This is a genomic window from Aureivirga marina, assembly GCF_015767265.1.
GTDB lineage: Bacteria > Bacteroidota > Bacteroidia > Flavobacteriales > Flavobacteriaceae > Aureivirga > Aureivirga marina.
The window spans coordinates 807,400-865,070 of the sequence record NZ_JADPIB010000001.1 but is presented as its reverse complement, the minus strand read 5'-3'; the positions used below and the strand labels follow the sequence as shown (position 1 = coordinate 865,070).

The following is a 57,671-nucleotide window of genomic DNA, read 5'->3' as shown; positions in this document are numbered from 1 at the left end:
TGGACAGTATATAACTCTAAAAACAGAAATTAAAGGAGAAGAAGTAAGAAGAGCTTATTCTATTTGTTCTTCTTCTTCAAGTACAGAATTAAGAGTTGCAGTTAAGGCTGTAGAAAAAGGATTATTCTCAAACCATGCAGTTTCTATTTTAAAAGAAGGAGATTCTTTAGATGTTGCGCCACCAGAAGGAAAGTTTGTATTAGAAACAAATGCTGCAAATACTAAAAATTATATTGCATTTGCCGCAGGAAGTGGAATTACACCAATTATGTCGATGATTAAATCTGTATTAACACAAGAAATGAGTAGTAAATTCGTTCTTGTTTACGGAAATAAATCTGAAGAAGATGCTATTTTTAAGGCAGAACTTGACGCTTTAGTTGCTACATATCCGAAGCAATTAGAAATCCAATATGTGTTTAGTAAGAAATTACACGATGGTGCATTGTTTGGAAGAATTGATAAGTCTGTTACAAATTTATTAGTGAAAAATAAACATAAAAATATTTCATTCGATGGCTATTTCTTATGTGGACCAGAAGCAATGATTAATACAGTAACAGAAACATTAAAAGAAAATAATGTAGAAGCTGGAAAAATTCATTTTGAATTATTTTCTGTTGCCGAAGCTACAGGAAGTGATGCTACAAAAAACTTAGATGGAAATTCTTTAGTAACCGTTGTTTTAGATGATGAAGAAACAACTATTGAAGTTTCTAAAAAGGAAATTTTATTAAATGCAATGTTAGACAAAGATTTAGATGCTCCTTATTCTTGTCAAGGTGGAATTTGTAGTTCTTGTATCGGAAAAGTTACAGAAGGAAAAGCTGTGATGGATAATAATGCAATTCTAACGGATTCTGAAATTGCAGATGGATACATCTTAACTTGCCAAGCGCATGCAACAACAGATAAGTTAAAAATCGATTTTGATGATGTATAAAATACAGTAAATCAAAATAAAATATTATTTTATAAATTCCATGTTTAACCCCAAAAAAGCTAAGGTTTCACATGGAATTTGTATTTTACCAATAATTATATTTCAACTATTTTATGCTAAATGACATTTTAAAAGCAATACCAATTGGATTTGGTCTTTCGTTTATGATTGGACCAGTATTTTTTATGTTACTTCAAACAAGTATTATCAAAGGTGCAAGAGCTGCAATTGCCTTTGATTTAGGAGTGATTTTCGGAGATATTTTTTTCATTTTGGTTGCTTATTTTGGAAGTCAACAACTTTTAGAAGAAATTAAAGATGATCCACGATTGTATTTTTTTGGTGGAGCAGTTTTATTCTCTTATGGTTTGATTTCTTACATTCAAAAAAAGAAAGAAAAAGAAAATAATATAGAAAGTGTTGATAAAAAAGCAATTTCTAAAAAAAGTACTTACGGAAAATTATTTATTAAAGGCTTTTTTCTAAACTTTATCAATATTGGTGTTTTAGGTTTTTGGCTTTTAATTTTAATCGGAATTGGTCCGCAATTAGATTTTGATTCTAAAAGAATTTTCAACTTTTTTGCAGTGATAATCTTAAGTTATTTTATTACAGATTTAGGAAAAATATTTTTAGCAAAACAACTTCAGAAAAAATTAACACCTAAAGTTATCTTAAAAATAAAACATGCTGTTGCTATAATCATAATGATTTGCGGAATTCTTTTATTGATTAAAGGATTTATACCAAATAAAGACCTTGGAATTGAATAAAAATGAATTCTTTCCAAAGTTTTAAAAACTAACAATCGATTCTAGTAAAACACTGAAAAATATTGAATTTTTACATTTAAATTATTTGTAATTTAGCGTCAATTATTAATAACACAATTCATAATGAAGACTACAGACAATATTAAAGAAACATTACATAAACTAGGTCTTAAAGAATTAAATCACGGTGTGTCTACAGGTTCTGAGAACTTTGGAGGTGGTGAAGAAATCACTTCTTATTCGCCAGTAGATGGACAATTAATCGGAAAAGTAACTTCTGCGACAAAAGAAGATTACGAAAGAGTGATGGAATCAGCGACTTCTGCTTTCAAAACTTTCCGTACAATGCCAGCACCACAAAGAGGTGAAATCGTTCGCCAATTTGGAGAGAAATTACGTGAATTAAAACAACCACTTGGAGAGCTAGTTTCTTACGAAATGGGAAAATCTTTACAAGAAGGTTTAGGAGAAGTTCAAGAAATGATCGATATCTGTGATTTCGCAGTTGGTCTTTCTCGTCAATTACACGGATTAACAATGCATTCTGAGCGTCCAGGACACAGAATGTATGAGCAATATCATCCACTAGGAGTTGTAGGAATTATTTCTGCATTTAACTTCCCAGTTGCTGTTTGGGCTTGGAATACTGCTTTAGCATGGATTTGTGGAGATGTTTGTGTATGGAAACCATCTGAAAAAGCACCATTATGTGGAGTTGCTTGCCAAAATATTATCGCTGAAGTATTAAAAGAAAATAATTTACCTGAAGGAATTTCTTGTTTAGTAAACGGAGATTATAAAGTTGGTGAATACATGACAGCTGATAAAAGAGTTCCTTTAGTTTCTGCTACTGGTTCTACAAGAATGGGTAAAATCGTTGCACAAGCTGTTGCAGGAAGATTAGGTAAATCTTTATTAGAATTAGGAGGAAACAACGCTATTATCGTTACTCCAGATGCTGATGTGAAGATGACTGTAATCGGAGCTGTATTTGGAGCTGTTGGAACAGCAGGACAACGTTGTACTTCTACTCGTAGATTAATCATTCACGATTCAATGTATGATAAAGTAAAAGATGCAATTGTTGATGCTTACAAACAATTACGTATCGGAAACCCATTAGATGAAAATAACCATGTTGGTCCACTTATCGATAAAGATGCTGTTAAAATGTATCAAGATGCTTTAACTAAAGTTGTGGAAGAAGGTGGAAATATCTTAGTTGAAGGTGGAGTTTTAGAAGGTGAAGGTTACGAAAGTGGATGTTATGTGAAGCCAGCAATCGCTGAAGCTGAAAACCATTTCGAAATCGTTCAACACGAAACTTTTGCTCCAATCTTATATTTAATGAAATATTCTGGAGATGTTGAAAATGCAATCGAATTACAAAATGGAGTTGCTCAAGGTCTTTCTTCTGCAATCATGACTAACAATTTAAGAGAAGCGGAAAGATTCTTATCTGCTGCTGGATCTGATTGTGGTATTGCAAACGTAAACATTGGAACTTCTGGAGCTGAAATCGGTGGAGCTTTTGGAGGTGAAAAAGAAACAGGTGGTGGACGTGAGTCTGGATCTGATGCTTGGAAAATCTACATGAGAAGACAAACAAATACAATCAATTATACAACGGAATTACCTTTAGCACAAGGAATCAAATTCGATTTATAATAGATTTTACATAAAAAAATAAAAGCTGGATTTTTTAAATTCAGCTTTTTTTATTCTAACATATCTAGTTTGTGAATTACGTCTGTAATTCCTCGATTGTAATAAATTAAATTTCCTTTGAAATAAAAAATATCATACGTCAGAAATTCTATATTTTTTCCTTTTGGTTCCATTCCAAGAAAACATTCTTTATCGTGTTTTCCTGTAAATTTTAAAACCAACAAAACTTTATTTTTTTCTGCAAAAAGATCTTCGATTTCCACTTTTAAATCAGAAAAACACTGATTTAAAATTGCATTTAATGTTTTTATACCTTCAACATCATGAATATCTAATTCGTCTATAATAAAATGACTTTCCATGTCCTCTGTACAGATTTCATTCATATAATCAGGATTATCTTTTATAAAGACTTCATCGACTAAAGATTTTACGATTTCTAATTTTTTAGATGACATATTTATTGTTTTAGTATAAATTATTCAATCATTTTAAGTTGGTGAATAACATTGGTGATTCCTCTGTGAAAAGAAATTTGATTCTTTTTAAAATAAAAAATATTATAAGATTCAAATTCAATTTTCTTTCCTTTTGGTTCCATTCCCATAAATTTATCTTTATCATGAATTCCAGAAAACTTAAAAAGTGCAAAAGCTTTATCTCTTTCTGAAATGATTTCTTCTGATTTTACCATTAAATTTGAAAAACAATTTTGCAGAACATCCATCATTGATTTCATGTTTTCTACATTATTTATATCCAATTCATCCAAAACCATATGACTTTCCATGTCTTTTGTAAATAAAATATCATAATAATCTAAATTGTTATTATTGAAAATTTCCTTTACCATTATTTCGATTATTTCTTTCTTAGAAGACATGACTATTTTAGCATTTCTAATTGTTGGACAATATTTGTAATACTTTTATGAAAAGTGATTAAACCTCTTTCAAAATAAAAAATATCATAAGAATCAAATGTAAATTTCTTTCCTTTTGGTTCCATTCCCATAAATTTTTCTCCATCATGAATTGCGGATATTTTTAATAATGCAAATACATTATTTCCACTTTCAATTAATTCTTCTATTTCAAATTCTACATGTGAAAAACACTCATGAAACAACATGTTTAATTGCCTTAAACCATCAACATCATTTATATCTAATTCTTCCAAGGTTTGATGACTTTTCATGTCTTTTCTGAATAAAGTATCATAATATTCTACTCTATTTTTCATGAAAACTTCATAAACAAGTGTCTCAACAATTTGCTTTTTTTTAGAAGTCATAATTAAATTGAATTTAGAAAAACATTTTACTTCAGTAAATCTAAATGACGAATCATATTTGAAATTCCCCAATGTCCTGAAATCAAATTTCCTTCAAAATAAAAAACATTAAAAGATTCAAATCGAAAGCTATTTCCTTTCGGTTCCATTCCCATAAAAATATCTTTATCATGGATTCCTGTCACTTCTAAAACAACACAAACTTTATTTTTTTCAGAGAAAATTTCTTTGATTTCTGCATGAAAATTGGAAAAACAACTTTGAAACAAATTGTTAATAGATTTTAATTCATCTATCCCATTTTCTTCAAAATGTCCAGCAATTGTTCCCATACTTTTCATATTTTTAGTGAAAAGTGTATCGAAAACTTCAAAATTGTAACCATTAAATAATTCTCTCACTAAAGTTTTGATAACTTCTTGTTTTTTGCAAACCATAGAAAAGATGATTTATAGAAATTATTAACTTCCTTTTAAAATTCTTTATGAAAAAGAAAATTACTACAAGTTATTGATACTTTGTGAAATAAGGTAATTTGTGAATTTTATTTAACAGAAATTTATCGCAAAACTTAAATATTTGTTATGGTTTTATAGCAATTTTTATGTGTTATTATTTTTATAGTCATTTTTCAAATAGATTAAGATTGCAATCCAAAGAATCATATTTGCATAAAACATTAAATCTTTCGGAAGTTGAAAAAGAAAAACACTTCCAATAGTGAGATAGGAAATAATTACCCAAAGAAGTTTTACAAAATCCAATAATTTTTTTTGTTTTTTCTTAGTAAAATGTAAAAAATAAGAAGAGATGATTCCTAAAACTCCAATAGGAATTATGTAGGAATTTTGAAATTTAATTTTAAAAAAAACACCAATTCCAAGAAGTAAAAAAGAGAAAATGATAAATAAAAAATAGCGCGTTTTTCGTAAAGTTCCTTTCCAAAGTAAAAGTAAAATACCATAAATTTCAAAAAGCCATAAACCGCCATGCATAACTTTTAAAAACATTGAATTGTTTAAAAATAAAGACAAAATCCCTCCAAAAACAGCGATTATTATTCCTACATATAAAGGAAAGTTAAGTAAGTTCTTATTCATTTTTTAATGCTAAAACTAAAGTATTTGTGTTTTCTACTTTTTCAAAAATAGAAATTTGAAATCCATTTTCTTCCAAAAGTTTTTGAATATTTTCTAATTCATTTTGAATAGTATTTTCTAAAGAAGCATTGAAAATAATAAATCCATTTTTTGAAATATTTTTCATCACATTTTTCCAAAAATCTTTTTTGTAAAATTTTTCTGGAACATTTGAATCAATAAATAAATCGATGATAATTCCGTCAAAAATTAGCTTTTTTTCTACAAAATGAAAAGCATCTTCACAAAGAATTTCAAGATTTTCATTTTCATGAATTCCAAATTCGGATTTTGCAATTTCAATAATTTTCGGATCAATATCTAAAGTTGTAATCTTTTTTTTAAAATGAAAATCATTTCTTAAAGTTTGAATTACACTTCCTCCACCCATTCCCAGAATTAATATAGAATTATAATTTTTTAAAGAAATTTTTTCCAATCCAAAATGTAAAATTTTCTGAAGAGAACCATAAGAATAATTTGCATTTTTCGTATTTAAATACTTCTTACCGTTATACCAAGTAATTTCAAGATTTCCACTAAATTCAGAAGGAATTTTTTTAGTTAAAGGAAACACATAACTAAAATATTTTTTCAAATTTTCATTCATTTTATCCTCTACGATTTCTGAAAAAACGTTTTAATAAATCTGCGCATTCTTCTTCTAAAATTCCATTAACAACTTCCGTTTTCGGATGTAAAGTTGTATTTAAAGCTTTAAAACCACGCTTTGGTTCACTTGCTCCATAGACAATTTTTCCAATTTGTGTCCAATAACTTGCTCCAGCACACATCTGACAAGGCTCTAAAGTCACATAAAGCGTGCATTCTTTTAAAAATTTTCCACCCAAATAATTTGCAGCAGCCGTAAAAACTTGCATTTCTGCATGTGCAGTTACATCTCCTAAAGTTTCCGTTAAATTATGAGCTTTTGCAATAATTTGATTTTGCATAACTATCACAGCTCCAACTGGAACTTCCCCTTTATCAAAAGCAATTTCGGCTTCATTTAAAGCCTTTTTCATAAAATAGATATCGTCAAATGGTTGTATCATGAAGTTGATTTTTATGTTTTACAAAATTACGCAGGATAATTTTTATTTGAACAAAACTAAAATACGTAATTTTGCAAAGTGGAAAGAAGGATATTAGAACATATAAAGGAACCAAAAGATATTCGAAATTTTTCTGTTGAAGAATTAACTCAATTAGCAACAGAATTACGTGAATTTATCATCGAAATAGTAGCTTCAAAAGAAGGACATCTTGGAGCAAGTTTGGGAGTTGTAGAATTGACAATTGCTTTGCATTATTGTTTTAAAACTCCAGAAGATTTACTTGTTTGGGATGTTGGTCATCAAGCTTATGGTCATAAAATTTTAACTGGAAGAAAAGAACAATTTCATACAAATCGACAATTTGGAGGAATTGCTGGTTTTCCAAAAATTGCAGAAAGTATTTATGATGCTTTTGGTGTTGGACATTCTTCAACTTCCATTTCTGCAATTCTCGGAATGGCTTTAGCTTCAAAATTAAAAGGAGAAACTGAAAAACATCATATTGCTGTTATTGGAGATGCATCAATTGTTTCTGGAATGTCTTTGGAAGCTTTAAATCATTTAGGAGAAACAAATGCGAATGTTCTTGTAGTTTTAAATGATAATTCCATTGGAATTGATCCAAGTGTTGGAGCTTTAAAACATCATTTTGAAAATATTTCTTCCATCGAAAATTCCGCAAATTCCGTTTTTGAAAGTTTTAATATTCCATATTTCGGAGTTGTGGATGGACATGATATTTCTACTTTACTAGAAGAGTTAGAAGAAATTAAAAAGATTAAAGGACCAAAAATTTTACATGTAAAAACAGTAAAAGGAAAAGGTTTAAGACAAGCAGAAGCGAATCAAGTAAAATATCATGCGCCAGGAAAATTTGATAGTAAAACAGGTGATTTGTTTCCTAAAAAAATAGAAGCTTCACCAATAAAATATCAAGAAGTTTTTGGAAAGACAATTTTAGAATTAGCAAAGAAAAATGCAAAAATTGTTGCAATAACCCCAGCAATGCCAACAGGTTCTTCATTGACGTATATGATGGAAGAGTTTCCTGAAAGAGCAATTGATGTAGGAATTTCAGAAGAACATGCAGTTACTTTAGCTGCTGGTTTTGCAACACAAGGAATGATTCCTTATTGTGTAATTTATTCCACTTTTTTACAAAGAAGTTATGATCAAATTATTCATGATGTTGCTTTACAAAATTTACCAGTTATTTTTTGTATAGATAGAGCTGGTTTGGTGGGTGAAGATGGCCCAACCCATCATGGAGTTTTCGATATAGCTTATTTACGTTTAATTCCAAACATGACAATTTTCGCTCCTATGGATGAAATTGCTTTGCGAAATATGTTATTTACTTCGCAATTAGGAATTGAAAGCCCTTTAGCCATTCGTTACCCTAGAGGATTAGGAGAACATATTCATTGGGAAAAACCATTTGAGAAAATTGAAATTGGAAAGGGAAGGTGTTTACAAGAAGGTTCTGAAATAGCTGTTTTAACTATCGGAAATATGGGAAATTCTATCAAACGAATTTCAAAGAAGCTTCCAAAAGGAAAAGTAGCGCATTATGACATGCAATTTGTTAAACCATTAGATAAAAAATTACTTCATGAAATTTTTCAAAAGTTTGGTACAATTATTACTATAGAAGATGGAACAATTGTAGGAGGTTTTGGAAGTGCAATCCTAGAATTCATGAATGAAAATTCATATCAAAATAAAAAATGTTTGCGATTAGGAATTCCAGATGAATTTGTAACGCATGGAAAAATAAATGATTTGCAAAAGGTTTGTGGAATTGATGATGATTCTATTCTACAAAGAATTTTGGAAGTTTTATAGGTCGAAAATCGTTATTTGAAGTAAAATTTAAATAACGATTTTTTTATTTATTAAAAGCAAGATAGGACAAGTTTCAGAGAGAAGTCTGACATAATTTTGTATTGTAATTATTTTAATCCAAAAAAGAATACAAATGAACAAATTTGATTATGTCAAAAAAGTCAATGTAGTTGTAAATTATATTGAAGATCATTTGGGTGAACATTTGAGTCTTGAAACACTTGCGGAAAAATCAAATCTTTCTAAATATCATTTTCATCGAATTTTAAAAGCTGTGTTAGATGAAAACTTGGGTGAATTTATCACAAGATTACGTGTTGAAAAAGCAGCAAATTTACTTCGTTATTCTTCAAAACCGATTTCGGAAATTGCTTATGAAGTTGGATTTGAAACTCCTTCAAGTTTGACAAAAAGATTTAAAAAATTCTATGGTTTTAATCCAAAAGAATTTCGTGAAAATAAAAATTTGACTATTCAGAAAAAGTCTATTAAAACGAAAAAAACATATGAAGCTTCTGTAAATATTATTGAAATTAAACCAAAAAAAGTAGCTTTTATTCGTTTACAAAGTTCTTTAAATGAAATGGATTTTAGTGGAACAAGAGCGAAATTGAGAGCTATTTTGGAAAAAAATAATGTTGATTTATCAACAGAAGAAAGAATAGGAATTTACTATGATGATCCGAATGTTACAGAAGCAAAAAATTGTAGATACGATGTTGCTTTTACATTACAAAATGAGATTAAAAAGTCTGATGATTTTGAAATTGAAACAATAAAAGGAGGAAAATATGCTGTTTTTTTACATTATGGTCCTTTGCAAGAATTAGAAAATTTTCATGATTATCTTTATGAACATTGGCTTTTAGAAACGGATTATGAACTTCGAAATACGCCAACTTTTGAAGTTTATTTAAAAGATCCAAGATTTGTTAGAGAAGAAGAATTAGTAACCGAAATTTATATTCCAATCGCATAAAAATGAAATTAAAAATTAAAGCTTTTGAAGGTCAACATTGTGAAACAACAGCAACAGGAACTTTATTAAATCAATTAGGAATTGAACTTTCCGAACCAATGTTATTTGGACTTGGAGAAGGATTTGCTTATGGTTTTATGAGTTTTAAAGGAATGAATTTTCCATTTATTGGAGGGAGAATTCGAAGTGATTTTATCACAAAAAATTTATGTAAAAACTTAGATTTACATTTAGAAATTAAAGAAACAACTTCAATAAAAAAAGCGTGGAAAAATGTAGAAACAGCTTTAAATGAAGGAAAAGTAGTTGGTTTAAAATTGGATTGTTATCATTTAGATTATTTTACGAGAAAGATTCATTTTGCAGCGCATTATGCAGCGATTTATGGATTTGACGAAAAAGATGCTTTTTTAGTAGATACGAAAAGGCAAGGAGGAAGTTCTGTGAAAACTTCTTTAAAAAACTTGGAATTGGCAAGAAATGAAAGAGGACCTTTATCATCGAGAAATTTAAGTTATACAATTGAAAAAAAAGGAAAAATTCCAGAGGTAAAAACTATCATTAATGAGGCAGTTTTAAGAAATATAAAAGAATATTTAAATCCGCCAATTCGCAATTTTGGATATAAAGGAATTTTTAAAACTAGTGAAGAAGTAAAAAAATGGTTTGAAAGAACAAAAACAATAGAATCTGATTTTGAAACTTCTGCATCTATCATGGAAAATGGAGGAACAGGAGGTTCATTATTTCGAAATATTTATCGTGATTTTTTAAAAGAAGCTTATGAAATTACAGGAAATAAAGCATATTTAGAAGCTTCTAAATCTTTTGTGGAAATTGCAATTTTATGGAAAGAAATTTCAGAATTATTTTTAAAAATAGCTAAAACAAAAGAGAAAAAATATGTAGAAAAAGCTTCAGAATTATTTCTAGAAATTGGAGAGAAAGAGCAACAAACAATGGAAAAATTATTCCTAGATTTGTCGAAGAAATAATTGACAAATGCAGGAAACATTTACATTTTCAGAAGATAAAAAGGAGATTATCGATTTGATTGAAAATACAGATAAAAACTTATTTATTACAGGAAAAGCAGGAACTGGAAAATCAACTTTATTAAAACATATTTGTGAAAGAAATAAAGATATTGTTGTGCTTGCTCCGACAGGAATTGCTGCGATCAATGTAAATGGAGATACGATTCATTCGTTTTTTCGATTAAAACCAGGATATGAATTAGATGAAGCAAAAAATGTTCGAATAAATCGATTTTTGATTGAAAAATTAAGAGCTGTTGAAACAATTTTGATTGATGAAATTTCAATGGTTCGTGCAGATATTTTAGATGCAATTGATATTTTATTGCGAAAAGCTAAAAAGACACAAGTGGATTTTGGAGGTGTTCGAATGTTGTTTTTTGGTGATTTATTTCAGCTTCCACCTGTTGTGAATGAAGATACGGAAAGTGATTATTTTCAAAAATATAAAACGCCTTATTTCTTTTCTGCACATGTTTTTCAACAAAAGGATTTGTTTACACCTGCATTTGATTTAAAAATTAAAGAACTAAATAAAGTTTTTCGTCAATCAGATATTGATTTTATTGAAGTTTTAAATAAAATTCGATTGGGTGAAATTTCTGATTCTGATTTAAATTTTATGAATCAAAGAGTTGAAAAAGATTTTCAGCCAAACCAAAATCAACCGTATATTCATTTAGTTTCTACCAATCAGATTGCAACGACAATTAACAATAAAAAATTAAATGCGCTTCCAGAAAAATTAATTCAATTTAAAGCGATAAAACATGGAGAAATAGGAAGTTTACAACCGAACAATCCAATAATTCATGTGAAAATTGGCGCGCAAGTGATGTTTATTCAAAATGATGTAAAAAAACGTTGGGTAAATGGAACGATTGGAATTATAACAAAACATGAGATTGTTTTTGATAAAGAATCCGAAGAATATTTAGATGTAATTTTTGTGAAATTAGAGAATGGGAAAGAAGTTGAAGTTCGACCTTTTACTTGGGAAATTTCAAAATATGCTTTTGAAAATGGAAGATTTCAGCGAATTAATTTAGGATATTATACACAAATTCCTTTGAAATTGGCTTGGGCAGTTACGATTCATAAAAGTCAAGGAAAAAGTTTTCAAAATGCTATAATTGATTTGGGAAATGGAAGTTTTGCACACGGACAAACTTATGTTGCTTTGAGTCGATGTAGAAGTTTTGGAGGTTTGGTTTTAAAACAAGAAATACAAAGATCTGATATTATTGTTGATGAAAAAGTACAAGCTTTTTTACAACGAAAATAATATCAGATTTAAAGTGTTTTTATGTTAATTCACCACGAAGTGATAATTCAAAATATTTTCTAAATTCTTCAAAAGAAAGATTTTCTCCAAGAAGATACATCAGTTTTACAATTGCAGATTCTGTTGTGATATCTTTTCCGTTAATAACGCCAATTTTTTGTAATTCTTGACTTGTTTCATAATGTCCAAGAATGACACTCCCACCAGCACATTGTGTAACATCTACAATGCGAATATTTTTATCAATTGCTTCTTTTAAAAGATTTACGAACCAAGATTTTGTTGGAGCATTTCCAGAACCATAAGTTTCTAAAACGACACCTTTCAGGTTTGGAATATTTAAAATTGCTTTCACAGTTGTTTCCGTAATTCCTGGGAAAATTTTTAGAATTACAACATCATTAATCATGTTTTTTCTAACAACTAAATTCTCTTCTAAATTTCCTTTTCCAAGAAGTAAATGTTCATTGAATTTTAATTTAACACCACTTTCGGCAAGCGGAGGAAAATTCATAGAAGTAAATGCTTCAAATTGATCCGCATTTATTTTTGTTGTTCTATTTGCACGATAAAGTTTGTATTCAAAATAAAGACAAACTTCTTGAATTATTGGATTTCCATCTTCATTTTGAGAAGCAGCAATATGAATAGAAGTAATTAAATTTTCTTTTGCATCCGTTCTTAAATCTCCAATTGGAAGTTGCGAACCTGTAAAAATTACTGGTTTTTGAAGATTTTCAAACATAAAACTAATTGCAGAAGAAGTATATGCCATTGTATCAGAACCAGTAAGCACAACAAAACCATCATATTTTTGATAATTCTGTTCGATAATTTCCGTGATTTGATTCCAATATGGAATATTCATATTAGAAGAATCAATTGGTTTTTCGAAAGAAATGGTTTCTATATCACAACCTAATTGATGAAGTTCGGGGATTCTTTCCAGAATTTTTTCAAAGTTGAAAGGTCTCAAAGCTCCAGTTTGATAATCTTTAATCATACCAATTGTACCTCCTGTGTACAGTAATAAAATTTTTGGATTATTTGCCATTTTAAATTGAAATATAGATTGTAATTATTTGTCTCAAATATACTTAGAAAAAGAAGAATTATGGAAAGGATTTTTAGAATTAAAATTGGAAAGTTTGTAAAAAATTATGATTCAATATTTTAATATAAAAAGATGAATGGTTAATTTAATGTTTTAATTTTAAGGTCAAGTGATTATGAAAGAGTTTATGCATTATAATACCGTTTCAGAAGCAATTGCTGAATTACAAAAAGAAGGATTTACAATTGATTTTAATTTAAAAGAAAATTGCTTGATTTGTGAGCATTCTAAATATGATTTGGAAGATTATGAAATTGCTGGAATATATCGTTATGAAGGAAATACAGATCCGTCAGATGAAGTTGCTGTTTTTGCGATTCAAGAACGAAATGGAACAAAAAAAGGAATTTTAGTAAACGGATATGGTTTTTCAAATGTTTCGGAAATTTCGGAAATTTTACGAAGATTAAAGTATATGGAATAAAAAATAAAAACTTCTTATTTTAAATATATATGATAAAGTCTGTGTTTATTAACATAGACTTTTTTATTAATTAAAAAAAATAACATTTTTTTTGTTATAAATATAAAAAATGTAATTTTGTATTTGTTATGAATAGAAAAAATATAGTTGCTCTATGTTTCTTTATGACATGGTGTTTTTTGTCATATAGTCAAACTAATAAAAATGAATATTCTTACTCAAATTTTGGAAAAAGAGAACAGGTTATTCAACAAATAGAAAAAGTAATTAAACAAAAAAAAGATGAAGTTTATTCTGATAAATATAAGAAAGATAAAGTAGAAATTTATGACAATATGCTCGTGTCATTAAAAGGAAATTTTAATGATAGTGTTTATGTTTTCAATAAAATTTTAAATGATAAATTGACATCTATTTTTGAGAAAATTGTTGCTTCCAATCCACAAATTATTCAGCAAAGTCATTATACTTTAATAGATAAAAATATTATACCAAATGCATCGTCTTATGGAAACGGACTATTTACAGTAAATTTGGGGTTGTTTTTCCTTTTAGAAAGTGATGCAGAATTAGCTTTTGTGTTATCACATGAATATGCACATCAAGAATTGAAACATAGTAAAGCTAAAATAGATTCTATGATGTCTGCTTTTAATTCAGAAGATTTAAAGAATAATACGAAACGAATTAAAAAAATGAAATATGGAAAAGGAACTGCTGCGAGAGCTTTCTTAAAAAAAATGAATTTCGCGTTTAAGAAAAATTCAAGGAAAAATGAATTAGAAGCAGATTCTTTAGGATTTCAATTTTATAAAAAGACAGGGTTTGATGTAAATGCATCGGTTTCAGCTCTTGAAAAATTAGGAAAATTAGAAGAATTAGTTTTTAAAGAAGAAGTAAATTGGAAATCGTTGTTTAATGTAAATGGATATAAATTTGATTTTACATTATTAGAGGAAGAGGAAATGATGTTTGATTTGGATGCGAAAACTAATGATTATGAAATAAATAAAGATTCGATTCGGTCACATCCTCATATAAAGGAAAGAGTTGAAAAAATAAAAGAAAAAGAGATAACAATTGCAAGTGAAGAAACAAATAATGAATATAAAGAATTAAGTAGAATTGCTAAAAAACTTTGTGTAAAAACGTCAATAGATCATGCAAAACTTGATATCGCATTTTATTTGATTTCATCTGAAATTGCAAAAGGAAATGAAGAATATTACGAAGATTTAGGTAGCTTACTAAAGAAGCTTTATTTTATTAAAAAAAATCGATTGATAGGAAAAGAAATTCCACATCCGAATGATAGATGGAATGAAGAAAACTTGAATTCAATTAGAAAGTTTATGCACAACATTAGTCTTTATCAATTAAAGAAACTTTCTAAAGCCTTTTTAACTTACCATATTGAAGAAAAAAATAGAAAAGAATTAGAATCTTATTACACTTTTTATAAACAATTATAATTTACAAAATGAAAAAATTATTGCTTTTAATTGTATTGATGTTTTCAGTACTAACTAGTTTTGGACAAACTAAAACAATCGAAGGTGTTTCCGAATATAAACTTATAAAATCTGGAACTTTAGATGATAAAAATAATGAAGTTGATGGATTTTACTTCTTTTATAAAGTTGACAATTTAAAAAAAGGAAAAGCAGAATATGTTATTGTTCTTTTAGATAAAAATTTAAATGAAGTTGCAAGGAAAAAATATATAGATGATAAGAAAATTTCTTTAGTTGATGCAGCTTATAATGGAGATCAAATTTCCTTAATCTTTATAAATTATAAACAAAAAGTTATTAAAACTGTAGGATATAATAGAAAAGGAGAATTATTAGAACCTTATGAATTTGAAGTTTCTGAGAAAGATTTGAAATTTATAAGTGGAATGGGAAAGAGATTTGGATTAAATCAAATTATTCAAATTTATCCTATTGATAATAAAGGATATATTATAAGTTATATGACACTTATTAAAAAAATGAAATATAGAATGCATTATATTTCAACAAGTGGAGGAAAGAATTGGATGTTTGGAGAATATAAAAAAGATAAATTACATAGAAGTATGCAAGTTTATGGTTATAATGATAAAGTAATCGTATTTGCTGAAATTAATAGAAAATCTTTAATGTCTAAAAAAACTTCACATCATTTAAAAGTTGTAAACATAGACAATGGTAAAGTAATTTTTGAAAAAGAATTTAATAAAGATTCCAAAAACGTAGAAGATTTAATAATGATGACAAATGCATCATTTACAGATGAACATATTATTTTGATGGGGGAATATTATCCTGATTATAAGAGTACGAAGAAACTTAAAAGTGATGGATTATTTTTACAAAAATATACATATGCAGGAGAAAAAATTAGTGATGAAAGAATAAGTTGGAAAGATGAAATATTTAGTAAATTTCAAGAATTAAATAATGAAAAGGGAAAAAACTTTATCTTTTTCCATAACATTATAAAAGTTGATGAAGGATATATTGGAATTGGAGAACAATATAGAAAAAGAGCGAGTGCAGGAGGAATTGCCGCATTTGCCTTAGGTGGTGGAAGTTCAGCAGATATTAGTAATTTGGTAATTACAGATGCTTTCTTTTTTAAATTTTCTGAAAACTTTGAATTAGTTGATATTGTAAAATTCGATAAAGGAAAATCAAAAGTTCCTAATATTGCAGGATTAAGTTCTCCACAAATTGGAGCTTTAGTAGCAAAAGCAAGAGGAGATTTTGACTATGTAAATACACAAAAAGATAGTAAGAATAACAGATTATATTCTACTTTTATTGATTATGAAAGATTAAAAGGAGAAAAAAATAAATATTCTTATAAAACTATTATTTATCAAGATGGAGAATTTAAAGAATCTAAATTTTATTTGTCAAATAAGAATAAATCAATCAAAGCATATCCAGCAAAACTTGGTCATGTGATGATTTATGAATATGATAAGAAAACAAAAAAATCAACGCTTCACTTAGAAAAAGTGGAAGTGGAATAAATTTTAATCCATATTTTATAAAAAAGCCTGTGTTTTAGACACGGGCTTTTTTATTTCTTAAAAAAAAGAGTTTCTATAAGTTTTTTAATGCTTCGATTTAATATATTTAAAGAATATTAAATAATATCTCTTTTAAAAGTAATATTTTTACATTTAAGAAAAGATATATAAGAACAAAGTATGCAAACACTTTCTATTGATATAAATTATGATTACACACTTATAGGAATCCATACTATCGAAGAAGATTATCGATTGGCATATTTAATTAATCAAAAAATCAATACAAGTCTTGAAAAATCTAAAAATAACTTAGAATTCACGAATAAGAAATCTAGTTTTTGTATTTTTGAATTCCGAGATGAACACAATTTTACGGATTACTTTTTAATTGCAAATAAATCTGAAAATGAAGAGGTTTCTAAGAATTCAGAAACTTTATTTGAAGAGATAAGTGAAAGTATAAATACAGCTGTTTATTTAATACCTGAAAAAAAGAAGGTAGATTTTTTTTTGAAAATAGATCGAGATTTGAAAGAGCAAGATGTAAATGTTCTTGTCAATAAAATTAATGAGATAGAACAAGTAATGACCTCTTACTCGATAAATCCTCAATCTTTAAAATCAAAAGACTTTTTAATTTTTTAACTATGCCGACAACAAAAAAAACTAAAATTGTAGCAACATTAGGCCCTGCTTGTTCCGATAAGAAGACAATGTTCAAGATGATCAAAGCAGGTGTGAATGTTTTTAGAATAAACTTTTCACATGCAAACTACGATATTGTAAAGAAAAATATTGAAATAATTCGTGAATTAAACGACGAACATAATATTAATACTGCGATTCTTGCAGATTTACAAGGTCCTAAACTTAGAGTTGGGACAATGAAAGAAAATGTTTTAAATGTAGGAGATACTTTTACATTCACAACAAATGAATGTATCGGAGATGGGAAAAAAGCATTTATGACATATCAAAACTTCCCAAGAGATGTCAAAAAAGGAGAACATATTCTGGTAGATGATGGAAAGCTTCTTTTTGAAGTAATAGATACAAATGGAGAAGATGAAGTCCAAACAAAAGTTTTAAGAGGAGGAAGTTTAAAATCTAAAAAAGGTGTAAACTTACCAAATACAAATATTTCTTTACCAGCTTTAACAGAAAAGGATATAAAAGATGCAAACTTTGCGATTGAGCAAGGTGTAGATTGGATTGCTTTATCATTCGTAAGAACGGCAGAAGATTTACAATCTTTACATAAATTAATTGCGGAAAAATCACAATTTAAAATTCCTGTTGTAGCTAAAATTGAAAAACCAGAAGCAATTGAAAATTTAGATGCATTAATTCCTTATTGTGATGGATTAATGGTTGCTCGTGGTGACTTAGGAGTAGAATTGCCGATGCAAAAAGTTCCTTTACTTCAAAAGAAATTAGTACAAAGAGCAAAACAAGCTAGAATTCCTGTTATCATCGCAACGCAAATGATGGAAAGTATGATTCAAAGTCAAGTTCCAACAAGAGCCGAAGTGAATGATGTTGCAAATTCAATTATGGATGGAGCAGATGCAGTAATGCTTTCTGGAGAAACTTCTGTTGGAGAATATCCTGTAACCGTTATTGAGCAAATGGCTAAAATTATTCGTGGAGTTGAACATTCACCATTAATTCAAGTTCCAAAAGATCCACCTTTTATTAAAACAAATCGTTTTGTAACGAAAGCAGTTTGTTATCATGCAGCTTCTGTTTCGGATGAAATTGATGCAAAAGCAATTGCTACTTTGACAAATTCTGGTTATACAGCATTCCAAATATCTGCTTGGCGACCTAAAGCAGATATTATCACTTTTACTTCAAATAAGCGAATTTTAACGATGTTAAATTTACTTTGGGGAGTGAATGCTTATTTCTATGACAGAAAAGTAAGCACAGATGAAACAGTTGAGGATATCAATAATTTTGCAAAAGAAAAAGGTATTGTAAAAGATGGTGATTTTGTAGTTACATTAACTTCAATGCCTGTAAAAGCGAAAGGAATGGTGAACACACTTCGAATTTCTGAGATTGAATAGTACTTAATCTTTATTAAATATTTTAAAAAGAAAAAGCCTGTCGAATTTGACAGGCTTTTTTGATTTATATCTTTTCAGAATCTTATTGTTCTAAGATTTTGATATTATAAACTTGTACTAATGGAGCTTGAGAAGTACTTCCTGTATATCTATAAGCAATATAAACAGTGTTTGAAATATGTCCACTTAAGTTTACTTCTCCTGAAGGAACGATTTCATAGTTAGCGTTTCCAGGTCCAGCTAAGTCAGCACTTAAAGCAGTCCAAGTTGCAGTTTCAACACCAGCTTCAGTTCCATCAAAATCAGTTGAAACTAATACTTCTAATGGTTGGAATCCATCCACAGCAAAAGCAGTTGCAGTTTCAAAAGTTAAAATAGGTGAAGTTGTAGAACTTAAATCGATTGCTGGAGTAATTAACCATCCGATGTTTTCAGCTTCTCCTGAGTTAAATGGAGAGAATTTAGCATATTTTACATCGTTAAATTCACCACCATTCCAGTTTCTAGAACCAGCTTGTGTAAAGTTAAGCCATCCTGGTAAATTAATAGCTTCATTGTTAACAACATCACTAAAGTCTTCGCTAAATAAAGGATCACATCTGTTTTCAGTAAACTGAACGTCTTGTGTTCCTCTAATGAATAATTGGTTAGTACTGTTGAAAGCACTAAAGATAGCAACTACAGATCCTCTACCTTCTGGGAAAGTTTCAGATTTGAAAGAAGCAAATCCACTATTTCTCATTACGATATTTTCTCCACCAGAACAACTAACGATCGTTCTGTTTACAGAGAAAGTATTATCATAGTTTGCATAAGCAGATCCTAATTCACTTTCGATTAATTGTCTGTCATTTAATTTAATTAAAATTCCATGTAAAGCAGGAGAGAAGTCAGCAGAAGTAACTTCTTTAGGAGTAACAGTCATCGTTTCTGGAGATCTTACTAAGTGATCTTCATAAGTGAATTCAGAAATTCTTCCAACGTCACTTCCATTTAATCCTCCAATTGTTAAAACTCCATTTAAAGAGTTCATGTATAATCCAGCTAATTTTACATATACTTTTCTACCTACATTATATTTTACGTAAGTATCTGTTGCATCTACACTAATTGTGATTCCTTCAGTTGGATCTGTTGGATCATCTTGTAAGTATATTGTTTTATAAATATTTCCAGATTCATCACTAGAAACTACATAAGCTTCAAAGATTAATTCTGAATCTGCACCGAATTCAATTAATGAACCAGTGTACATTTGTTTTACACCTGCTAAAGTAATATTTGGTTCTATATCAATACTTGGGTCTACTATCGTCGGAACTGAATAATCATCGTCGTTCACACAAGATGTTTGAAAAATAGCAAATAAACATCCTAAACTTAATAATAAAAATAATTTTTTCATTTTATTTTATTTAAAATCTTACATAAACATTTAAAAAATACGTTGTATCATATCCGTACCAATATTTAGGTCCGAATAATGGAGTTTGTCTACTTTTATCTTCTTTTAATCTTTGATAATTTGCGTTTCTTGATTGTTCGAAACCACCAGACTTATATAATTCTCCTAATACGTTGTTGATACTTGCAAATACACCAACATAATATTGGTTTATTTTCCAAGATTTTCCTCCTTGAAGATTTACTAAGAAAGCAGTATCAAACTTCTCTTGTCTTAATAATTCTTTTGCTTCATCTAAATCGATATCATTGAATGGTAATCCTTCTGAATCTAAGAAGAAGTTCTCAGTTCTTAAGATAGGAGCTACATCTAAATAATTATTTGAAATGATGTTTGCATTTGCTCCAACCCACCAATAATCTGGGTCTCTATATTCAAATCCTAAAGAGAATGCATTTTGTGGTCCATTACTTAATCTATAATCTTTTAAATAACTTTTACCATAGTCAACTAATGGTTCAGCACTTGAAGATTGTAAGTATAAGTTTGGATTGTTGTCATAAGTGTATTGTCCAACAGCAGCAGCTCCTTTAATTTTGATAGTTGAAGTAACATCATATTCTAATGATAACTCAAGTCCCATGTGTTTTTTATCAACTCCTGTTAACATTTCAGATACGAAATCAGAATCATCTCCTCTTAATCCTTGTGCAAAGAAGAAAGAAGTTTCAATTGCATCTTGGTATTTAGTATAATATCCTGTTAAACGTCCTTTAAATTTAGGTGCTCTAAAGATATAACTTAAATCCCCTGTCATGATTTTCTCACTATCAACATTAGGAATGATTGTGTTGTTTACTCTTACGTTTGCAAAAGTGTTACGGATATAAGGAGCTTGTGTCAAATATCCAGCGTTCACTAATACTAAATGTCTTCCTGTAAGTTTTAATGTTGCTCCAGCTTTTACACCAAAGTCATTGAAAGTTTGCTTTTCACCTTTTCCAAAAGAAATATTTTCAAATGTTCCGTTTTTGTATAAACCATCTCTTTGGTATGAAGTGTTTGTATAGCTACCAGAAATATTGAAGTCTACTTTGTTATATTGGAATTGGAATTGTGCAAATGTATTTAACGTTGAAGCCGTTAATTCGTAGTTATAGTTAAATTTATCTCCTATATAAATTTTTCTATCAGGATTATTAAGGTCTGACTGTTTCTTATTTCCTTCTGCAAATTGATCATAATCTAAGAAATAAGATCCTCCTAATAGATCTACCATTTCAGCAAAGTTATTTGATGTTAAGTTTTTATAACGAACACCAGCATCTAAAATGATATCTTCTGTGATTGAAGAGTTGAAGATTGATGAAGCAGAGAATAAGTTATCTTCTGTTCTATCTTCATATAAATAGTAAAGAGAATTTTCTAATGGATTTCCATTTAAATCGTATCTATTTAAGTTCACTTCGTATAATTCATTCCAGTCAACTTGACCGTCGTTTGTGAAGTTTTCATAAGCCAAATATGCATTTGCATAATCAGGATTATTTTCATCTCTTAAATAATAACTTGGAAGTTTTTTATAATACGTTGGATCTGGATTATCAGCGTTGAAATTTCCTAATCTACTGTTAGCAATATATCCAAATTGGTAAGCAACATTTGTGTTTAAAGAAGAAGTTTCTGATAAATCCCAATAGTGACTTAAAATAAACGTTGGCTCATTAATATCTCTATATCTTGAGTTTCTATTTTCACCATCTTGTTCTCCCCAATAAGAATTGTATTGATATCCTTTTAAATCATAAACTTCTTGCGTATTTGGTGAAGATTTTCCTCTTTTATTCTTCGCCATAAAAGCAGTTAAGTTTAAGCTATGATTGTCTGAAATTCTTTTTTCAATTGCGATAAAAGCACTCCAAGCATCATAATAAGAACCTTCAAAATAACCTTCTTCAGCAAATCTTCTAGAACCTAAAACAGCTAAAGCCCATCCGTTACTTTGCATTCCTGTAGAATAAGTAGCCATCGCTCTTCCTACATAATTACTGTTTGATGAAGATGCTGATAATCTAACTTGCTTTCTGTAAGAAGAAGCTCTTGTATCAAAACTAGAAACTCCTAAAACTCCTCCAAAAATTTGGCTTGATGGTTGTAAACCGTTAATATAAGTTTGGTTTCTAAAAACATCATTTAAACCTCCCCAGTTGTTCCACTGTGGTCTACCATCATAAAGTTTGTTCATTTCGATACCGTTGATAAGAACTGTTCCTTGATTAGAATCATAACCTCTTACTCTAAATCTTGCTTGTCCAACATTGAAAGCGGCAGCTTGTAAGAAGGCATCTCTAGATGATTGAAGTAATCCTGAAATATTTTCAGTTCCTCCACTTCCATTTTCATCCAAATCATCCTCGGTCAAAGTAATAACACTAAGGTCATTATCATCTTCAACATTTCTCTCTAAAACAATAATTCCGAAATCAAGTGACTCATTATCAGCTTTGATTGCAAACGGAATGTTTTGATTTAGATAGTCATCATAATTAATAATCAATACATGATTCCCTACAGGAACTTCTTTGATTTCAAATTCTCCTTCATCATTCGTTCTGTGAAGTTTTGTTAATCCTTTAATGGAAAGTTGTACATCTTTTAAAGGTAAGTCTGTTTCATTATCTATTATTGTACCCTTTATGGATTGGGCGTGAATAAAAGAAACCATGAAACAAAAAAAGATACTGAATGTAATAAATTTGATTTTCATCTTTTTTTACGTTACATGAATTAAATTTTCAAATCGTAGTTTGTCAAACCTAGTGGCGAAGGTACATTTTATTAATTTATTGGACAACAAATTCCTAAATTTTAAGAATCGTGTTTTTTAATGATTTTTTAAATTCTATTTGAAAAAATATATATAATTTTATCACATTATAAAAATTAGATGACGATGAGAAATAAATTCTTATTTATTTATGTGATTACATGCTTAATTTCTTTGCAAGGTTTTGGGCAAAAAAATGGAAAAAAGTATACTATTAGGACTGTAGCTTTTTATAATCTTGAAAATCTTTTCGATACTATTAATAATCCTACAACTTATGATGATGACAGAACTCCTACAGGAAAGGATCATTATACATCTAAAGTTTATTGGGACAAAATTGACAAATTGTCGAAAGTGATCTCTGAAATAGGAAGAGAGAAAGCAAAAAATAGCCCTGTATTACTTGGAGTTGCTGAAATTGAGAATAAAGAAGTACTTGAAGACTTAGCAAATTCTAAAAGACTTAAAAGAAAAAATTATGGAGTAATTCACTTTGATTCTCCTGATAGAAGAGGTGTAGATGTTGCTCTTTTATATCAAAAGAAATATTTTTCTCCTGTAGATTATAAAAATTATGAATTAAAATTATGGGGAGATGATGGGAGAAGAATTTATACGAGAGATCAATTGCTAGTAAAAGGGTATTTAGATGACGAACTAGTATACGTGATCGTTAATCACTGGCCATCGAGAAGAGGTGGTGAAAAAAGAAGTAGTCCATTAAGAGAAAAAGCTGCTGCATTAACGAAGAAAATTATCGATGAAATCTACGAAGATGAAGAAGATGCAAAAATTATGATTATGGGTGATTTCAATGATGATCCTAATAATAAAAGTATCAAAAATGTTTTAGGTGCTCAAAAATCTAAAAAAGTAGATGATGAAGAAGATTTATACAATCCTTTCTATAAAATGTACGAACAAGGAATGAGTACTTTAGGATATAGAGATAATATCAATTTATTTGATCAAATTATTATTTCTGGAAGCTTAATTCCTGAAGGAAAAGATTTCGATGATTATTCTTTCTACAAAGCAGGAATCTTTAATCCAAGTTATTTAACAAATTCTAAAGGTAGATATAAAGGATATCCTTTCAGAAGTTATTCATTCAATAATTATACTGGAGGATATAGTGATCACTATCCTGTTTATGTTTACTTAATTAAAGAAATTGAAGATTAATTAAATATTCATATAAAATATAAGAACCTATTAGATTTTACGTCTAATAGGTTTTCTTTTTTAAATAAGTTTTTATGTTGAAAAATACCATTCTTTATTTTTTATTAATTCTATTCTTTGCTTCTTGTAAAACAATAGAATATATTCCAAATTATAGTGAAGTAAAAGTTTTAAATCCGAAAAAAGAATATTTACTTAAAGAGAAAAAATATACTTTAATTATGACTTCTGGTTTGGGTTGTGGTTATTGTAATGCAGCGATGAAAGCATTACAAAAGTTCAAACATTCGGATAATCTAAAAATTGTAGTTGCAGAATTCGGAAATGAACATACAATTAAAAGATATCATGCAAGATATATGGATTCTTATTTGTTTATCAATCCGAAAGATGCTTCTATTTTTTCTAATAAATTCTTTCCAATCTTTAATCTTTACAAAGGAAATCAACTAGTTTGGGGATATGATGGCTATAGAGAAACACATATTTCGAAAATCGAATCTATTATTAAAGAGTAAAATTTAAGCATAAAAAAATCCAGAAAGTTTCGTTTCTGGATTCCTTTATTTTTAAATGGTTTTTTGTTTAAAATAAACCATTAATTTGCCCATCAATTTTGTCAATGATAAATCCTAAATCTTCTTCTTTATCGATGAAATTTAAATTATCAACATCAATAATTAATAAGTTTCCTTTATCATATTTAGAAATCCACGCTTCATATCTTTCATTTAATCTACTTAAATAATCAATACTAATCGAGTTTTCATAATCACGTCCTCTTTTGTGAATATGACCAACTAAAGTAGGAATAGAAGCTCTTAAATAAATCAGTAAATCTGGTGGAGAAACTAATCTTTCCATCAATTCAAATAATGATTCATAATTGCTGAAATCTCTATTTGTCATCAATCCCATCGCATGTAAATTTGGCGCAAAAATATGTGCATCCTCATAAATAGTTCTATCCTGAATAATTTGTTTTCCACTTTCACGAATATCTAAAACTTGACGAAAACGGCTATTCAAGAAAAAAACTTGTAAATTAAAAGACCAACGCTCCATCTCTCCATAAAAGTCATCTAAATATGGATTTTCTTCAACTGATTCAAAATGTGGTTCCCAATTATAATGTTTCGCTAACATTCTGGTTAGCGTAGTTTTACCTGCTCCAATATTTCCAGCAATTGCTACGTGCATAATCTATTTTTTCGAATAAAATTTGAGCGATAAAGTTAATCATTTTTTGAAATTTTATAGATTTTAATTCGCTTTCTTTCAAAAATATATAGATAATTTTCATTTAGATAAAAATCATAAATTCCTTTTGCAGAAACGTCGATTTTTTTTAGGTTTTTATCCGAAGTTAATTGGTAAAATGTATTTTCAGATTTGATTGCTAGCTGGTTATTATTACCTGAAATTTTTGAAACAGGAACTTTATCAAACACAGGTAAAATATTCAATTGAGAATCGACTTTTAACATGGTTTTTTCTTCCGTTATTAACCAACAAAAATTAAAAGTAGAATACATTTTTTCAATATTGGAATTTCGAATAATTTCTGTCTCTTGAACAATTCTTTTTAATCGATAATCATACAGATAAACTTTCTGTGTTACATCTGAAAATATCCAAAAATATGAATCCACAGATTTTCGCAAAAAAGAAACATTTAAATCTAAAAACTCAATGGTTTCTATTCTAATTAAATTTCTATTCAAGATTTCTGCACTTGAAAAATCTTTGTAAAAAAGTACAATTTTCGTCGGATCTGTAATATCTACAGAAGATAATTCTCCTAAATTAATGTTTGTGTAAGAAAGAGTTTGTGTGGACGTTTTCTTATATAAAACATTATTCTGTGTATAATAAATATTATCAAAAGCATCAATTCCAATAAAATCAGAAGCTTCTAAAGGAATTTCTTTTTCTAAGGTAACAGCAATTTGTGCAAAACCAATTTGGCTAAAAATTAAAACAAAAAAAATAAGTGTTTTTTGAAACATAATGTGCATTGAAATTTATCTAAAATACAAAGATTCTATTTGTAATGAAACGAAAAATCCCGACAAAAATGATATGTGTCGGGATTTTCTATAATATAAAAACTAGTAATTTACTTGTCTTCTTCTTTTGGAATAATTGGAATTGCTGGTTTTTTGAAAGTTCTTTTATTTGCAATCTTTGATTCTAATGAAAGTAATAAAGATGGTAATAAAAGTAAGTTAGAAACCATTGCAAATAAAAGTGTCACAGAAACCAATCCTCCTAAAGCAATCGTTCCTCCAAAACTTGAAACTACAAATACTAAGAATCCGAAGAATAATACAACAGAAGTATAAAACATACTTACTCCAGTTTCTCGTAAAGCTGCATATACAGATTTCTTTACTTTCCAATTGTTTGCTTGTAATTCTTGACGATATTTTGCCAAGAAATGAATTGTATCATCCACTGAAATTCCAAATGCAATACTAAATACCAAAATTGTTGAAGGTTTGATTGGAACTCCTAAATATCCCATCAATCCTGCTGTGATTAATAATGGGAAAACATTTGGTAAAATAGAAATAATAATCATTTTAAATGAACGGAACATAAATGCCATAAATAAAGCAATTAAAACAATTGCTAATGAAAGTGATAAGACCAAATTGTTAATTAAATAATTTGTTCCTTTCAAGAAAACTAAAGCTTTCCCGGTCATACTTACATTGTATTTTGACTCTGGAAATTCTTTCTTGATTTTTGCATATAATACTTCTTCAATTCGTTCCATTTTCTCCGTACCAATGTCTTTCATAAATGTAGTGATACGCGCATAACGTCCAGTAGAATCCACAAAATTCTCTAACATATTTGTTTCTCCACCCGAATTTTTAGCATAACTCAAAATGAAGTTTTTCTCTTGTGAATTTGGTAATTGATAGTATTTTGGATTTCCATTATAGAAAGCTTGTTTTGAAAATTTCACTAATTTATTTACAGAAATTGGCTCTGATAATTCTGGAATATCATGAATTGTTTCATTTAATTTTTCAATCCTTTTTAGTGTTGAAAGTTTCATTACACCATTTGGTTTCTTTGTATCAATTACAATTTCCAAAGGCATAATTCCTCCAAATTCCTGCTCAAAAAACACAATATCTTTGTAGAATTGCTTTCCTTTTGGCATATCTTCAATCAAACTACCAGAAACACGAATCATATACATTCCAATGATACTGAAAATGATTAATCCAACAGAACTCGCATAAATTGTGAATTTGTGATGTCTAACCATGTTTTCCATCCAATCCACAATTTTCTCAATCCAAGTTCGATCTAAATGTTTTAAATGTTTCTCTTTTGGAAGTGGAAGGAAACTATAAATAATAGGAATAATTAATAATGCTAAAATGAATATTGATAAAATATTAATCGAAGCAATGATACCAAATTCCTTTAAAAGTTGACTTTTTGTAAAAATAAATGTTGCAAAACCTGAAGCTGTCGTAACGTTTGTCATCAACGTTGCATTTCCAATTTTAGAAATTACACGTTGTAAAGACTTCGCTTGGTTACGGTGTTTTTTAATTTCTTGTTGGTATTTATTAATCAAGAAAATCGCATTCGGAACTCCAATTACAATGATTAATGGTGGAATTAAAGCTGTAAGAACCGTAATTTCATAACGGAATAAACCAATAAATCCAAATGCCCAAACAACTCCAATACTTACAACTAAAAGTGTAATAAAAGTTGCTCTAAACGATTTAAAGAATAGGAAAAAGATAAATGCTGTTACAAATAATGCCAATCCAACAAACATCCCGATTTCATCAATAATATTTTGTGAATTCATCGTACGAATGAATGGCATTCCCGAAACTCGAACATCAATTCCTGTTTCTTTCTCAAATTTTTCCACCAATGGATTTAAATCTTCAAAGACAAAATCTCTACGAATTGGTGTGTTTATAATTTCTTTATTTAAATATAAAGCAGTTCGAATTGTTCCTGTTTTCTTGTTAAAAAGAATATTATCATAAAAAGGTAAACTATCAAAAAGTGCTTTTTTAACCTCTAAAATTTCTTCTTTGGTTTTTGGTTCTAATTTGTAAAGAGGCTCTAGTTTAAACGTTTTACTTTCTGGATCTTTTACTAATTTTTGAATATCACCAAGCGAAATAGCAAAATCTACTTCTTTTTTATAGCTGGCTAATTTTCTAGATAATTCATTCCAAGCTTTAAATTTTTCTGGTGTAAAAACTGTCGAATCATTCGTCGCTAAAATGATTAAATTTCCTTCTTCTCCAAAAACTTCAAGAAATTTATCATACTTAATATTTGCTTCATGATCTGTTGGTAAAAGATTTGCTTCTGTGTGTGAAAAACGCATATACTGCATTTGTGAAGCTAGAAGATAAGTGATGATTGCAATAATCCCAAGAATGACGAATCTACCGTCTTTAATTATGATACGTGCTGCTTTATTCCAAAAACCCATTTTAAAAAATTTTCGCAAAGGTATGAAATTCGCACATTTATTCTTGGCTAAGTTTAAATATAAAATAACAGAGATTTAATATTAACTTATCATAACAAATTCTATGAACAGATTTTCATGGTTTCTTAAGAACTATAAGAAATTTAACAGAATGAGCGTCAAATCTTTTAATAAATTGTTTAAAATCAGTCTTTTTTATCGTTTTTGAAAACAGATAAATTAGATTTTTAAGTTTTGAATTAATTTAAAAATCGTACTTTTGCAAAAATTTTGATGTTTAACGAAAAAAGTATAGCATGCAACTGTACAATAAGTTAAGCGCAGATGAACGCGCTTTATTAATAGATAAAGCTGGAAAAGATCGTATCACGATTTCATTCTACCAATATCATAAAATTGAAAATCCAACGATTTTCAGAAATGAATTATTTGTAGCATGGGAAAAGCTTGATGTTCTTGGAAGAACTTATGTTTCTTATGAAGGAATCAATGCACAAATTTCTGTTCCAGCCGAAAATTTTGAAAAATTAAGAGATCAACTTTATAGTATTTCTTTTTTAAACAACATTCGCTTGAATGTTGCTATTGAACAAAACAACAAATCGTTTTTAAAACTGACGATTAAAGTTCGTGATAAAATTGTTGCGGACGGATTGGATGATGAATCCTTTGATGTTACTTCTATCGGAACACATGTTTCTGCAAAAGAATTCAACCAACTTTTAGATGATGAAAACACGGTTTTAGTGGATATGAGAAATCACTACGAAAGTGAAATTGGTCATTTCGATGGTGCAATTACTCCAGATGTGGACACTTTCCGTGAATCTTTACCAATTATCGAAGATGATTTAAAAGAACACAAAGAAGATAAAAATCTTGTGATGTATTGTACTGGTGGAATTCGTTGTGAAAAAGCAAGTGCATATTTTAAACATAAAGGTTTTAAAAATGTTTTTCAGTTAGAAGGTGGAATTATCGAATATGTTCGTCAGATTAAAACGGAGAGCTTAGAGAATAAATTCATCGGAAAGAATTTTGTTTTTGATGAAAGAAGAGCTGAAAAAGTTTCAGAAGATGTGATTGCATCTTGTCATCAGTGCGGAGAACCTTTTGATGTTCACACAAACTGTGCAAATGATGCTTGTCATTTACTTTTCATTCAATGTCCTTCTTGTGCTGAAAAAATGGATAATTGTTGTTCTTCAGAATGTCAAGAAATTGTTCAACTTCCTTTAGAAAAACAAAAAGAACTTCGAAAAGGAAAGGCTAATAGCAATAAAATCTTTAAAAAAGGACGCTCAGAAGCATTGAAATTCAAAAAGTAATTTCTTTTTTTAAAAAATTGAAGTGTATTTTTAATTAAAAAGAAATACACTTCTCTCAAACAAATCAAAAAATAACATTTAGGTTTTTTTTTAAAAGCTTAATTAAAAATAAAATCCACAACGGATAAAAGTTTAGGAAAACATGACACAATCTGGGAAAATAGAATTAATGGCTCCTGCGGGAAATTTTGAATCTTTACAGGCGGCTTTAGATAATGGTGCAGACTCTATTTATTTTGGTGTAGAACAATTAAATATGAGAGCAAGAGCTTCAATTAACTTTACATTAGATGATTTACCAGAAATTTCGCAAAGATGTAAAGAAAAAGGAGTTCGTACGTATTTGACATTAAATACGATTATTTACGATCACGATTTATCTATTGTAAAAACATTAATCAAAAGAGCGAAGGAAGCAGATATTACAGCTGTAATTGCGATGGATCAAGCAGTAATTGCGATGGCAAGAGCAGAAGGAATGGAAGTACATATTTCTACGCAAATTAATATTACAAACATTGAAACAGTAAAATTCTATGCAATGTTTGCAGATACTGTGGTTATGAGTCGTGAGTTGAGTTTACGTCAGGTAAAGAAAATCACGGAACAAATTGCAAAAGAAGAAATCAAAGGGCCTTCAGGAAATTTATTAGAAGTTGAAATTTTCGGACATGGAGCTTTATGTATGGCAGTTTCTGGAAAATGTTACATGAGTTTACATTCTCATAATTCATCAGCAAACAGAGGTGCTTGTAAGCAAAATTGTCGTAAAAAATATACAGTAATCGATCAGGAAACTGGTACTGAAATGGAATTAGACAATGAATACATCATGTCTCCAAAAGATTTATGTACGATGGATTTCTTAGATCAGATTGTGGATTCTGGAATTAAAGTTTTAAAAATCGAAGGAAGAGGAAGAGCTCCAGAATATGTTGCTAAAGTGATTAAATGTTACCGTGAAGCGATTGATAGTATTTATGATGGAACTTACAGCCAAGAAAAAGTAGAAGCTTGGATGGAAGAGTTGAAGAAAGTTTACAACAGAGGTTTCTGGAGTGGATATTATTTAGGACAAAAACTTGGAGAATGGAGTAAAGGTTCTGGATCGCATGCAACGCAAAAGAAAGTTTATTTAGGAAAAGGTGTTCACTATTTCCCGAAAGCAAATATTGGAGAATTTAAGATTGAGGCTTATGATGTAAAAGTTGGAGATACAATCTTAATTACTGGACCAACTACTGGAGCGCAAGAGATGAAAGTAGAAAGCATGTATGTGGAGGATAAAGAAGGAGATGTTGCTACAAAAGGACAATCTTTTACAATGAAAATGGATTTCAGAATTCGTCCTTCAGATAAACTTTATAAAATTGTAGAAGCATAATGGTAATTATCACTTTACAAAGAAATAAATGCATCGGTTGTAATTATTGTGTGGAATTAGCTCCATTACAATTTCAAATGTCAAAAAAAGACGGAAAATCGGTTTTACTTCATTCAAAGGAGAAAAAAGGATTTTTTACAATTAAATCACCTGACGATACTATTTACAATGATGCTGAAAATGCAAAAGAAGCTTGTCCAGTAAACATCATTGATGTTAAACAGATATAGTTTTGAAATAAATAAGATTTATAGGATAAGGGTTTATGATTTTATTTTTCATAAATCCTTATTTTTTCTCTGAAAATCTCTTATTTAAAGCTTATTTTTATGCACTTTTTTAAAATGAAATAATTGTTTAAAAAAGAAATAAAATAGAAGAAAATGAAGAAATATTTTATTACAGGAATAGGAACTGAAGTAGGAAAAACAATAGCTTCAGCAGTTGTAACAGAAAGTTTACAAGCAGATTATTGGAAACCTATTCAAGCAGGAGAATTAGAATATTCAGATACAGATAAAGTAAAAGATTTTATATCGAATACAAAAACAAAATTTCACCCAAATGCTTATGGATTAAAAACTCCGATGAGTCCACATGCAGCGGCTGAAATTGAAAATATAGAAATAGATTTAGAGAAAATTGTTTGCCCAAAAACAGAAAATAATTTAGTAATTGAAGGAGCTGGAGGACTTTTAGTTCCATTAAATAATACAGAAACAATTGCTGATTTATTAAAACCTGAATATAAAATTATTGTAGTTTCTCGTCATTATTTAGGAAGTATTAATCACACTTTGTTGACAATTGAAATGATTAGAAATAAAGGTTTAGAAGTTGCTGGAATAATTTTTAATGGAGATGAACATCCAACAACGGAAAACATTATTCAAAAAATGACAAACGTTCCTGTGATTGGAAGAATTAATGAAGAAAAGGAATTTACAAATGAGAAAATTTCTTTCTATGCAAATCAACTAGAAGAAAATTTATTAAAACTATGAATCTAACAGAAAGAGATAAAAAATATCTTTGGCATCCGTTGACACAACACGAATTGCATCCAAATCATTTGGCAATTGTAAAAGCGAAAGATGCTTCTTTGTTTGATGAAACTGGAAAAGAATATATTGATGGAATTGCTTCTTGGTACACATGTATGTATGGACATTGTAATTCGTATATCATAGAAAAAGTTCAACAACAAATGATAAATCTAGATCAGATTGTTTTTGCAGGATTTACACATGAGCCAGCAATCAAAATGTCTGAAGATTTAATGTCAATTTTACCAGAAAATCAAGCGAAAATCTTTTTTTCAGATAATGGTTCAACAACAGTGGACATCGCAATTAAAATGGCATTACAATTTCATTTTAACCAAGGAGAAAAGAAAAATAGATTCATCGCATTAGAAGATGCATTTCATGGAGATACTTTTGGAGCAATGTCTGTTTCTGGTTTAGATGTTTATAACGGACCTTTTTCAGATTTTTTATTGCAAATAGATAGAATTCCTGTTCCAACAAATGAAAATTTTGAAGAAGTAAAAGCGAAGTTTTTAGAAATTATTTCTTCAGGAAAAGTTGCAGGATTTATTTTTGAGCCACTTGTTCAAGGTGCAGCAGCAATGAAAATGTATGATAAAGAATTATTGGATGCATTGATTTTTATTGCAAAAGAACATAATGTTTTAGCAATTGCAGATGAGGTAATGACAGGTTTTGGTAAGACAGGAAAATATTTTGCAAGTGATTATTTAGAAAATAAACCAGATATTTTATGCTTGTCAAAATCGCTTACAGGAGGAATTGTTCCAATGGGATTGACTACTTGTTCACAAGAAATTTATGATGCTTTTTTAAGTAAAGAAATTTCAAAAGGACTTTTCCATGGACATACTTATTCTGCAAATCCTTTGGCATGTACAGCAGTTTCAGCAAGTGTAACATTGTTGAAATCGGAAGAAATGCAAAATAATATTCAGAGAGTTTCTAAAAAACATCAAGAATTTGCAAATAAAATTTCACAACATCCTTTAGTAAAAGAAACACGTCAACTAGGAGTAATAGTCGCTTTAGATATGGATGTTGACATGTCGAGATACGGAAAATTACGTTACGAATTATTTAATTTCTTTATGGAAAATGGTGCTTTTTTACGTCCATTAGGAAATACAATTTATATTTTAGCACCTTTTGTAATTACTGATAAACAATTAGAGAAATTGTATGACGTAATTGAAAAAGGCTTGAATTTTATTCAAAAAGCACAAAAACAAGAAAATGTTTACACTAAACAGGAAGCATAACATTTAATTTATAAATTCTTTTTTAAAAAGATATTTACGAAATATATATCTTTGTGAGATTAAAGAAGTAAGGACAAATATCGAATGAAGCATATAAGAAATTTTTGCATTATTGCACACATCGACCATGGTAAAAGTACTTTGGCAGATAGATTATTAGATTATACTGGAGCTGTAACAGAGCGTGAAAAGCAAGATCAGTTACTAGATAGTATGGATTTAGAGCGTGAGAGAGGAATCACAATTAAAAGTCATGCGATTCAGATGGAGTTTAATTATAAAGGAGAAGAATATATCTTAAACTTAATTGACACTCCAGGACACGTAGATTTTTCTTATGAAGTTTCTAGATCGATTGCTGCCTGTGAAGGAGCTTTACTTATTGTAGATGCTGCTCAAAGTATTCAAGCACAGACGATTTCTAATTTATACCTTGCTTTAGAAAATGATTTAGAAATTATTCCGGTTTTAAATAAAGTAGATTTACCAAGTGCAAATCCTGAAGAAGTTACGGATGATATCGTAGATTTATTAGGATGCGACCCAGAAGATGTAATTCCAGCAAGTGGAAAAACAGGTTTTGGAGTGGATAAAATATTAGAAGCAATTATTGAAAGAGTTCCAGCTCCAGAAGGAGATCCGGAAGCTCCACTTCAAGCATTGATTTTTGATTCTGTTTATAACCAATTTAGAGGAGTTGAAACTTACTTTAGAGTTATCAATGGAGAAATCAAAAAAGGACAACGTATCAAGTTCATGGCAACAGGAAATGAATATTTCGCTGATGAAATTGGAACGTTAAAATTAGAACAAGAGCCAAAGAAAACAATTAAAACTGGAGATGTAGGTTACCTTATTACAGGAATTAAAGCTGCAAGTGAAGTAAAAGTAGGAGATACGATTACAGATGCAAAAGAATCTACACCAAATGCAATTGAAGGATTTGAGGACGTAAAACCGATGGTATTTGCCGGAATTTATCCTGTAGATACAGAAGATTATGAAGAACTTCGTAATTCGATGGAGAAATTACAATTAAATGATGCTTCTTTAGTTTTTGCACCAGAAAGTTCAGCTGCATTAGGATTTGGTTTCCGTTGTGGATTCTTAGGAATGCTTCATATGGAAATTATCCAAGAACGTTTAGAACGTGAGTTTGATATGACTGTAATTACTACAGTTCCCAACGTATCTTACCATGCATTTACGAAGAAAAATCCAGATGAAGTTATTATTGTAAACAATCCATCAGATTTACCAGAACCTTCAAAATTAGATAGAGTAGAAGAACCATTTATCAAAGCAAGTATCATTACACAAGCGGATTTCGTAGGACAAGTAATGAGTCTTTGTATTGAGAAAAGAGGAATTATCGTAAATCAAACGTATTTAACTCCACAAAGAGTTGAGTTGACTTTTGATATGCCTCTTGCAGAGATTGTATTTGATTTTTATGATCGATTAAAAACAGTTTCTAAAGGATATGCGTCTTTCGATTATCACCCAATTGGAATGAGAGCTTCGAAACTTGTAAAAGTTGATATTTTATTAAATGGAGATTCTGTAGATGCACTTTCTGCTTTATTACACGCAGATAATGCTTATACAATTGGAAAGAAAATGTGTGAGAAATTAAAAGAATTAATTCCTCGTCAACAATTTGATATTCCAATTCAGGCTGCAATTGGAGCGAAGATTATCTCTCGTGAAACTGTAAAAGCATTACGTAAAGATGTAACAGCAAAATGTTATGGAGGAGATATTTCTCGTAAACGTAAGCTTTTAGAAAAGCAAAAGAAAGGAAAGAAAAGAATGCGTCAGGTTGGAAACGTAGAAATTCCACAACAAGCATTTATGGCAGTATTGAAATTAAACGATTAATTAGATATAAAAAAAGCTTCGAGACTCTCGAAGCTTTTTTGTTTTATATATGTTTTACTTTTTATAAAGCAACATTTACTCCTAAACCAAAAACTTCTTTTGATTGAATTCTTGAAGAAGCATTGTCATCAGCGATGATTTGTAAGTTTACATTTGTAGAAAGATATTTATTTATCTTCATTACTACATTTAATTCATAATTTAAAATAACATTTTTAGGCTCATCTAAATAATCTGTATAAAGAACTAAATTATTTTCAGCAGTAATGTTTTCCATAATTGTAAACTTGTAATAAAAGTTTGCATTGAAACCCAGTTGATAGAAGATATTTTCACCTTCTTCTACGCCAAAACTTCCAGATTGCTCGTCATCTACAACAGTTAAGCGAGAAGTAGCAGGAGATAAGTTTAAATATAAATTATCTGATTTCTTCCAAAGCATACCAGGACCAAAACTAAAATAACCAGGAGAAAGGAAATTTGAAATCTCAACTCTTGGATCTGCATTATAATCTTCATATCCAACAGTAAATTGTGTTTTTGCATTTGCAAAGAAAGAATAGCTCCAATTTCCACCAGCTTTATAACCTAAAACCGAATTAATTTCAATTTTATCATCTGTTTTCTTTGTTGCTTCATCTGCATTTTTAGAAACTCCATAAGCAGCATTCACTCTTGTACTCCAAGTCCATTTTTCTTTCGTGTAATTGAAATTGTAATTTAACATTACATTTCCACCAAAGTTATTATCTCCACCAGCAACCCAATTTGAATAAGAAGATTGATTTAAAAGAAAACTAAAGTTTCCTGAATTGTTCCAGTTAGAAGGAATAGAATCTTTTTCCGTTTGTGCATTTAAGACCATACCTGTAACCAGAAATAAAATTAAAAGTAATTTTTTTCTCATAGTGTGTTTGATTTTTATAATTATTATTTGATTATGATTAAAAGTAGTTAAAGCAAAAGCTTCATCAAGTTCATTTATTTGATGAAGCTTTTATTTATTTTTTCTTTTTGTATAATGGTACTGTTGAACAAGCTTCACCGAACATGATAGACTTGGCAACAGGTTGAAGTTTTTCAATTAAATGAACATAAACATTTTCTGGAATTGGTTTAGAAGCACAACCTTTTATGATTACAGGTTTTCCTTCAAATGTAGAATAATCCAGATTATTTATGATTTCCTGAAAAATAGCATTTTCTAAATCTTGTTTATTTCCTTTCATCACTTTTTTAGCAAAAGGAGTAACTTTCGTGGCAACCAACATATAAGCCCATGTTGGAATAATAGCATCTTCAGAACAAAAAATAGAAACAAAAGCATCTTGATATTGTTCCCAGTTATGTTCTTCTAAATATGCTCTAAAATCTTTTTCTTTTAAAATTATTCCTTCAAAAAGCCAATTTTTGATATCAATTTCCATTCTTGGATTTGTAGGGAAATAATCTTCAAGATAAATAGTAACTAAAGGACTTTTAGCAACTCTATTTACGATTTCTTCTGCCATTTTTTATAGAAAACCTAATTCTAACTTTGCTTCTTCACTCATCATATCTTGTGTCCAAGTTGGATCAAAAGTAATTTCTACTTCACAATTATGAACTTCTGCAATTGTTTTTACTTTTTCTTCTACTTCCACAGGAAGTGTTTCTGCAACAGGACAGTTTGGAGAAGTTAAAGTCATTAATATTTTTACATCATTATCTTCGCTTACCATTACGTCGTAGATTAATCCTAACTCATAGATATCTACAGGAATTTCTGGATCGTATATTGTTTTTAAAACAGCAACGATTTTATCTCCCATTTCTTGAATTTCTGCTTCTTTCATTTTCCTTTAATTTAAAAATTAAGCTTTCGTTTGTAATGCAATTGCATACAACTTGATTTGTTTAATCATAGATACCAATCCATTTGCTCTCGTTGGAGAAAGATGTTCTTTCAGTCCAATTTCATCAATAAATTTAGTATCTGCTTCTAAAATAGCTTTAGGTTCTTGATTGCTAAACACTTGTAATAATAAAGCAATAATTCCTTTAGTAAGAATAGCATCACTATCAGCAGTATATTTCACAACTCCATCTTCTAATTCAGAATATAACCAAACTTGCGATTGGCAACCTTTGATTAAATTTTCGTCTACTTTATATTGTTCATCAATTATTGGTAGAGATTTTCCTAAGTCGATAAGATACTCATAACGTTCCATCCAATCTTCAAACATTGAAAACTCATCAATAATTTCTTCTTGTATTTCTTTGATAGTCATTTTTTAAACTTATTTTTGCAAAGTTAAATACATTCAACTATTTAACCATAATTAAAGTTCAGGAATTTTTAGCATACTTTCAAAAAGTATCTTTAACTTCTTGTAAGTAATTAATTTAATGAAGAATAAGACTATGAGTAAATTACTTATTGTGGGGACTGTGGCTTTTGATGCAATCAAGACTCCTTTCGGTGAAACAGATAAAATATTAGGTGGTGCAGGTACGTATATCGGATTATCTGCTTCAAATTTTGGAATTGATTCAGGAATTGTTTCTGTAGTTGGAGGTGATTTCCCTGAAGAATATTTGAAAATGTTAAATGATAAAAATGTAAATACAGATGCAATTGAAATCGTAAAAGAAGGAAAAACTTTCTTTTGGAGTGGTGAATATCACAACGATTTAAATTCTCGTACTACATTAGCAACAGAATTAAATGTTCTTGCAGATTTTAATCCAAAAGTAAGTGACGAATTCAAAAATGCTGAATTTGTAATGTTAGGAAACTTACATCCATTAGTACAATCTTCTGTTTTAGATCAAATGGAAGAAAGACCAAAATTAGTGGTTTTAGATACGATGAACTTCTGGATGGATAATACATTAGAAGATTTATTAAATGTAATCAAAAGAGTAGATGTTATTACAATTAATGACGAAGAAGCAAGACAATTAACTGGAGAATATTCTTTAGTGAAAGCTGCACAGAAAATCTACGAAATGGGACCAAAATATGTGGTAATCAAAAAAGGAGAGCACGGAGCTTTATTATTCCATGAAAAAGATGTTTTCTTTGCACCAGCTTTACCTTTAGAAGAAGTATTTGATCCAACAGGAGCAGGAGATACTTTTGCAGGAGGATTTATCGGATATTTAGCAAAAACAGAAGATATTTCTTTTGAAAATATGAAGAGAGCTGTAATTGCTGGTTCTAATTTAGCTTCTTTCTGTGTTGAGAAATTTGGAACAGAAAGAATGGAAAATTTAGCTGCTGACGAAGTTCAAAATAGATTAGTTCAATTTAAAGAACTAACACAATTTGAAATCGAATTAAACAAATAAATGGTTCTATAAATTTATAATATGAAAATCCGTATCGTTTTGATACGGATTTTTTTATTTTTACAACGAAATAAAAACACAACAACACACACAACTAAAACCTATTTCGAAAAATGAGTGATGCTTTAAAACATGAATGTGGAATTGCAATGGTTCGTTTATTAAAACCATTAGAATACTATAAAGAAAAATATGGTACTGCATTTTATGGGGTAAACAGAATGTATTTGTTAATGGAAAAACAGCATAATCGTGGTCAAGATGGAGCTGGATTAGCAAGTATTAAGTTTAATGTAGAGCCTGGAACTAGATTTATTAGTAGAAAGCGTTCGAACAAATCACAACCTATTCAAGATATTTTTACGCAAATAAACGATAGAATTAATACGATTTTTAAAGAAAACCCAGATAAAGTAAATGATGTAAAATGGCAAGAAGAAAATATGCCTTACATCGGAAATTTATTTTTAGGACATGTTCGTTATGGAACTTTTGGAAGAAATAGTATTGAGAGTGTTCATCCATTTTTACGTCAAAGTAATTGGAAGCATAAGAACTTAATCGTTGCAGGAAATTTCAATATGACAAATTCGAAGCAATTAATGCAAGAATTAGTGGAATTGGGACAACATCCAAAAGAAAGTACAGATACAGTTACGATCATGGAGAAAATCGGTCATTTCTTAGATGATGAAGCTGCGCAATTATATCAAGAATGTAAAGAAGAAGGATTGTCAAAAAAAGATGCTTCACCAAAAATTGAAGCAGAAATGGACATTCAAAGAATTCTTCATAGAGCGTCAAGAAACTGGGATGGAGGTTATGCAATGGCAGGACTTTTAGGTCATGGAGATGCTTTTGTTTTAAGAGATCCAGCAGGAATTCGCCCAGCTTTTTATTATCAAGATGATGAGGTAATTGTAGTTGCTTCTGAAAGACCAGTAATTCAAACCGTTTTTAATGTTCCTTTAGAATCTGTAAAAGAAATTGAAAGAGGACATGCTTTAATCATTAAGAAAGATGGAGATTGTTCTATGAAACCAATTAAAGAGCAGTTACCAAAAAAATCTTGTTCGTTTGAGCGAATTTATTTCTCAAGAGGAAGTGATGCTTCAATTTATGAAGAAAGAAAGAATTTAGGTAAATATGTTTTTCCACAAGTTTTAGAACAGATAAATCATAATATCACAAATACAGTTTTTTCTTACATTCCAAATACAGCAGAAACGTCTTTTTATGGAATGCGTGAAGCTGCGGAAGAGTTTTTAAATCACCAAAAATTACAAATTCTTTTAGATGGGAAAAGATCTCTTTCTGCTGAAAAAGTAACGGAAATTTTATCAGAAAGACCAAGAGTGGAGAAAATCGCAATTAAAGATGCGAAATTAAGAACTTTTATTTCTGATGATAGTAGTCGAGATGATTTAGTTGCGCATGTTTATGATGTTACTTATGGAGTAGTAAAGAAAGATGATAATTTAGTTATCATTGATGATAGTATTGTTCGTGGAACTACTTTGAAGAAAAGTATTGTAAAAATATTAGATAGATTAAGTCCAAAGCGAATTATTATTGTTTCATCTGCACCACAAATTAGATATCCTGATTGTTATGGAATTGATATGGCTAAATTAGGAGAATTTATTGCATTTAAAGCAGCAATAGAACTTTTAAAAGAAACAAATCAAGAAAATATCATTGAGGAAGTTTATAAGAAATCTAAAGCACAAAAAGGAAAGCCAGATGCTGAAATTGTAAATTATGTAAAAGAAATTTACGCACCATTTACAGATCAGCAGATTTCAGATAAAATCGCTCAAATGTTAAAAACAGATGGAATAAATGCTAATATTTCAGTAGTTTTCCAAACAGTTGAAAATTTACATAGAGCTTGTCCAGAACATACAGGAGATTGGTATTTCACAGGAGATTATCCAACACATGGAGGACATCGAGTGGTAAATGATGCATTTATCAATTATTATGAAGGAAATAATGAAAGAGCTTATTAATTAAGCATAAATAAATTATAATTTAAAAGCTATTTCATTTGTTTGGAATAGCTTTTATTATTTAAAGAGATAAAGTTTTAATAAAATAAAAAGTTACAAAGACTTCTCTATCTTTGTAAAAATTAATCGAAGAACATGGAAGCTAAAACACCAAAAGAATCACTAACAGTATTAACAGATTTGGTTTTACCAAGCGAAACAAATCCTTTGAATAATTTATTCGGAGGTGAAATTCTAGCAAGGATGGATAGAGCATGTAGTATTGCAGCTAGAAGACATTCGAGAAGAATTGTTGTCACAGCTTCAGTGAATCATGTAGCGTTTAATAAAGCAGTTCCTGTTGGAAGTGTTGTTAGTGTGGAAGCAAAAGTATCTAGAGCGTTTAAATCGTCTATGGAAGTTTATGTAGACGTTTGGAGCGAGGATAGAGAGAGTGGAGAAAAGACAAAGGTAAATGAAGGAATTTATACTTTTGTTGCTGTAGATATCACAGGAAGTCCAGTGAAGATTCCACCAATTATTCCAGAAACAGAATTAGAAAAAGATAGATTTGATAGTGCTTTAAGAAGAAAACAATTGAGTTTGGTATTATCTAAAAAAATGAAACCAGAAGATGCCACGGAATTAAAGGCATTGTTTATTAAAGAATAAAAAAAAGCTGCATTGTTGCAGCTTTTTTGTTTTAAATATCTTTTAATGCTTTTTTGAAATTTTCCAAGTTTGCAATGTTTAAGAAAAAGTCGATTGCAGCTTTTGCAATTTCTTCTGATTTCTCAACAGGGAATCCAAGTCCAACAGCAATTTTATTTAAAAATGCTCGCTCGTCTTCTGTTACAATACGATCAAGGAAAATCATATGTGTTAAGTTATATAGTCTTTCTAGTCGATCATCTTGGCTAATTGGTGGTTCAATTGGAAAACTTTCAGGATCTTCCATAATTGCTAAATATTCATCATTAGTTAAATCTAATTTCTTAGAAATTCCTTTTAAGATTTCAATTTCACCATCATTCATAGGATGATTTAATTTTGCCAATTTTACAATATTTGCAAAATGTCCTATTTTTCTCTTATGAGAACCGCTTTCATATAAGTTTAAAAATGACATAGTTATTTTTTTAGTTTTAACAAATATAACGAAATATACTTGCTTTTACTAAATTAAGAGCCGTGTAGCGTTTATATTTTTTTCTTAAAAGGAAGGTTTATAAAACAAAAAACTCCAAGTATTTGACTTGGAGTTTTTTAAGTTTATTTAAAAAGTAATTAATCTGCTAAGATGATTACTTTATTGTCTTTCATTTCGATAGTTCCACTGTTGATTTTTACAGTAAGAATCTTCTCATCATCAGCGTGAGGAACTACTTTTGCATGTAATTCATCAAAAACTAAATGTTGTTGAGAATGTACATATATTTTGATTGTCCCAGCACTTAAAAGAGAAACAATCGGTGCGTGATTATTTAACATCTGAAACTCACCGTTTACACCTGGAACAGTAACGCTGTCAACTTCAGATTTAAATAATGTAGCTTCTGGTGATACGATTTCTAAAAACATAATTAGTTTTATTTTGAATTATTAAGCTTCCGCTAACATTTTCTCTCCAGCTTCAATTGCATCTTGAATTGAACCTTTTAAGTTGAACGCAGCCTCAGGGTACTTATCTAATTCTCCATCCATAATCATGTTGAATCCTTTGATAGTATCTTTAATATCTACTAATACTCCTGGGATTCCTGTAAATTGCTCCGCTACGTGGAAAGGTTGAGATAAGAAACGTTGTACACGACGAGCTCTATGTACTACTAATTTATCTTCCTCACTTAATTCCTCCATACCTAAGATAGCAATAATATCTTGTAATTCTTTATAACGTTGTAATAACTCGATTACTCTTTGTGCAGTGTTGTAGTGATCATCACCAATAATTTCTGGAGCTAAGATACGAGAAGTAGAATCTAATGGATCTACCGCTGGGTAAATTCCTAACTCAGCAATTTTACGAGATAATACAGTTTTAGCATCTAAGTGCGCGAACGTAGTTGCTGGTGCTGGATCCGTTAAATCATCCGCAGGTACATATACTGCCTGTACAGATGTAATAGATCCTACTTTAGTAGAAGTAATACGCTCTTGCATAGCTCCCATTTCAGTTGCTAATGTTGGTTGGTATCCTACTGCTGATGGCATACGTCCTAAAAGTGCTGATACCTCAGATCCTGCTTGTGTAAAACGGAAGATGTTATCAACGAAGAATAATACGTCTTTACCTTGTCCAGTTCCAGCTCCATCACGGAAGTATTCTGCAATACTTAATCCTGATAATGCTACACGAGCACGTGCTCCTGGTGGCTCATTCATCTGTCCGAATACGAATGTTAATTTAGAATCTTTTAATTGTTTAGCATCTACTTTTTCTAGATCCCATCCACCTTCTTCCATAGATTTGTTAAACTCTTCTCCGTATTTGATAATACCAGACTCTAACATCTCACGTAAAAGGTCATTTCCTTCACGAGTTCTTTCACCTACACCAGCAAATACAGATAAACCTCCGTGTCCTTTTGCGATGTTGTTAATTAACTCCTGAATTAATACTGTCTTACCTACTCCGGCTCCACCGAATAATCCAATTTTACCTCCTTTTGCATAAGGCTCAATTAAATCGATAACTTTAATTCCTGTAAATAAAACTTCAGTACTTGTTGATAATTCTTCGAATTTTGGTGCAGGGCGGTGAATTGGAAGACCGTTGTCTCCGTCTTTTGGTAAAGCTTTTAATCCATCAATTGGATCACCGTTTACATTAAATAAACGACCAAAGATTTCACTTCCTACTGGTACCTGAATTGGTGTTCCTTTCGCTACAACTTCATATCCTCTACTTAAACCATCTGTAGAATCCATTGCAATACAACGAACTGTATCTTCACCTGTATGTTGTTGTACTTCAAGTACTAAAATTGAACCGTCTTTTCTTGTGATTTCTAAAGAATCATAAATTTTTGGAAGGTCAGTACCTGATGCAAATTCAACATCTATTACTGGACCAATAATTTGTGCAACTTTACCTGTAATTCTAGCCATTGCTTTAACTATTTATTATTAGTTCTTTTATTTTCTGAGAATTGTCTCGCTTAACAGGGTGCAAAGATAGTTTTTTTAGTGAAATAATCTAGTATTCTTCTTTTATTTTTATTTTAAGTAAAAAGGCTCACTTTTAATTGATTAAAGTGAGCCTTGATTAAAGTTAGAGTTTATCTAATAAAATTAAGGGTTTACTGTCCACGAAATAAAGTATTGAGCACCAACTGCTCCAGCACCTGGAGCACTGAAATATTCATGGTTTAAAATATTCGCTCCACCTATTTTGAAAACTGATTTCCATTTCTCTAATGTATAGCTTACTTGTGCGTCAATTGTTGAACGAGCTCTTAACTCAGCATCAGCAAAACTTGATTCCCAATAATAGCTATCATTCCATCTATAATTAATGTTAAATCCGATGTGTGCAAAAACATCTGGGTTTCCAAAAGTAGCTTTAACTTTATGTTCTGGTGTGTTGAAGCTAGCTTCAAAATCAGGATCTGATGCTTGATCGAAATCTAATTTTGAGAATGTATAATTAATTCCTACTTCAAATCCACCATTTAATCTTGTATCTACTCCAAGTGTAGCCCCATAAGAACTAATATCTGCTGAAGAATTTGTATATACTTGGAAAGGTTTAAAATCTGAATTTTGTAAAGCTAAAAGAGAAAGTGTATTATCTCCCACAGTTCCATAATAAGGAACAATTACTGTTTCTGTAGAAATGAAATCTTTATATTCATTATAATATCCAGAAACATCAATGATAAATCTATCAACTTTTCCACGATACCCTAATTCAAATGCTGTCACTTGTTCTGGTTTTACTAATCCAATATTTGCTTTTTGTGGAGCTGGAATTAATCCTTGTGAAAAAGCAGCAACAGAAGAAAGTGTAAAAGAATTTTGATAAGCTTCTCTTCCTCCTAAAGTAACTGTTTCTCCTCCAACAATTGGTTGTCCTTGCGGACTTACTAATAAAGGTGAAGAAGTATATCTATCTAAATTATCTTGAGCTGAACCTACTAAAATAGCGTTTCCTAAATCTAAACCAATATATTGATCTTGTGTTGTTGGATTTCTAAATCCTGTTTGTACAGAACCTCTAATATTATGATTTTTTTCTTCTCCAATTGAATAAACTAAAGATACTCTTGGAGAGAAATTTCCATCAAAATTTTGTGATTTATCATATCTAACAGAACCTGTAAATTTGAATTTATCTTGTGCAAATTTCTTTTGAACTTGAGCATAAGCACCATATTCATTATAATTAATTGCTCCGTCATAATCTGTAAAGATTGTTCCATCTGAATTTAGAGAATATTGTCTGAAAGATCCTCCAACTTGGAATTCTGCAAATTTGATAAGCTCTCTAAAGTTATAATTAACATCTGAATGATAGATTTTTGATTTATCAATAAATCTAGCTCCAGTTTGTAAATTTCCATCTTTTTTAATCGCATCAAAAGCACTGTTAAATTCTGCTGTTCCCGGTAAATAAGCACCTTGTTGTGCAATTCCTCTTGCTAATTGATGTGCTTGCTCTTGAGTAGCTCCACCTAATATAGATTGAATATATGCTCCTGCATATTCTTGGAACCAAACTTGGTCAGCTTTCCAAGCTCTATTTACATTAATACCAGCAAAACGAGAATCATAAGAATCTCCAGCATCTTCAGCTGTTAAATAAGCTCTCACAAAAAAGTTCTTATTATGCACTTCTAGTTTATGTTGTTGCATAGAGAAATTTTGTAAGAAATATCTATTTGCTCCTTGGTAAATTGTATTTCCTGTTCCGAATTTACCATTATATATAATTTCTAAATCATCTCCGTTTGGACGATAATTTAAAGATAAATCAGCTTTAAAACTTCTAGCATCATAATTAGCTAAATCAACTTCATCATATCCAGTTCTTGAAACTTGTGCAGCTCCTAAAGTTCCTTCAGGAGTTCCTGCGATTTCATCAAAATTTAAAAAGATTGAAACCTCATCTCCATAAACGTTTAATCCATCATAAGCAGGATCTGTTTGTCTTGTTGCTCCAGGCATATTATAATCTCTATAATCTGTTGCCCACCATTCTTCTCCACTTAAGAAAGAAGCAGTGAATTTTACAGCAAATTTATCACTAAAAGCATGTGCAATACGGAAACCTGCATCAACGAAAGCATTACTTCCTGCAGCTTTTTGTGAAGTTAATCCTGTTTTTGCATAAGCACTGATTCCTTGGAAATCAAAAGGATTTTTACTTGTCATGAATAAAATACCATTAAAAGCATTTGCTCCATATAAAGCAGATGATGCTCCAGGTAATAATTCCACTGTATGAACATCTAATTCTGACATTCCTAATAAGTTCCCTAAAGTAAAGTTTAATGCTGGAGAAGAATTATCAATTCCGTCTACTAACTGTACAAAACGTGTATTTGCAAAAGTTGCAAATCCTCTTGTGTTTACAGATTTAAAAGTTAAACTATTTGTATTGATATCTACTCCTTTTAAGTTTTCTAATGCATCGTAGAATGTAGGTGAAGAAGAACTCTGAATTTTTTTGATATCAAATCTCTCTACAGTTACAGGAGATTCGAATACTCTTTCTGGAGTTCTTGAAGCAGAAACTACAATTTCATCTAAAGCAGTTGCTGATTCGTTTAAAGTTACATTGAATGTTTGATTATTTTGAGTTACTTCTAGTTTTTTTGTTTGGAATCCTACACTCGAAACTTCTAAACTAAAAGGTAAAGGTAAGTCGACTTCTAATGAAAATTTACCATCAAAATCAGTTGTGGTTCCAATTGGCTCTCCGACGACTTTAATGGTCGCCCCTGGCAAAGGCTCATTGACACTTCCATCTGTAACGGAACCTGAAACTATTATTTGAGCAATAGTAACATTTGCAAATAATAAAAAGATAATTAAAGGTATTATTTTTCTCATAATGTTTAAGTATGAATTAACAAGTATGTAAAATACAATTTTTATCCATATTAACAATTTAATTATTAAATATTTGTAAAAATTAACATTACATAAAAAGCCCCATATTTACTATGAGGCTTCAGGGTTTATATAAAACTTTTGTTTTCTGTGATCAACTACAATTTAGAATTATTGTTAAAAATTATCCAACAATGTTAATAATTTTTCCAGGTACAATAATTACCTTTTTAGGTTCTCTTCCTTGTAATTGTGCTTGCGTTTTTTCATGTGCCATTACCACTTTTTCGATTTCGTCTTTTGACATATCTAATGGTAATTCTAATTTGAAACGCATTTTTCCGTTGAAAGAAACAGGATATTCTTTTGAACTTTCTACTAAATGACTTGGCTCAAAAATTGGGAAATCTGCCGTAGAAACGGATTCTTTATGTCCTAATTTACTCCATAATTCTTCTGCGATATGTGGCGCATAAGGAGAAATAAGAATTACCAATCCTTCTAAGATTTCTCTTTTGTTACATTTTAATTTTTGTAATTCGTTTACAGCAATCATAAAAGTACTTACAGAAGTATTGAAAGAGAAATTCTCGATATCTTCATCTACTTTCTTAATTGTTTGGTGTAAAACTTTTAATTCTTCTTTTGTTGGCGCTGCATCTGAAACTGTAAATTCATTATTGTTATGGAATAATCTCCAAAGTTTCTTTAAGAAAGAATGAACTCCAGAAATTCCAGCAGTATTCCATGGTTTCGATTGCTCTAATGGTCCAAGGAACATTTCGAATAAACGTAAACTATCTGCTCCGTATTCTTCACAGATATCATCTGGGTTTACAACATTAAACCATCTTTTTGACATTTTTTCTACTTCACGACCAACAATGTATTTTCCATCTTCTAAAATGAATTCTGCATTCTTATATTGTGGTTGCCATTCTCTAATTTTCTCTACATCTAATTCGTCAGAAGTGTTGATTAATTTTACATCAACTCTTAATTCTTCTACTTTTTGATCTTTTACTAAGTTTTTAGAAACAAAAGTATTTGTTCCAGATAATCTGTAAACAATTGCTGAAGTTCCTAAAATCATCCCTTGATTAATCAACTTCTTCGCAAATTCATCTACAGGAAGTAATCCTAAATCAAAAAGGAATTTTTGCCAAAAACGAGCATATAATAAATGTCCTGTTGCATGCTCAGAACCTCCAATATATAAATCAACTTCTTTCCAGTAATCTACAGCTTCTTTGCTTACAAACTCATTTTCGTTGTTTGCATCCATATATCTGTTGAAATACCAAGAAGAACCTGCCCAACCTGGCATTGTGTTCAATTCTAATGGGAAAATAGTTTCATCATCGATTTTTGAATTTTCAACAACTTCATTATTTACAGTATCCCAAGCCCAAACAGTTGCATTTCCTAATGGTGGTTTTCCATCTTCGGTTGGTAAATATTTCTCTACCTCTGGAAGTCTAACTGGTAAATGTTCCGAAGCAATCATTTGTGGCATTCCATCTTTGTAATAAACTGGGAATGGTTCCCCCCAATAACGTTGACGAGAGAAAACAGCATCACGTAAACGGTAATTGATTTTTCCTTCTCCAATTCCTTTTTGTTCTAAATGATAAATTACTTGCTTTGTAGCTTTCTTTACATTTAATCCATCTAAGAAATCAGAGTTTGTAATTTTCGCATCTTTTTCTGCATAAGCAGCTTCTGAGATATCAATTCCATCAAAAATATTTTTGATTTCAATTCCAAAATGATTTGCGAAATCCCAATCACGTTGATCTCCACAAGGAACCGCCATTACAGCACCTGTTCCGTAGCTAGCTAATACATAATCACCAATCCAGATTTGAATTTTCTCTCCTGTAAATGGGTGAATAGCATATGCTCCTGTGAATTCTCCAGAAATTGTTTTTACATCTGCTTGACGCTCACGTTCGCTACGTTTTGCAGTTGCTTCGATATAAGCTTCTACAGCTTCTTTCCTATCTTCCGTTACAATTTTTGAAACTAATTCGTGCTCTGGAGCAAGTGTCATAAAAGTAACACCGAAAATAGTATCAGGACGAGTCGTAAATACTTCAATCATATCTTCCGAGTTTTCTACTTGGAATTTTACAGAAGCACCTTGCGAACGACCAATCCAGTTTGTTTGTGAATCTTTTAATGGTTGTGGCCAATCAATAGTTCCTAATCCATCTAAAAGTCTTTGTGCATAAGCTGTAATTCGCATGCTCCATTGCATCATTTTTTTACGAACTACAGGATGTCCACCTCTCTCAGAAACTCCGTTTACAATTTCATCATTTGCTAAAACTGTTCCTAAAGCAGGACACCAGTTTACTTCTGTTTCTGAAAGGTAAGTTAATCTATATTTTGCTAAAATTGCTTCTTTCTCTTTGTTAGAAAATGCATTCCATTCTTCTGCTGTAAAAGTTGTAATATCTTCATCACAAACAGCTTTTACATTTGCATTTCCATCTTTTTCAAATGTTGCAACTAAAGTATCGATTGTTTCTGCTTTATCAGATTCTTTGTTGTACCAAGCATTGAATAATTGCGTGAAAATCCATTGTGTCCATTTATAATATTCTGGATTTGATGTACGAACTTCACGAGTCCAATCGAAAGAAAAACCAATTTTATCTAATTGTTTTCTATATGTTGCAATATTTGTTTCTGTTGTAATTGCAGGATGTTGTCCTGTTTGGATTGCATATTGTTCTGCTGGTAAACCAAAAGAATCATATCCTTGTGGGTGCAATACGTTGAAACCTTTATGACGTTTATAACGTGCATAAATATCTGATGCAATATAACCTAATGGATGACCAACATGTAATCCTGCTCCAGAAGGGTAAGGAAACATATCGAGTACGTAATATTTTGGTTTTTCAGAGTTGTTGTCTGCTTTGAAGGTTTGCTTCTCCGCCCAATATTTTTGCCATTTGGCTTCGATTTCATTAAAATTATATTCCATCTCTAATCTTATATTTTGCTTAAAAGATTGTTTTTCTTATTTCTGAAGTCATTTGATTTCCTATTTAAAAACTCAAATTTCTTCAATGCTTGCAAATTTAAGCAATCCTTTGAGAATAGAAAGTTTGGCGTTTGAAAGTTTTTTATTGAATTAGAATATTAAAGAAAATATATATTAAACATGTAAACTTTATACTGGCGCACTTTTGTAAAGTGTGCCTATTGTTTTTGATATTTGTGAGGTCACGAGTTACAAACTCGCGCCAGATGATAATTACTTAATGCTATATCTATTTAAAAGTCCATTTTGAAAAAAAATAAAAAAAATCACATTTTTTTTTCGAAAGTGTAACAAGTAGATTTTTTTTTAATCAAAGGGGTATAAACATTAAAAAAATAAATAGTAGCATTATGTCAAAGTCAATTAGAATTATCGTTTTATTTTCTGTTCTTTTAAATACATTATCGAGCTTCGGATTTTATGAAAAAGATTCTTTATCAAACTCAAATATGTCAAAACCTTTTACAGTAGAAATTAAAGGAGAAGGAAAACCAGTTTTTTTTCTACCAGGATTTGCAACACCAGGAGAAGTTTGGGAAGAAACTGTGGAGAATTTAAACTTAAAAAGAAAATCGTACTTATTTACTTATGCAGGCTTTAATGGAACTGCGCCAATTGAAATGCCTTGGTATGTTACTATTAAAAATGCATTAATACAATATATAAAAAACAACAAAATGTCAGATGTGATTATCATCGGACATAGTATGGGAGGAAGTTTAGCGATGGATATTGCAGCAGAATTACCAAACGAAATTTCTACAATTGTTTTAGCTGAATCTTTACCATGTATTCGTGAGATAATGATGCCGAATATTCCAGCAGAAAATTTGGTTTATGATAGTCCATATAATAAACAAATGTTGAATATGAGTGCGCAACAATTTCAATATACTGCTACGATGATGGCTTCTAACATGACTTTAAAAGAAGATAAAAAAGAAGTTTTGAAAAATTGGATTTTAAAGGCAGATAGAAAAACTTGGGTTTATGGTTATACAGACATTTTAAAATTAGATCAGAGAGATATTTTACACAAAATAAAAAGTAAGACTTTAATTCTTGGAGCTTCTTTTCCTAATGTAGAAATTGTGCAAAAAAATTATGAAAGTCAGTATAAGAATCTTTCTAACAAAACAATCAAAATGGCTTCGAATAGTAAACACTTTTTAATGTTTGATCAGGCAGAATGGTTTTATAAAACTTTAAATACTTTTTTCGAAGATGCCAAATAATAAGAATACATTGTTTGAAAATATTCATAAGCAATTTAGTCCGATGGTTTTACAAATGTGTTTAGGGTTTGTAAAAGGAGATAAAGATATTGCGAATGATTTGTCACAAGAGGTTTTTATCAGTATTTGGAGCAATTTGGAAAAATTCAAAGGAGAATCTTCTTATAAAACATGGATTTATAGAATTACGGTAAATACTTGTTTACAATTTGTGAAAAAAAATAAAAAGGAAAAAGAGTTGTTAAGTTCGAGTGTAGAAAATCAGCCTGCTTTGGTGGATTCTGGAAAAGAAGAAAAGCAAGATAATTCTAGACTTTATAGAGCAATTGGGCAATTGAAAGAAATAGATCGATTAATAATTATGATGGTTTTAGAAAATCAAGATTATGAAAATATTTCTGAAGTGATTGGGATAAACGCTATTAATGTGCGTGTGAAAATTCATAGAATAAAAAAGAGATTGGAAACCATTTTAAAAAACGACAAAAATGATTAGTGAATTCGAAAAAATACAAAACAATTGGAATCAAAATAAGGAAGAAATCGAATTTCCTGTTTTAAATTTTGATGCGTTGAAAGAGAAAATAAAGAAAAAAGAAAAGGAAAATTTCTTATTCTATTATAGTACGATTATGATTTTGTTTATCACTTTGGTTGTTATCTCTTCGTTCTTTTATTTTGTTGCTCCGGTAAAAGAAATAATTAGTAGAATTGGTGTTGGTTTGATGCTTGGAGGTTTGCTTTTCAGAATTGTTATTGAAATCATCAGTATTTATAAAGCAAAAAGAATAAATACAATCGAAAGTACTTTGCAAGCAGCGGAAAATTCTTTGAGTTTCTATAAGTTTCGACAATTAATTCATCGTGTGATTGCTCCAATAGTAGTTTTTCTTTATACAATTGGTTTCTTTATGATTTCGCCAGAATTTAGTAAATATTTAGGTTTTTGGAATGTCGTTTTTATTGATGTTTTTTATGTGGTGATTGGAATTATTCTTTTTTTCGTGATTCGAAAAGGAATTCAAAAAGAGGTTCAGAAATTGAAAGATATTTTAAAACTAAAACAGGAGATTGTTGAATAAGAAAATGCTTTTTAAAAGTATTTTCTTATTTGAAATTTAATTTGAAACGTTCAAATTAAGTCCATTTAATATTTACAGAGCAACGTTGAAAATCATCTTTCGGAAAATTCACAATTTCATAATTAAACTTTGGATTAATTTCTTCAACTTGTTGTAAAACTAAATCAATATCATGCGCATAAAGACCTTTTACTTCTTTCAATCTTTCTTTATTAAAATATTTTCTATCATTTACATAAATTGAAAAACCAAGATTTGTTAAATCACTTAATTTTTTAAAGATATGCGCATCTAATTTTTCTTTTTCTTCTTGAAAAGTACCTAGTGTTCCAAGACAAAAGCCCCAATCAAATTTATTCGGATTCAAATCTATTTCCAGAAAATCGCCATTGAAAAGTTCAACTTGTGTATCATTTTTAAAATTTTCAATAGATAAATTATAGAAATAATCAAAAATTTCTACACCTGTATAAAAACCATTATAGTTTCGGTTTTTTCTGAGAAAATATAGAAAGTTACCTGTTCCTGCACCGACATCAATAATTGATTTTATTTGTTTCCATGGAATTATTTCAGCTCTAGTAGAACATTCATAAACAATATTTGCAAATTCTTCATCTGGCCATCCAAATCCGTTAGGATATCTTTTCACATATTTAGAATAAATTTGCTCGATGATAGATTTTTTTGCTTTCATGATACAATATTTTAAGAAGTATCAATCTAACAAATAAGTATTTTTTTTACTGTTAATCTTTCTATATCTTTTTCTTAAAGTTATTTAGTAATAAAACGACTTGTTTTCAAAACTTCTTTTTATTGTAGTTTGAAAAGAGGTTCTGAAATTAAAGTAAGAGATTGTTGAGTGAAAATTTATTTAAAACTAAAAGTTGAATAATTAACTTTAAATTGAAAATACTTATAATTTAATGATTGTAAAAATAATGAATTGGCATGTATTTTGGTTTTAATTCAAAAAAACAATAGAATATTTTTACATGAAAAAACTTTTACTTTTAATTACAGCAATAACACTTTTATCATGTTCGAAAGATGATGATAGTACGGGATTTAATACAGAAATTTATACAAAAGAAAAATTAGAAATTCTACATGGAGGAAGTACAAAAAAATGGGTTTTAGAAAATTATTATAGTTCATATCCAAATATAAGTAAAAAAGAAGATTGTTATGTGGATGATATATATGAATTTACAAATATAGAAGATGAAGAAGATGAAAATAAATTTATTGTAAATGTTATTGCTGGAGATATTAGTTGCTCTCCACATTTTCCTACAGAAGTAGCAACAGCTTCTATCAGTTTATATGAAGAATCAGGAACAGTTTATCTTTCCACAGGAAGAGGGTATGAAAAAGAAGATATTGTGAAAGTTACTTTCTTTTCTTTGCCTTTAGTAGAGTTGACAGAAGACAGAATTATTTTCAGTAGTGGAGAAAATTTAAATAATGAAAAAGTTTTAATATTTAGACCACTTTAAAAAAATATAAAAAAACAACCTATACTTTTTAATAAAATATAGGTTGTCATTGAATATAAAGAAAAATAAAAAATTTTAGCTTAAAATATCTCTTACAGTAATTTGTTTTTTATCACCTAAAAACCAAAGTTCTCCATATACATAAACTTCATCTCCTTTCATGAACTGTTTGTATTTAGTGTGATTTTCTCCAAGATTTGCAAAACTGATTGTTGCATAATAAATAGAATCGTTTGCTTTGATTCTTGCCGTATATCCATCTTTTCCATTTTCGATAGATTCCACAATTCCTTTCACCTTGAAGTGTTCTGTATTTGTACTTAAAATTTTACGAACTGTAATTTTATTTTTGTTTTCCATTTTCCAAATTGTTCCTAAAAAAGCAACATTATTTCCAACTTCAAAAATTTCATATCCGCCATGTCTTCCTAAATTTGAAATACTCACAATTGCTTTATAAGAAACATTGTCTTTTGTTTGAACGATTGCTGTATAACCATCTTTTCCAGTTTTCACTGAAATCACTTTTCCATAAACTCGATCTGCTTTTTTTTGTTTTCCATAAACTGGTTCTTGATCAGCAACCACTTTAATTTCTTCCTTTTTTGGTGTAATTTTTTTCTTTTCTATTTTCTTTTTCGTCGCTTTTTTGGTAGTAGTTTTTTTCTTTGGTGTTTCTTTAGTTAAAGATTGTTTTGGTGTATTATTTTGTGCTAATGCATCTTGTTTTAATGGAACTTGGTATCTTGTAGAGCTGCATGAAGTTAACGTAGCGATAACTGTAATAAATAGAACTGAAAGGTATTTCATAAAAGTTTAAGTTTAATTTAACAAGGAAAAATCTTAGCAAAAAACTTGCCTAAATTCATGGTGGAAATGTTAAAATACGTTTATGTAAAGCGAAAAATTTCTTGGAAGAATTAAAATTTAAGATTTAAAAATAAGATTAATTAAAAAAATGATAGAATTGAAAACAGAATTGTGAAAGACTTAAAATTTAAATAAAAATTAGTTCAGAATTCTTTAAAAATCTTTTTTGAAATAAAAACAAAATTAAAAGGAAGACTTTGTATGACCTTGAAAATAATTATATTTGCAAAACTTTCATTCAGATTATGCAATACAAAAGAATTCTTTTAAAACTAAGTGGAGAAGCATTGATGGGAGACCGTCAATATGGAATTGATCCAAAAAGACTTGCAGAATATGCTGCAGAAATTAAGAAAGCAGTAGATAAAGGTGTAGAAATTGCAATTGTAATTGGTGGTGGAAACATCTTTAGAGGAGTTGCTGGAGCGAGTAATGGTATTGATAGAGTACAAGGAGATTATATGGGAATGCTTGCAACAGTAATCAACGGTTTAGCTTTACAAAGTGCCATTGAAGAAACTGGTGTAAAAACTAGATTGTTGACAGCAATCAAAATGGAACAAGTTGCAGAACCATTTATTAAAAGAAGAGCTGTTCGTCACCTTGAAAAAGGAAGAGTAGTAATTTTTGGTTCAGGTACAGGAAATCCTTACTTTACAACAGACACAGCTGCTGTATTAAGAGCTATTGAAATTGGAGCAGAAGCAATCTTTAAAGGAACTAGAGTAGATGGAATTTATTCTTCAGATCCAGAGAAAGATGCAAATGCAACAAAATTTGACACAATTACGTTTAAAGAAGTGTTAAATAAAGGACTAAAAGTGATGGATCTTACAGCATTTACTTTAAGTCAAGAAAATGATTTACCAATTGTTGTATTCGATATGAATTCAGAAGGAAACTTAATGCGTGTTCTTTCAGGAGAAAATATTGGAACAGTAGTTGAAAATTAATATGCGTCTAACAGATAAAATATTTAAACATGAACGAAGAGATTAGTATCATTATAGACACTGCCAAAGAGCAAATGGAAAGTGCAGTTGCACATTTAGAAAAAGAATTCAGAAACATTAGAGCTGGAAAAGCGAGTCCTTCTATGCTAGGTAGTGTAATGGTTGATTACTATGGTTCGCAAACACCTTTAAGTCAAGTTGCAAATGTAAATACTCCAGATGCAAGAACTATTTCTGTTCAACCTTGGGAGAAAAACATGTTGCAAGAGATTGAAAAAGCAATTATGATTGCAAACTTAGGTTTCAATCCTATGAACAATGGTGAGGTTATCATTATTAATGTACCACCATTAACTGAAGAAAGAAGACGTGATTTAGCAAAACAAGCGAAAGCTGCTGCTGAGCATGATAAAGTTAGTATTCGTAATGCTAGAAAAGAAGCAAACAACGAAATCAAAAAAGTAGATGCTTCTGATGATGAGAAGAAAAATGCTGAGGTTGATGTTCAAGACTTAACAAATTCATTTATTAAGAAAATTGACGAACTTTTAGTAGACAAGGAAAAAGAAATTATGACAGTATAATTGTTAATTTTTTCCTATATAAAAAATCAAAGCACCCTTTTTAGGGTGCTTTTTTACTATATTTACCTAGATTTTTAAGGTAGATAAAATGCAAAAACATTTACTTTTCTTTTTTTTATTCTTCTATAGTTTTGTGTATTCGCAACGTAATGAGGGAATTGTAAAGTCTGAAAACTCTAAAAAACCTCTTTCTTTTGTTGTTGTGAAACAAGGAAACAAGGTTGTGACAGTATCAGATTTTGATGGTGAATTTTGGATTTCGGATACTTTGGAATCAAAAGAATATACTTTTTCTAAAATTGGCTATAAATCTAAAACCATTTCTTTTTCAGCAAAAAATAGACAATTAGTTTTTTTAGAGCCAAATGATGAAAAAGAACAACATAATTCTCTTTTAGCAATTCAGCTTATTCAGAATGCAATCAAAAATAAAGAAGGAAATAACTATAAACTTCAGCTAAATTCATTTCAATACGACAGTTATTCAAGAACAATTGTTTCTGCAAATGTAGATTCTTTAAAAAATCAAATTGATACAATTTATCGAATAAAAAAAGGAAAAAAGGTTTTTAAAAAATTAGATTCTACCAATTATAAATTTCGTAAAGAATTAGAAAAAAGTCATATTTATTTAATTGAAAAAGCTTCAGAAATTAAATATGAAAAAGGAAAAAAAGAAAAAGAATATATTGAAGCATCGATGATGGCTGGATTAAAAACGCCAGTTTATGAAATTTTAGCGCATAAATTACAAAGCTTCGAGCCATATGCAAAAGATTATTTAATAGCTGAAACAAAATATATAAATCCGATTGCTGATAAAGCTTTTAAATATTATGATTATCAATTATTAGATAAAACTTCAGATGCTACAGGAGAAAAATATATCATCGAATTTATTCCTAAAAAAGATAAAAAGAGAATAACAGTAAAAGGATATTTGATTATTGATGCAATGAGTTTTGCAATTACGAAAATTCATGCAGAAATTACAGGTTTAATTGATTTAAAAATTGTTCAGGATTATACCTATTTAAAAAATTACGATTTGTGGTTTCCGAAACATAAAACAACTTTTGTAAAAAAAGGAGCAAATTCTGGAAGTGTTGAAGTTTTTGGTCAATCCATTAAAATTATTGAGAGTAATAACAAAATGCTACGCAGTTATTCTACTGCAAAAGTAAAACCTGAAGATGTCGTTTATATTTATTCGAATACCTATATTTCAGACATAAAAACAGATATTCCAATTTCACTTCATAATAATTCTGCAACGGTTATTTATGAGGATAAAAATCAAGAAGAAAATCAAGAAGTTTTAGAAAAATTTCGAACTTTAAAACTTACCCAAAAAGATAAGAATACGTATAAATTAATAGATTCTATTTTTAAGGATAAAAAAGTTGAGAAGAAATTATATTATGGAAGAAATATTTTAAATGGAGTTTTTCCAACAAAATATTTGAATTTAAATCTTGGGAAAATTATCAATTTAAATAATTATGAAGGTTTTCGAATTGGTTTAGGAGGAAAGA

General features: G+C 29.5%; 54 protein-coding genes (2 of these 54 only partly in view). 30 read left to right on the top strand and 24 right to left on the bottom strand.

Features of this window, described 5'->3' with window-relative positions:
* From I1A51_RS03975 to amaB, 3 genes are all read left to right on the top strand, one after another.
* On the top strand, window positions 1-943 hold the 3' portion of the coding sequence (locus I1A51_RS03975; protein ID WP_196891313.1) for a ferredoxin--NADP reductase. 113 nt of this gene lie to the left of the window's left edge; only the last 943 of its 1,056 coding nucleotides appear in the window; the start codon falls outside the window, past its left edge; its stop codon occupies window positions 941-943.
* Window positions 944-1,056: 113 nt separating this feature from the next.
* Window positions 1,057-1,716: a LysE family translocator gene (locus I1A51_RS03970; protein WP_196891312.1), complete on the top strand. Its 660-nt coding sequence runs from the start codon at window positions 1,057-1,059 to the stop codon at window positions 1,714-1,716.
* Between the two features lie 123 nt (window positions 1,717-1,839).
* On the top strand, window positions 1,840-3,384 hold the full coding sequence (gene amaB / locus I1A51_RS03965; protein ID WP_196891310.1) for an L-piperidine-6-carboxylate dehydrogenase: 1,545 nt from the start codon (window positions 1,840-1,842) through the stop codon (window positions 3,382-3,384).
* Window positions 3,385-3,434: 50 nt separating this feature from the next.
* On the opposite strand, the gene I1A51_RS03960 is transcribed toward amaB, so the two are convergent.
* From I1A51_RS03960 to I1A51_RS03930, 7 genes are all read right to left on the bottom strand, one after another.
* On the bottom strand, window positions 3,435-3,842 hold the full coding sequence (locus tag I1A51_RS03960) for an ester cyclase (protein WP_196891308.1): 408 nt from the start codon (window positions 3,840-3,842) through the stop codon (window positions 3,435-3,437).
* Window positions 3,843-3,862: 20 nt separating this feature from the next.
* Window positions 3,863-4,267, bottom strand: a complete 405-nt coding sequence (locus I1A51_RS03955; RefSeq protein ID WP_196891307.1) for an ester cyclase — start codon at window positions 4,265-4,267, stop codon at window positions 3,863-3,865.
* A 2-nt stretch (window positions 4,268-4,269) separates the two neighbouring features.
* Window positions 4,270-4,677, bottom strand: coding sequence for an ester cyclase (locus I1A51_RS03950; RefSeq protein ID WP_196891305.1), 408 nt, complete (start codon window positions 4,675-4,677; stop codon window positions 4,270-4,272).
* Window positions 4,678-4,703: 26 nt separating this feature from the next.
* Window positions 4,704-5,114, bottom strand: coding sequence for an ester cyclase (locus I1A51_RS03945; protein ID WP_196891303.1), 411 nt, complete (start codon window positions 5,112-5,114; stop codon window positions 4,704-4,706).
* 165 nt (window positions 5,115-5,279) lie between these two features.
* On the bottom strand, window positions 5,280-5,777 hold the full coding sequence (locus I1A51_RS03940) for a hypothetical protein (protein ID WP_196891301.1): 498 nt from the start codon (window positions 5,775-5,777) through the stop codon (window positions 5,280-5,282).
* Entirely contained in the window at window positions 5,770-6,426 is a 657-nt protein-coding gene (locus tag I1A51_RS03935; RefSeq protein ID WP_231373960.1) for a spermidine synthase, read from the bottom strand. Before I1A51_RS03935 ends, I1A51_RS03940 begins: the two co-directional genes overlap by 8 nt.
* A gap of 1 nt (window position 6,427) precedes the next feature.
* A complete protein-coding gene (locus I1A51_RS03930; protein ID WP_196891299.1) occupies window positions 6,428-6,871 on the bottom strand; it encodes a nucleoside deaminase in 444 nt (147 codons plus the stop codon).
* A gap of 78 nt (window positions 6,872-6,949) precedes the next feature.
* On the opposite strand from I1A51_RS03930, the gene I1A51_RS03925 reads away from it, so the two are divergent.
* The 4 genes from I1A51_RS03925 (at window position 6,950) to I1A51_RS03910 (ending at window position 12,020) form a co-directional block, all read left to right on the top strand.
* The gene (locus I1A51_RS03925; RefSeq protein ID WP_196891298.1) at window positions 6,950-8,719 is read left to right on the top strand and encodes a 1-deoxy-D-xylulose-5-phosphate synthase; all 1,770 of its coding nucleotides are present in this window, start codon (window positions 6,950-6,952) and stop codon (window positions 8,717-8,719) included.
* 133 nt (window positions 8,720-8,852) lie between these two features.
* The gene (locus tag I1A51_RS03920; RefSeq protein WP_196891296.1) at window positions 8,853-9,698 is read left to right on the top strand and encodes an AraC family transcriptional regulator; all 846 of its coding nucleotides are present in this window, start codon (window positions 8,853-8,855) and stop codon (window positions 9,696-9,698) included.
* Between the two features lie 2 nt (window positions 9,699-9,700).
* Window positions 9,701-10,693 carry a BtrH N-terminal domain-containing protein gene (locus I1A51_RS03915; RefSeq protein WP_196891294.1) on the top strand — a complete coding sequence of 331 codons (993 nt, stop codon included), beginning with the start codon at window positions 9,701-9,703 and terminating at the stop codon, window positions 10,691-10,693.
* Between the two features lie 7 nt (window positions 10,694-10,700).
* Window positions 10,701-12,020, top strand: a complete 1,320-nt coding sequence (locus tag I1A51_RS03910) for an ATP-dependent DNA helicase (RefSeq protein WP_196891292.1) — start codon at window positions 10,701-10,703, stop codon at window positions 12,018-12,020.
* 19 nt (window positions 12,021-12,039) lie between these two features.
* Here I1A51_RS03910 and I1A51_RS03905 read toward each other — a convergent pair whose 3' ends face one another.
* Window positions 12,040-13,074, bottom strand: a complete 1,035-nt coding sequence (locus I1A51_RS03905; protein ID WP_196891290.1) for an asparaginase — start codon at window positions 13,072-13,074, stop codon at window positions 12,040-12,042.
* A gap of 175 nt (window positions 13,075-13,249) precedes the next feature.
* On the opposite strand from I1A51_RS03905, the gene I1A51_RS03900 reads away from it, so the two are divergent.
* The 5 genes from I1A51_RS03900 to pyk all read left to right on the top strand — a co-directional run bounded on the left by I1A51_RS03900 (window position 13,250) and on the right by pyk (window position 18,655).
* Window positions 13,250-13,558 (top strand): hypothetical protein, encoded by a 309-nt coding sequence (locus I1A51_RS03900; RefSeq protein WP_196891289.1) that lies wholly within the window; start codon window positions 13,250-13,252, stop codon window positions 13,556-13,558.
* A gap of 128 nt (window positions 13,559-13,686) precedes the next feature.
* The gene (locus I1A51_RS03895; protein WP_196891287.1) at window positions 13,687-15,030 is read left to right on the top strand and encodes a M48 family metallopeptidase; all 1,344 of its coding nucleotides are present in this window, start codon (window positions 13,687-13,689) and stop codon (window positions 15,028-15,030) included.
* 8 nt (window positions 15,031-15,038) lie between these two features.
* Window positions 15,039-16,580 carry a DUF6770 family protein gene (locus I1A51_RS03890; protein ID WP_196891285.1) on the top strand — a complete coding sequence of 514 codons (1,542 nt, stop codon included), beginning with the start codon at window positions 15,039-15,041 and terminating at the stop codon, window positions 16,578-16,580.
* 180 nt (window positions 16,581-16,760) lie between these two features.
* Entirely contained in the window at window positions 16,761-17,228 is a 468-nt protein-coding gene (locus I1A51_RS03885; protein WP_196891284.1) for an IPExxxVDY family protein, read from the top strand.
* A 2-nt stretch (window positions 17,229-17,230) separates the two neighbouring features.
* The gene (gene pyk, locus I1A51_RS03880; RefSeq protein WP_196891282.1) at window positions 17,231-18,655 is read left to right on the top strand and encodes a pyruvate kinase; all 1,425 of its coding nucleotides are present in this window, start codon (window positions 17,231-17,233) and stop codon (window positions 18,653-18,655) included.
* Between the two features lie 82 nt (window positions 18,656-18,737).
* On the opposite strand, the gene I1A51_RS03875 is transcribed toward pyk, so the two are convergent.
* Entirely contained in the window at window positions 18,738-20,060 is a 1,323-nt protein-coding gene (locus I1A51_RS03875; RefSeq protein WP_196891281.1) for a DUF5689 domain-containing protein, read from the bottom strand.
* A gap of 10 nt (window positions 20,061-20,070) precedes the next feature.
* Complete coding sequence (locus I1A51_RS03870) at window positions 20,071-22,827, bottom strand: TonB-dependent receptor (RefSeq protein ID WP_196891279.1); 2,757 nt, start codon at window positions 22,825-22,827, stop codon at window positions 20,071-20,073.
* Window positions 22,828-23,013: 186 nt separating this feature from the next.
* Between I1A51_RS03870 and I1A51_RS03865 the strand changes: the two genes are divergently transcribed.
* Together I1A51_RS03865 and I1A51_RS03860 are read left to right on the top strand one after the other, a co-directional pair.
* A complete protein-coding gene (locus I1A51_RS03865) occupies window positions 23,014-24,075 on the top strand; it encodes an endonuclease/exonuclease/phosphatase family protein (protein ID WP_196891278.1) in 1,062 nt (353 codons plus the stop codon).
* Between the two features lie 74 nt (window positions 24,076-24,149).
* The gene (locus I1A51_RS03860; protein WP_196891276.1) at window positions 24,150-24,593 is read left to right on the top strand and encodes a hypothetical protein; all 444 of its coding nucleotides are present in this window, start codon (window positions 24,150-24,152) and stop codon (window positions 24,591-24,593) included.
* A gap of 67 nt (window positions 24,594-24,660) precedes the next feature.
* Here the strand turns inward: I1A51_RS03860 and I1A51_RS03855 are convergent, their stop codons facing one another.
* The 3 genes from I1A51_RS03855 to I1A51_RS03845 all read right to left on the bottom strand — a co-directional run bounded on the left by I1A51_RS03855 (window position 24,661) and on the right by I1A51_RS03845 (window position 28,567).
* The gene (locus I1A51_RS03855; protein ID WP_196891274.1) at window positions 24,661-25,275 is read right to left on the bottom strand and encodes a deoxynucleoside kinase; all 615 of its coding nucleotides are present in this window, start codon (window positions 25,273-25,275) and stop codon (window positions 24,661-24,663) included.
* A gap of 35 nt (window positions 25,276-25,310) precedes the next feature.
* Window positions 25,311-26,093: a hypothetical protein gene (locus tag I1A51_RS03850; RefSeq protein ID WP_196891273.1), complete on the bottom strand. Its 783-nt coding sequence runs from the start codon at window positions 26,091-26,093 to the stop codon at window positions 25,311-25,313.
* A 101-nt stretch (window positions 26,094-26,194) separates the two neighbouring features.
* Complete coding sequence (locus I1A51_RS03845; protein ID WP_196891271.1) at window positions 26,195-28,567, bottom strand: efflux RND transporter permease subunit; 2,373 nt, start codon at window positions 28,565-28,567, stop codon at window positions 26,195-26,197.
* A 296-nt stretch (window positions 28,568-28,863) separates the two neighbouring features.
* Here I1A51_RS03845 and trhO point away from each other — a divergent pair, with 296 nt between their 5' ends.
* From trhO to lepA, 6 genes are all read left to right on the top strand, one after another.
* A complete protein-coding gene (trhO, locus tag I1A51_RS03840) occupies window positions 28,864-29,895 on the top strand; it encodes an oxygen-dependent tRNA uridine(34) hydroxylase TrhO (protein ID WP_196891270.1) in 1,032 nt (343 codons plus the stop codon).
* Window positions 29,896-30,037: 142 nt separating this feature from the next.
* A complete protein-coding gene (locus I1A51_RS03835) occupies window positions 30,038-31,279 on the top strand; it encodes a peptidase U32 family protein (protein WP_196885709.1) in 1,242 nt (413 codons plus the stop codon).
* Entirely contained in the window at window positions 31,279-31,509 is a 231-nt protein-coding gene (locus tag I1A51_RS03830) for a ferredoxin (protein WP_196885708.1), read from the top strand. Before I1A51_RS03835 ends, I1A51_RS03830 begins: the two co-directional genes overlap by 1 nt.
* A 153-nt stretch (window positions 31,510-31,662) precedes the next feature.
* Window positions 31,663-32,283, top strand: a complete 621-nt coding sequence (gene bioD, locus I1A51_RS03825; RefSeq protein WP_196891269.1) for a dethiobiotin synthase — start codon at window positions 31,663-31,665, stop codon at window positions 32,281-32,283.
* Window positions 32,280-33,590 carry an adenosylmethionine--8-amino-7-oxononanoate transaminase gene (gene bioA, locus I1A51_RS03820; RefSeq protein ID WP_196891268.1) on the top strand — a complete coding sequence of 437 codons (1,311 nt, stop codon included), beginning with the start codon at window positions 32,280-32,282 and terminating at the stop codon, window positions 33,588-33,590. The genes bioD and bioA overlap by 4 nt, the downstream gene beginning before the upstream one ends.
* Window positions 33,591-33,674: 84 nt before the next feature.
* A complete protein-coding gene (gene lepA, locus I1A51_RS03815) occupies window positions 33,675-35,471 on the top strand; it encodes a translation elongation factor 4 (RefSeq protein ID WP_196891267.1) in 1,797 nt (598 codons plus the stop codon).
* A 61-nt stretch (window positions 35,472-35,532) separates the two neighbouring features.
* Here lepA and I1A51_RS03810 read toward each other — a convergent pair whose 3' ends face one another.
* From I1A51_RS03810 to I1A51_RS03795, 4 genes are all read right to left on the bottom strand, one after another.
* Window positions 35,533-36,378 carry a DUF3078 domain-containing protein gene (locus tag I1A51_RS03810; RefSeq protein WP_196891266.1) on the bottom strand — a complete coding sequence of 282 codons (846 nt, stop codon included), beginning with the start codon at window positions 36,376-36,378 and terminating at the stop codon, window positions 35,533-35,535.
* A gap of 94 nt (window positions 36,379-36,472) precedes the next feature.
* Window positions 36,473-36,982, bottom strand: a complete 510-nt coding sequence (locus tag I1A51_RS03805) for a DUF2480 family protein (protein WP_196891265.1) — start codon at window positions 36,980-36,982, stop codon at window positions 36,473-36,475.
* Window positions 36,983-36,985: 3 nt separating this feature from the next.
* The gene (locus I1A51_RS03800) at window positions 36,986-37,306 is read right to left on the bottom strand and encodes an SUF system Fe-S cluster assembly protein (RefSeq protein ID WP_196891263.1); all 321 of its coding nucleotides are present in this window, start codon (window positions 37,304-37,306) and stop codon (window positions 36,986-36,988) included.
* An 18-nt stretch (window positions 37,307-37,324) separates the two neighbouring features.
* Window positions 37,325-37,744 carry a SufE family protein gene (locus I1A51_RS03795; RefSeq protein WP_196891261.1) on the bottom strand — a complete coding sequence of 140 codons (420 nt, stop codon included), beginning with the start codon at window positions 37,742-37,744 and terminating at the stop codon, window positions 37,325-37,327.
* 133 nt (window positions 37,745-37,877) lie between these two features.
* Between I1A51_RS03795 and I1A51_RS03790 the strand changes: the two genes are divergently transcribed.
* From I1A51_RS03790 to I1A51_RS03780, 3 genes are all read left to right on the top strand, one after another.
* On the top strand, window positions 37,878-38,807 hold the full coding sequence (locus I1A51_RS03790; RefSeq protein ID WP_196891260.1) for a PfkB family carbohydrate kinase: 930 nt from the start codon (window positions 37,878-37,880) through the stop codon (window positions 38,805-38,807).
* Window positions 38,808-38,920: 113 nt separating this feature from the next.
* Window positions 38,921-40,819, top strand: coding sequence for an amidophosphoribosyltransferase (locus I1A51_RS03785; RefSeq protein WP_196891258.1), 1,899 nt, complete (start codon window positions 38,921-38,923; stop codon window positions 40,817-40,819).
* A 135-nt stretch (window positions 40,820-40,954) separates the two neighbouring features.
* On the top strand, window positions 40,955-41,470 hold the full coding sequence (locus tag I1A51_RS03780) for an acyl-CoA thioesterase (protein WP_196891257.1): 516 nt from the start codon (window positions 40,955-40,957) through the stop codon (window positions 41,468-41,470).
* Window positions 41,471-41,501: 31 nt separating this feature from the next.
* Here the strand turns inward: I1A51_RS03780 and I1A51_RS03775 are convergent, their stop codons facing one another.
* The 5 genes from I1A51_RS03775 to leuS form a co-directional block, all read right to left on the bottom strand.
* Window positions 41,502-41,927, bottom strand: a complete 426-nt coding sequence (locus I1A51_RS03775) for a TerB family tellurite resistance protein (protein WP_196891255.1) — start codon at window positions 41,925-41,927, stop codon at window positions 41,502-41,504.
* Between the two features lie 158 nt (window positions 41,928-42,085).
* Window positions 42,086-42,379, bottom strand: a complete 294-nt coding sequence (locus I1A51_RS03770; RefSeq protein ID WP_196891254.1) for a FoF1 ATP synthase subunit delta/epsilon — start codon at window positions 42,377-42,379, stop codon at window positions 42,086-42,088.
* Between the two features lie 21 nt (window positions 42,380-42,400).
* Window positions 42,401-43,909 carry a F0F1 ATP synthase subunit beta gene (atpD, locus tag I1A51_RS03765; protein WP_196891252.1) on the bottom strand — a complete coding sequence of 503 codons (1,509 nt, stop codon included), beginning with the start codon at window positions 43,907-43,909 and terminating at the stop codon, window positions 42,401-42,403.
* 183 nt (window positions 43,910-44,092) lie between these two features.
* Window positions 44,093-46,855 (bottom strand): TonB-dependent receptor, encoded by a 2,763-nt coding sequence (locus tag I1A51_RS03760; protein ID WP_196891250.1) that lies wholly within the window; start codon window positions 46,853-46,855, stop codon window positions 44,093-44,095.
* Window positions 46,856-47,039: 184 nt separating this feature from the next.
* Window positions 47,040-49,850 carry a leucine--tRNA ligase gene (leuS, locus tag I1A51_RS03755; RefSeq protein WP_196891248.1) on the bottom strand — a complete coding sequence of 937 codons (2,811 nt, stop codon included), beginning with the start codon at window positions 49,848-49,850 and terminating at the stop codon, window positions 47,040-47,042.
* Between the two features lie 410 nt (window positions 49,851-50,260).
* Between leuS and I1A51_RS03750 the strand changes: the two genes are divergently transcribed.
* The 3 genes from I1A51_RS03750 to I1A51_RS03740 are packed head-to-tail and all read left to right on the top strand — an operon-like array spanning window position 50,261 to window position 52,227.
* Complete coding sequence (locus I1A51_RS03750) at window positions 50,261-51,145, top strand: alpha/beta fold hydrolase (RefSeq protein WP_196891247.1); 885 nt, start codon at window positions 50,261-50,263, stop codon at window positions 51,143-51,145.
* Window positions 51,135-51,641, top strand: a complete 507-nt coding sequence (locus I1A51_RS03745; protein WP_196891245.1) for an RNA polymerase sigma factor — start codon at window positions 51,135-51,137, stop codon at window positions 51,639-51,641. The genes I1A51_RS03750 and I1A51_RS03745 overlap by 11 nt, the downstream gene beginning before the upstream one ends.
* Window positions 51,634-52,227 (top strand): hypothetical protein, encoded by a 594-nt coding sequence (locus I1A51_RS03740; RefSeq protein WP_196891243.1) that lies wholly within the window; start codon window positions 51,634-51,636, stop codon window positions 52,225-52,227. Before I1A51_RS03745 ends, I1A51_RS03740 begins: the two co-directional genes overlap by 8 nt.
* 55 nt (window positions 52,228-52,282) lie before the next feature.
* On the opposite strand, the gene I1A51_RS03735 is transcribed toward I1A51_RS03740, so the two are convergent.
* Window positions 52,283-52,924, bottom strand: a complete 642-nt coding sequence (locus I1A51_RS03735) for a class I SAM-dependent methyltransferase (RefSeq protein ID WP_196891241.1) — start codon at window positions 52,922-52,924, stop codon at window positions 52,283-52,285.
* A 301-nt stretch (window positions 52,925-53,225) separates the two neighbouring features.
* Between I1A51_RS03735 and I1A51_RS03730 the strand changes: the two genes are divergently transcribed.
* A complete protein-coding gene (locus I1A51_RS03730; protein WP_196891240.1) occupies window positions 53,226-53,729 on the top strand; it encodes a hypothetical protein in 504 nt (167 codons plus the stop codon).
* A gap of 75 nt (window positions 53,730-53,804) precedes the next feature.
* Here the strand turns inward: I1A51_RS03730 and I1A51_RS03725 are convergent, their stop codons facing one another.
* Window positions 53,805-54,539 (bottom strand): hypothetical protein, encoded by a 735-nt coding sequence (locus tag I1A51_RS03725; RefSeq protein ID WP_196891238.1) that lies wholly within the window; start codon window positions 54,537-54,539, stop codon window positions 53,805-53,807.
* Window positions 54,540-54,844: 305 nt separating this feature from the next.
* Here I1A51_RS03725 and pyrH point away from each other — a divergent pair, with 305 nt between their 5' ends.
* The 3 genes from pyrH to I1A51_RS03710 form a co-directional block, all read left to right on the top strand.
* Complete coding sequence (gene pyrH, locus I1A51_RS03720; protein ID WP_196891236.1) at window positions 54,845-55,552, top strand: UMP kinase; 708 nt, start codon at window positions 54,845-54,847, stop codon at window positions 55,550-55,552.
* A gap of 29 nt (window positions 55,553-55,581) precedes the next feature.
* Complete coding sequence (frr, locus tag I1A51_RS03715) at window positions 55,582-56,136, top strand: ribosome recycling factor (RefSeq protein WP_196891235.1); 555 nt, start codon at window positions 55,582-55,584, stop codon at window positions 56,134-56,136.
* A gap of 88 nt (window positions 56,137-56,224) precedes the next feature.
* Window positions 56,225-57,671, top strand: partial view of a DUF5686 family protein gene (locus I1A51_RS03710; RefSeq protein WP_196891233.1) — the 5' portion only. It continues 1,046 nt past the right edge of the window; only the first 1,447 of its 2,493 coding nucleotides appear in the window; the start codon lies at window positions 56,225-56,227; its stop codon lies beyond the right edge, outside the window.

Coding starts and splice junctions, on each gene's coding strand:
- I1A51_RS03970 (WP_196891312.1), top strand. CDS start 1,057: ATGCTAAATGACATTTTAAAAGCAATACCAATTGGATTTGGTCTTTCG.
- amaB (WP_196891310.1), top strand. CDS start 1,840: ATGAAGACTACAGACAATATTAAAGAAACATTACATAAACTAGGTCTT.
- I1A51_RS03960 (WP_196891308.1), bottom strand. CDS start 3,842: ATGTCATCTAAAAAATTAGAAATCGTAAAATCTTTAGTCGATGAAGTC.
- I1A51_RS03955 (WP_196891307.1), bottom strand. CDS start 4,267: ATGTCTTCTAAGAAAGAAATAATCGAAATAATGGTAAAGGAAATTTTC.
- I1A51_RS03950 (WP_196891305.1), bottom strand. CDS start 4,677: ATGACTTCTAAAAAAAAGCAAATTGTTGAGACACTTGTTTATGAAGTT.
- I1A51_RS03945 (WP_196891303.1), bottom strand. CDS start 5,114: ATGGTTTGCAAAAAACAAGAAGTTATCAAAACTTTAGTGAGAGAATTA.
- I1A51_RS03940 (WP_196891301.1), bottom strand. CDS start 5,777: ATGAATAAGAACTTACTTAACTTTCCTTTATATGTAGGAATAATAATC.
- I1A51_RS03935 (WP_231373960.1), bottom strand. CDS start 6,426: ATGAATGAAAATTTGAAAAAATATTTTAGTTATGTGTTTCCTTTAACT.
- I1A51_RS03930 (WP_196891299.1), bottom strand. CDS start 6,871: ATGATACAACCATTTGACGATATCTATTTTATGAAAAAGGCTTTAAAT.
- I1A51_RS03920 (WP_196891296.1), top strand. CDS start 8,853: ATGAACAAATTTGATTATGTCAAAAAAGTCAATGTAGTTGTAAATTAT.
- I1A51_RS03915 (WP_196891294.1), top strand. CDS start 9,701: ATGAAATTAAAAATTAAAGCTTTTGAAGGTCAACATTGTGAAACAACA.
- I1A51_RS03910 (WP_196891292.1), top strand. CDS start 10,701: ATGCAGGAAACATTTACATTTTCAGAAGATAAAAAGGAGATTATCGAT.
- I1A51_RS03905 (WP_196891290.1), bottom strand. CDS start 13,074: ATGGCAAATAATCCAAAAATTTTATTACTGTACACAGGAGGTACAATT.
- I1A51_RS03900 (WP_196891289.1), top strand. CDS start 13,250: ATGAAAGAGTTTATGCATTATAATACCGTTTCAGAAGCAATTGCTGAA.
- I1A51_RS03895 (WP_196891287.1), top strand. CDS start 13,687: ATGAATAGAAAAAATATAGTTGCTCTATGTTTCTTTATGACATGGTGT.
- I1A51_RS03890 (WP_196891285.1), top strand. CDS start 15,039: ATGAAAAAATTATTGCTTTTAATTGTATTGATGTTTTCAGTACTAACT.
- I1A51_RS03885 (WP_196891284.1), top strand. CDS start 16,761: ATGCAAACACTTTCTATTGATATAAATTATGATTACACACTTATAGGA.
- pyk (WP_196891282.1), top strand. CDS start 17,231: ATGCCGACAACAAAAAAAACTAAAATTGTAGCAACATTAGGCCCTGCT.
- I1A51_RS03875 (WP_196891281.1), bottom strand. CDS start 20,060: ATGAAAAAATTATTTTTATTATTAAGTTTAGGATGTTTATTTGCTATT.
- I1A51_RS03870 (WP_196891279.1), bottom strand. CDS start 22,827: ATGAAAATCAAATTTATTACATTCAGTATCTTTTTTTGTTTCATGGTT.
- I1A51_RS03865 (WP_196891278.1), top strand. CDS start 23,014: ATGAGAAATAAATTCTTATTTATTTATGTGATTACATGCTTAATTTCT.
- I1A51_RS03860 (WP_196891276.1), top strand. CDS start 24,150: ATGTTGAAAAATACCATTCTTTATTTTTTATTAATTCTATTCTTTGCT.
- I1A51_RS03855 (WP_196891274.1), bottom strand. CDS start 25,275: ATGCACGTAGCAATTGCTGGAAATATTGGAGCAGGTAAAACTACGCTA.
- I1A51_RS03850 (WP_196891273.1), bottom strand. CDS start 26,093: ATGCACATTATGTTTCAAAAAACACTTATTTTTTTTGTTTTAATTTTT.
- I1A51_RS03845 (WP_196891271.1), bottom strand. CDS start 28,567: ATGGGTTTTTGGAATAAAGCAGCACGTATCATAATTAAAGACGGTAGA.
- trhO (WP_196891270.1), top strand. CDS start 28,864: ATGCAACTGTACAATAAGTTAAGCGCAGATGAACGCGCTTTATTAATA.
- I1A51_RS03835 (WP_196885709.1), top strand. CDS start 30,038: ATGACACAATCTGGGAAAATAGAATTAATGGCTCCTGCGGGAAATTTT.
- I1A51_RS03830 (WP_196885708.1), top strand. CDS start 31,279: ATGGTAATTATCACTTTACAAAGAAATAAATGCATCGGTTGTAATTAT.
- bioD (WP_196891269.1), top strand. CDS start 31,663: ATGAAGAAATATTTTATTACAGGAATAGGAACTGAAGTAGGAAAAACA.
- bioA (WP_196891268.1), top strand. CDS start 32,280: ATGAATCTAACAGAAAGAGATAAAAAATATCTTTGGCATCCGTTGACA.
- lepA (WP_196891267.1), top strand. CDS start 33,675: ATGAAGCATATAAGAAATTTTTGCATTATTGCACACATCGACCATGGT.
- I1A51_RS03810 (WP_196891266.1), bottom strand. CDS start 36,378: ATGAGAAAAAAATTACTTTTAATTTTATTTCTGGTTACAGGTATGGTC.
- I1A51_RS03805 (WP_196891265.1), bottom strand. CDS start 36,982: ATGGCAGAAGAAATCGTAAATAGAGTTGCTAAAAGTCCTTTAGTTACT.
- I1A51_RS03800 (WP_196891263.1), bottom strand. CDS start 37,306: ATGAAAGAAGCAGAAATTCAAGAAATGGGAGATAAAATCGTTGCTGTT.
- I1A51_RS03795 (WP_196891261.1), bottom strand. CDS start 37,744: ATGACTATCAAAGAAATACAAGAAGAAATTATTGATGAGTTTTCAATG.
- I1A51_RS03790 (WP_196891260.1), top strand. CDS start 37,878: ATGAGTAAATTACTTATTGTGGGGACTGTGGCTTTTGATGCAATCAAG.
- I1A51_RS03785 (WP_196891258.1), top strand. CDS start 38,921: ATGAGTGATGCTTTAAAACATGAATGTGGAATTGCAATGGTTCGTTTA.
- I1A51_RS03780 (WP_196891257.1), top strand. CDS start 40,955: ATGGAAGCTAAAACACCAAAAGAATCACTAACAGTATTAACAGATTTG.
- I1A51_RS03775 (WP_196891255.1), bottom strand. CDS start 41,927: ATGTCATTTTTAAACTTATATGAAAGCGGTTCTCATAAGAGAAAAATA.
- I1A51_RS03770 (WP_196891254.1), bottom strand. CDS start 42,379: ATGTTTTTAGAAATCGTATCACCAGAAGCTACATTATTTAAATCTGAA.
- atpD (WP_196891252.1), bottom strand. CDS start 43,909: ATGGCTAGAATTACAGGTAAAGTTGCACAAATTATTGGTCCAGTAATA.
- I1A51_RS03760 (WP_196891250.1), bottom strand. CDS start 46,855: ATGAGAAAAATAATACCTTTAATTATCTTTTTATTATTTGCAAATGTT.
- leuS (WP_196891248.1), bottom strand. CDS start 49,850: ATGGAATATAATTTTAATGAAATCGAAGCCAAATGGCAAAAATATTGG.
- I1A51_RS03750 (WP_196891247.1), top strand. CDS start 50,261: ATGTCAAAGTCAATTAGAATTATCGTTTTATTTTCTGTTCTTTTAAAT.
- I1A51_RS03745 (WP_196891245.1), top strand. CDS start 51,135: ATGCCAAATAATAAGAATACATTGTTTGAAAATATTCATAAGCAATTT.
- I1A51_RS03740 (WP_196891243.1), top strand. CDS start 51,634: ATGATTAGTGAATTCGAAAAAATACAAAACAATTGGAATCAAAATAAG.
- I1A51_RS03735 (WP_196891241.1), bottom strand. CDS start 52,924: ATGAAAGCAAAAAAATCTATCATCGAGCAAATTTATTCTAAATATGTG.
- I1A51_RS03730 (WP_196891240.1), top strand. CDS start 53,226: ATGAAAAAACTTTTACTTTTAATTACAGCAATAACACTTTTATCATGT.
- I1A51_RS03725 (WP_196891238.1), bottom strand. CDS start 54,539: ATGAAATACCTTTCAGTTCTATTTATTACAGTTATCGCTACGTTAACT.
- pyrH (WP_196891236.1), top strand. CDS start 54,845: ATGCAATACAAAAGAATTCTTTTAAAACTAAGTGGAGAAGCATTGATG.
- frr (WP_196891235.1), top strand. CDS start 55,582: ATGAACGAAGAGATTAGTATCATTATAGACACTGCCAAAGAGCAAATG.